The sequence below is a fragment of the Micromonospora sp. AP08 genome (assembly GCF_008085935.1).
Classification (GTDB): Bacteria; Actinomycetota; Actinomycetes; order Mycobacteriales; family Micromonosporaceae; genus Micromonospora; species Micromonospora chersina.
This window is the reverse complement of sequence record NZ_VSEZ01000022.1, coordinates 1-55,847: the sequence shown is the minus strand read 5'-3', so window position 1 is coordinate 55,847 and position 55,847 is coordinate 1. Positions and strand designations below refer to the sequence as shown.

General features: G+C 73.9%; 53 protein-coding genes (1 of these 53 running past the window's edge). 26 read left to right on the top strand and 27 right to left on the bottom strand.

The genetic code is table 11. The annotated features are described in order from the left end of the window. A protein-coding gene (locus tag FXF50_RS26645) for an SDR family oxidoreductase (protein WP_148431687.1) crosses the window boundary here: on the bottom strand, positions 1-474 show its 5' portion. 303 nt of this gene lie to the left of the window's left edge; 474 of the gene's 777 nt are visible here — the first part of the coding sequence; the start codon lies at positions 472-474; its stop codon lies off the left edge, out of view. Between the two features lie 151 nt (positions 475-625). Here FXF50_RS26645 and FXF50_RS26640 point away from each other — a divergent pair, with 151 nt between their 5' ends. Together FXF50_RS26640 and FXF50_RS26635 are read left to right on the top strand one after the other, a co-directional pair. Then, positions 626-1,540, top strand: coding sequence for a helix-turn-helix transcriptional regulator (locus FXF50_RS26640; protein WP_148431686.1), 915 nt, complete (start codon positions 626-628; stop codon positions 1,538-1,540). Positions 1,541-1,547: 7 nt separating this feature from the next. Continuing rightward, positions 1,548-2,003: an Rrf2 family transcriptional regulator gene (locus FXF50_RS26635; protein WP_091270016.1), complete on the top strand. Its 456-nt coding sequence runs from the start codon at positions 1,548-1,550 to the stop codon at positions 2,001-2,003. Positions 2,004-2,007: 4 nt separating this feature from the next. On the opposite strand, the gene FXF50_RS26630 is transcribed toward FXF50_RS26635, so the two are convergent. The 7 genes from FXF50_RS26630 to FXF50_RS30320 all read right to left on the bottom strand — a co-directional run bounded on the left by FXF50_RS26630 (position 2,008) and on the right by FXF50_RS30320 (position 7,443). Next, positions 2,008-2,619 carry a malonic semialdehyde reductase gene (locus FXF50_RS26630; protein WP_148431685.1) on the bottom strand — a complete coding sequence of 204 codons (612 nt, stop codon included), beginning with the start codon at positions 2,617-2,619 and terminating at the stop codon, positions 2,008-2,010. After that, positions 2,616-3,179: a flavin reductase family protein gene (locus tag FXF50_RS26625; RefSeq protein WP_148431684.1), complete on the bottom strand. Its 564-nt coding sequence runs from the start codon at positions 3,177-3,179 to the stop codon at positions 2,616-2,618. Before FXF50_RS26625 ends, FXF50_RS26630 begins: the two co-directional genes overlap by 4 nt. Continuing rightward, the gene (locus FXF50_RS26620; RefSeq protein ID WP_148431683.1) at positions 3,176-4,510 is read right to left on the bottom strand and encodes an LLM class flavin-dependent oxidoreductase; all 1,335 of its coding nucleotides are present in this window, start codon (positions 4,508-4,510) and stop codon (positions 3,176-3,178) included. The genes FXF50_RS26625 and FXF50_RS26620 overlap by 4 nt, the downstream gene beginning before the upstream one ends. An 11-nt stretch (positions 4,511-4,521) precedes the next feature. Next, the gene (locus FXF50_RS26615) at positions 4,522-5,385 is read right to left on the bottom strand and encodes an ABC transporter permease (RefSeq protein ID WP_148431682.1); all 864 of its coding nucleotides are present in this window, start codon (positions 5,383-5,385) and stop codon (positions 4,522-4,524) included. After that, positions 5,378-6,196: an ABC transporter ATP-binding protein gene (locus tag FXF50_RS26610; RefSeq protein WP_148431681.1), complete on the bottom strand. Its 819-nt coding sequence runs from the start codon at positions 6,194-6,196 to the stop codon at positions 5,378-5,380. Before FXF50_RS26610 ends, FXF50_RS26615 begins: the two co-directional genes overlap by 8 nt. Continuing rightward, positions 6,193-7,224, bottom strand: a complete 1,032-nt coding sequence (locus tag FXF50_RS26605; RefSeq protein WP_148431680.1) for an ABC transporter substrate-binding protein — start codon at positions 7,222-7,224, stop codon at positions 6,193-6,195. The genes FXF50_RS26610 and FXF50_RS26605 overlap by 4 nt, the downstream gene beginning before the upstream one ends. Before the next feature lie 141 nt (positions 7,225-7,365). After that, positions 7,366-7,443 carry a putative leader peptide gene (locus FXF50_RS30320; RefSeq protein WP_370464162.1) on the bottom strand — a complete coding sequence of 26 codons (78 nt, stop codon included), beginning with the start codon at positions 7,441-7,443 and terminating at the stop codon, positions 7,366-7,368. A gap of 241 nt (positions 7,444-7,684) precedes the next feature. Between FXF50_RS30320 and FXF50_RS26600 the strand changes: the two genes are divergently transcribed. Further along, positions 7,685-7,864, top strand: coding sequence for a DUF4236 domain-containing protein (locus FXF50_RS26600; protein ID WP_148431679.1), 180 nt, complete (start codon positions 7,685-7,687; stop codon positions 7,862-7,864). A gap of 109 nt (positions 7,865-7,973) precedes the next feature. Further along, on the top strand, positions 7,974-8,498 hold the full coding sequence (locus tag FXF50_RS26595; protein ID WP_148431678.1) for a potassium channel family protein: 525 nt from the start codon (positions 7,974-7,976) through the stop codon (positions 8,496-8,498). On the opposite strand, the gene FXF50_RS26590 is transcribed toward FXF50_RS26595, so the two are convergent. Both FXF50_RS26590 and FXF50_RS26585 read right to left on the bottom strand, forming a co-directional pair. Continuing rightward, entirely contained in the window at positions 8,458-9,366 is a 909-nt protein-coding gene (locus FXF50_RS26590; RefSeq protein ID WP_148431677.1) for a hypothetical protein, read from the bottom strand. The genes FXF50_RS26595 and FXF50_RS26590 overlap by 41 nt on opposite strands. Before the next feature lie 24 nt (positions 9,367-9,390). Further along, a complete protein-coding gene (locus FXF50_RS26585) occupies positions 9,391-9,912 on the bottom strand; it encodes a VOC family protein (protein WP_148431676.1) in 522 nt (173 codons plus the stop codon). A 50-nt stretch (positions 9,913-9,962) separates the two neighbouring features. Between FXF50_RS26585 and FXF50_RS26580 the strand changes: the two genes are divergently transcribed. Beyond that, positions 9,963-10,433: a MarR family winged helix-turn-helix transcriptional regulator gene (locus tag FXF50_RS26580; protein WP_148431675.1), complete on the top strand. Its 471-nt coding sequence runs from the start codon at positions 9,963-9,965 to the stop codon at positions 10,431-10,433. A 48-nt stretch (positions 10,434-10,481) separates the two neighbouring features. After that, a complete protein-coding gene (locus tag FXF50_RS26575) occupies positions 10,482-12,044 on the top strand; it encodes a tetratricopeptide repeat protein (protein ID WP_148431674.1) in 1,563 nt (520 codons plus the stop codon). A gap of 4 nt (positions 12,045-12,048) precedes the next feature. On the opposite strand, the gene FXF50_RS26570 is transcribed toward FXF50_RS26575, so the two are convergent. Continuing rightward, positions 12,049-13,497, bottom strand: a complete 1,449-nt coding sequence (locus FXF50_RS26570) for a HAMP domain-containing sensor histidine kinase (protein ID WP_148431673.1) — start codon at positions 13,495-13,497, stop codon at positions 12,049-12,051. Continuing rightward, positions 13,494-14,150, bottom strand: coding sequence for a response regulator transcription factor (locus tag FXF50_RS26565; protein WP_148431672.1), 657 nt, complete (start codon positions 14,148-14,150; stop codon positions 13,494-13,496). Before FXF50_RS26565 ends, FXF50_RS26570 begins: the two co-directional genes overlap by 4 nt. 96 nt (positions 14,151-14,246) lie before the next feature. Here FXF50_RS26565 and FXF50_RS26560 point away from each other — a divergent pair, with 96 nt between their 5' ends. Continuing rightward, complete coding sequence (locus FXF50_RS26560; protein WP_148431671.1) at positions 14,247-15,359, top strand: sigma-E factor regulatory protein RseB domain-containing protein; 1,113 nt, start codon at positions 14,247-14,249, stop codon at positions 15,357-15,359. Positions 15,360-15,642: 283 nt separating this feature from the next. After that, positions 15,643-17,862, top strand: coding sequence for an AAA family ATPase (locus tag FXF50_RS26555; protein WP_187399835.1), 2,220 nt, complete (start codon positions 15,643-15,645; stop codon positions 17,860-17,862). A 127-nt stretch (positions 17,863-17,989) separates the two neighbouring features. Here the strand turns inward: FXF50_RS26555 and FXF50_RS26550 are convergent, their stop codons facing one another. Next, positions 17,990-18,412 (bottom strand): hypothetical protein, encoded by a 423-nt coding sequence (locus FXF50_RS26550; RefSeq protein WP_148431669.1) that lies wholly within the window; start codon positions 18,410-18,412, stop codon positions 17,990-17,992. Positions 18,413-18,703: 291 nt separating this feature from the next. Here FXF50_RS26550 and FXF50_RS26545 point away from each other — a divergent pair, with 291 nt between their 5' ends. Beyond that, entirely contained in the window at positions 18,704-19,084 is a 381-nt protein-coding gene (locus FXF50_RS26545) for a hypothetical protein (protein ID WP_148431668.1), read from the top strand. 63 nt (positions 19,085-19,147) lie between these two features. Here the strand turns inward: FXF50_RS26545 and FXF50_RS26540 are convergent, their stop codons facing one another. From FXF50_RS26540 to FXF50_RS26530, 3 genes are all read right to left on the bottom strand, one after another. Beyond that, positions 19,148-20,098 carry a sporulation protein gene (locus FXF50_RS26540; protein WP_148431667.1) on the bottom strand — a complete coding sequence of 317 codons (951 nt, stop codon included), beginning with the start codon at positions 20,096-20,098 and terminating at the stop codon, positions 19,148-19,150. A 95-nt stretch (positions 20,099-20,193) separates the two neighbouring features. Continuing rightward, positions 20,194-20,970: a DeoR/GlpR family DNA-binding transcription regulator gene (locus tag FXF50_RS26535; protein WP_148431666.1), complete on the bottom strand. Its 777-nt coding sequence runs from the start codon at positions 20,968-20,970 to the stop codon at positions 20,194-20,196. A gap of 38 nt (positions 20,971-21,008) precedes the next feature. Then, positions 21,009-23,018, bottom strand: a complete 2,010-nt coding sequence (locus FXF50_RS26530; protein ID WP_148431665.1) for a beta-galactosidase — start codon at positions 23,016-23,018, stop codon at positions 21,009-21,011. A 279-nt stretch (positions 23,019-23,297) separates the two neighbouring features. Between FXF50_RS26530 and FXF50_RS26525 the strand changes: the two genes are divergently transcribed. The 6 genes from FXF50_RS26525 (at position 23,298) to FXF50_RS26500 (ending at position 30,609) form a co-directional block, all read left to right on the top strand. Further along, positions 23,298-24,620 (top strand): ABC transporter substrate-binding protein, encoded by a 1,323-nt coding sequence (locus tag FXF50_RS26525; RefSeq protein WP_148431664.1) that lies wholly within the window; start codon positions 23,298-23,300, stop codon positions 24,618-24,620. 21 nt (positions 24,621-24,641) lie between these two features. Then, positions 24,642-25,598, top strand: a complete 957-nt coding sequence (locus FXF50_RS26520) for a carbohydrate ABC transporter permease (RefSeq protein ID WP_148431663.1) — start codon at positions 24,642-24,644, stop codon at positions 25,596-25,598. Continuing rightward, positions 25,595-26,506, top strand: coding sequence for a carbohydrate ABC transporter permease (locus FXF50_RS26515; RefSeq protein WP_148431662.1), 912 nt, complete (start codon positions 25,595-25,597; stop codon positions 26,504-26,506). The genes FXF50_RS26520 and FXF50_RS26515 overlap by 4 nt, the downstream gene beginning before the upstream one ends. After that, the gene (locus tag FXF50_RS26510) at positions 26,503-28,698 is read left to right on the top strand and encodes an alpha-galactosidase (protein WP_148431661.1); all 2,196 of its coding nucleotides are present in this window, start codon (positions 26,503-26,505) and stop codon (positions 28,696-28,698) included. Before FXF50_RS26515 ends, FXF50_RS26510 begins: the two co-directional genes overlap by 4 nt. Positions 28,699-28,863: 165 nt before the next feature. Further along, positions 28,864-29,256, top strand: a complete 393-nt coding sequence (locus FXF50_RS26505) for a YciI family protein (protein WP_255510207.1) — start codon at positions 28,864-28,866, stop codon at positions 29,254-29,256. A gap of 3 nt (positions 29,257-29,259) precedes the next feature. Further along, positions 29,260-30,609: an RNA polymerase sigma factor gene (locus FXF50_RS26500; RefSeq protein WP_148431659.1), complete on the top strand. Its 1,350-nt coding sequence runs from the start codon at positions 29,260-29,262 to the stop codon at positions 30,607-30,609. 31 nt (positions 30,610-30,640) lie between these two features. On the opposite strand, the gene FXF50_RS26495 is transcribed toward FXF50_RS26500, so the two are convergent. Together FXF50_RS26495 and FXF50_RS26490 are read right to left on the bottom strand one after the other, a co-directional pair. After that, positions 30,641-30,940 carry a MerR family transcriptional regulator gene (locus FXF50_RS26495; protein ID WP_148431658.1) on the bottom strand — a complete coding sequence of 100 codons (300 nt, stop codon included), beginning with the start codon at positions 30,938-30,940 and terminating at the stop codon, positions 30,641-30,643. A gap of 614 nt (positions 30,941-31,554) precedes the next feature. Further along, positions 31,555-32,922 (bottom strand): cellulase family glycosylhydrolase, encoded by a 1,368-nt coding sequence (locus FXF50_RS26490; protein WP_148431657.1) that lies wholly within the window; start codon positions 32,920-32,922, stop codon positions 31,555-31,557. A 322-nt stretch (positions 32,923-33,244) separates the two neighbouring features. Between FXF50_RS26490 and FXF50_RS26485 the strand changes: the two genes are divergently transcribed. Next, entirely contained in the window at positions 33,245-34,207 is a 963-nt protein-coding gene (locus FXF50_RS26485; RefSeq protein ID WP_148431656.1) for a TIGR03557 family F420-dependent LLM class oxidoreductase, read from the top strand. A gap of 11 nt (positions 34,208-34,218) precedes the next feature. After that, positions 34,219-35,049 (top strand): alpha/beta fold hydrolase, encoded by an 831-nt coding sequence (locus FXF50_RS26480; RefSeq protein ID WP_148431655.1) that lies wholly within the window; start codon positions 34,219-34,221, stop codon positions 35,047-35,049. A gap of 152 nt (positions 35,050-35,201) precedes the next feature. Here FXF50_RS26480 and FXF50_RS26475 read toward each other — a convergent pair whose 3' ends face one another. The 6 genes from FXF50_RS26475 to FXF50_RS26450 form a co-directional block, all read right to left on the bottom strand. After that, positions 35,202-36,005, bottom strand: a complete 804-nt coding sequence (locus FXF50_RS26475) for an endonuclease/exonuclease/phosphatase family protein (RefSeq protein WP_148431654.1) — start codon at positions 36,003-36,005, stop codon at positions 35,202-35,204. Positions 36,006-36,015: 10 nt separating this feature from the next. Then, positions 36,016-37,506 carry a phosphatase PAP2 family protein gene (locus tag FXF50_RS26470; RefSeq protein ID WP_148431653.1) on the bottom strand — a complete coding sequence of 497 codons (1,491 nt, stop codon included), beginning with the start codon at positions 37,504-37,506 and terminating at the stop codon, positions 36,016-36,018. A gap of 68 nt (positions 37,507-37,574) precedes the next feature. Beyond that, positions 37,575-38,576 carry a YihY/virulence factor BrkB family protein gene (locus FXF50_RS26465; protein WP_148431652.1) on the bottom strand — a complete coding sequence of 334 codons (1,002 nt, stop codon included), beginning with the start codon at positions 38,574-38,576 and terminating at the stop codon, positions 37,575-37,577. After that, positions 38,569-39,576 (bottom strand): diacylglycerol kinase family protein, encoded by a 1,008-nt coding sequence (locus FXF50_RS26460; protein ID WP_148431651.1) that lies wholly within the window; start codon positions 39,574-39,576, stop codon positions 38,569-38,571. Before FXF50_RS26460 ends, FXF50_RS26465 begins: the two co-directional genes overlap by 8 nt. A gap of 114 nt (positions 39,577-39,690) precedes the next feature. Next, positions 39,691-40,266, bottom strand: coding sequence for a Clp protease N-terminal domain-containing protein (locus tag FXF50_RS26455; protein WP_148431650.1), 576 nt, complete (start codon positions 40,264-40,266; stop codon positions 39,691-39,693). Then, positions 40,266-40,502: an HTH domain-containing protein gene (locus tag FXF50_RS26450; protein WP_089010418.1), complete on the bottom strand. Its 237-nt coding sequence runs from the start codon at positions 40,500-40,502 to the stop codon at positions 40,266-40,268. Before FXF50_RS26450 ends, FXF50_RS26455 begins: the two co-directional genes overlap by 1 nt. 106 nt (positions 40,503-40,608) lie before the next feature. On the opposite strand from FXF50_RS26450, the gene FXF50_RS26445 reads away from it, so the two are divergent. From FXF50_RS26445 to FXF50_RS26420, 6 genes are all read left to right on the top strand, one after another. Further along, positions 40,609-41,409, top strand: a complete 801-nt coding sequence (locus FXF50_RS26445) for a PP2C family serine/threonine-protein phosphatase (protein WP_148431649.1) — start codon at positions 40,609-40,611, stop codon at positions 41,407-41,409. An 81-nt stretch (positions 41,410-41,490) separates the two neighbouring features. Then, positions 41,491-42,057 carry a TetR/AcrR family transcriptional regulator gene (locus FXF50_RS26440; protein WP_148431648.1) on the top strand — a complete coding sequence of 189 codons (567 nt, stop codon included), beginning with the start codon at positions 41,491-41,493 and terminating at the stop codon, positions 42,055-42,057. Continuing rightward, positions 42,054-42,878: an oxidoreductase gene (locus tag FXF50_RS26435; protein WP_148431647.1), complete on the top strand. Its 825-nt coding sequence runs from the start codon at positions 42,054-42,056 to the stop codon at positions 42,876-42,878. Before FXF50_RS26440 ends, FXF50_RS26435 begins: the two co-directional genes overlap by 4 nt. Before the next feature lie 67 nt (positions 42,879-42,945). Continuing rightward, positions 42,946-43,779, top strand: a complete 834-nt coding sequence (locus FXF50_RS26430; RefSeq protein WP_148431646.1) for a universal stress protein — start codon at positions 42,946-42,948, stop codon at positions 43,777-43,779. Positions 43,780-43,907: 128 nt separating this feature from the next. Continuing rightward, the gene (locus FXF50_RS26425) at positions 43,908-46,310 is read left to right on the top strand and encodes a phosphoketolase (RefSeq protein WP_148431645.1); all 2,403 of its coding nucleotides are present in this window, start codon (positions 43,908-43,910) and stop codon (positions 46,308-46,310) included. Positions 46,311-46,318: 8 nt separating this feature from the next. Beyond that, complete coding sequence (locus FXF50_RS26420) at positions 46,319-47,185, top strand: universal stress protein (RefSeq protein WP_148431644.1); 867 nt, start codon at positions 46,319-46,321, stop codon at positions 47,183-47,185. Between the two features lie 29 nt (positions 47,186-47,214). Here the strand turns inward: FXF50_RS26420 and FXF50_RS26415 are convergent, their stop codons facing one another. Next, the gene (locus FXF50_RS26415; RefSeq protein ID WP_148431643.1) at positions 47,215-49,560 is read right to left on the bottom strand and encodes a heavy metal translocating P-type ATPase; all 2,346 of its coding nucleotides are present in this window, start codon (positions 49,558-49,560) and stop codon (positions 47,215-47,217) included. A 183-nt stretch (positions 49,561-49,743) separates the two neighbouring features. On the opposite strand from FXF50_RS26415, the gene FXF50_RS26410 reads away from it, so the two are divergent. After that, positions 49,744-50,751 (top strand): nitroreductase family protein, encoded by a 1,008-nt coding sequence (locus FXF50_RS26410; protein WP_148431642.1) that lies wholly within the window; start codon positions 49,744-49,746, stop codon positions 50,749-50,751. 93 nt (positions 50,752-50,844) lie between these two features. After that, complete coding sequence (locus FXF50_RS26405) at positions 50,845-52,515, top strand: GAF domain-containing sensor histidine kinase (RefSeq protein WP_187399834.1); 1,671 nt, start codon at positions 50,845-50,847, stop codon at positions 52,513-52,515. A 21-nt stretch (positions 52,516-52,536) separates the two neighbouring features. Here the strand turns inward: FXF50_RS26405 and FXF50_RS26400 are convergent, their stop codons facing one another. Beyond that, a complete protein-coding gene (locus FXF50_RS26400) occupies positions 52,537-53,175 on the bottom strand; it encodes a response regulator transcription factor (protein WP_091311481.1) in 639 nt (212 codons plus the stop codon). Between the two features lie 189 nt (positions 53,176-53,364). Between FXF50_RS26400 and FXF50_RS26395 the strand changes: the two genes are divergently transcribed. After that, a complete protein-coding gene (locus FXF50_RS26395; protein WP_148431640.1) occupies positions 53,365-54,339 on the top strand; it encodes a nitroreductase in 975 nt (324 codons plus the stop codon). Between the two features lie 81 nt (positions 54,340-54,420). Here FXF50_RS26395 and FXF50_RS26390 read toward each other — a convergent pair whose 3' ends face one another. Further along, complete coding sequence (locus FXF50_RS26390) at positions 54,421-55,422, bottom strand: NAD-dependent epimerase/dehydratase family protein (RefSeq protein WP_148431639.1); 1,002 nt, start codon at positions 55,420-55,422, stop codon at positions 54,421-54,423. Between the last annotated feature and the right edge of the window lie 425 nt (positions 55,423-55,847).

Below are 55,847 nucleotides of genomic sequence, written 5' to 3'. Positions count from 1 at the left end.
CTCCATCCACGGCACCCGGATGCCGTCGATCGAGCCGATGTTGATCACGCGGGCCGGGTCGTCGGGCGTGGCTGCCGCGCGCAGCGCGGGCAGCAGCGCGGTGGTGAGCCGGAAGACAGCCTTGACGTTGACCGCCCAGAGCTTGTCGAACGCGGTCTCCGGGTACGACTCCAGCGGCGCGCCCCAGGTGGCGCCGGCGTTGTTCACGAGGACGTCGAGCCGGTCGGTGCGCTCCCGCACGGCCTGCGCCAGCCCGAGCGCGCCCTCGTCGTGGCCCAGGTCGGCGGGGATCGCCTCGCAGTGCCCGTCGGCGGAGAGTTCCTTGGCCACGGCCTCGCAGACGTCGGCCTTGCGCGAGGAGATGATGACCTTGGCGCCGGCCCGGACGAAGCCCTGGGCGATCATGAGGCCGATCCCCCGTGAGCCGCCGGTGACCAGGACCGTCTTGCCTTCGACCGAGAACAGATCCGTCATGCCCATCCCATCGCCCGTGTGCGGGGCCGCGGGCCGGTCGGCCGACCCGGGCGCTACCGATCGGTAACCTAACCGTCCCTGGTCAGTGCCGACAAGACCGGCCGAAACCGTCGAGATGCAAGGTGGACGGCGGGCGGATACCGTCGGGACGATGGTCACTACCGGTCAGCCCTCCCCGACCACCCGCACCGACCTGTCCGCGCCTGCCGTCGACCCGGACAAGATCGTCACCGGTGCGCTGGCCGACCTGGCGCCGGCGTCCGGCTGGTCGCGGCCGGTCCTGCTCGACGCCGACCTGCTCATCCTGGTCACCCACGGACACGGCAGCGCCGAACTGGACTTCCGGGCGCTGCCCTGCCGGCCGGGCACGCTGCTGCGGGCCCGACCCGGTCAGGTGCTGCGCTGCCTCGGTCCGCAGCTCGACGCGACGGTGGTGCGCTGGGGTCCGGCGACTCTGCGCGGCCTCGACGTCGACCCGGACGCGGTGCCGGCGTACCGGCAGCTCGCCGGGGAGGACGAGGACGCGGTGATCAGCGAGGTGACCCAGCTGGCCGTGGACGCCGACCGGCACGCCGGGATCCCGGCCGCCGCGGCGCTGCTGCGCCACCAGCTCGCCGTGCTGCTGCTGCGGCTGAGCCTGCTCCCCGGCGGCGAGGAGCGAGACACGCCGCGGGCTGAGACGGAGACCTTCCGGCGAATGTGCCGGGAGGTGGAGCGCGGCTACCGGCACACCCGACGGGTGGAGGACTACGCAGCCCAGCTCGGCTGCTCGGTCCGTACCCTGACCCGGGCCTGCCTGGCGGTGACCGGCCGCAGCGCCAAACAGGTGATCGACGAGCGGGTGGCGTTGCAGGCCAGCCGGCTGCTCGCGGCCACCGACGAGCCGATCGCCCGGATCGGCCGGCGGCTCGGCTTCCCCGAGCCGACCAACTTCGGTCGCTTCTTCACCCGCGAGATCGGGGTGAGCCCCGGGGCCTTCCGGGCCGCCCGGGAGCAGCCGCTGCCCGTCCGCATGGTGCGCCCTCGCCCGCCCGCCGACTCCCCCGCGCCCGCCGGCCGGGCATGATGGCACTGTGCAGATCTCCGCGCGCGGCGACTACGCGGTCCGGGCCGCACTGAGCCTGGCCACCGCGTACCCCACCCTGCTGTCCACCCAGGCCATCGCGGCGGAGCAGGACATGCCCCGCAAGTTCCTCGAGGCGGTCCTGGCCGACCTGCGCCGGGCCGGGATCGTCCGGGCCCAGCGCGGCGCCGAGGGCGGCTACACCCTGGCCCGGCCGCCGCGCGACGTCACCATCGGGCAGATCCTGCGCGCCGTCGACGGCCCGCTCGCCGGGGTACGCGGGCTGCGCCCCGAGGAGACCCAGTACGAGGGCGCGGCCGAGAACCTGCCCCGGCTCTGGGTGGCCGTCCGCGCCGCCGTCCGGCAGGTGGTCGACGAGGTGAGCCTGGCCGAGATGGCCAGCGGGAAGCTCCCCGGCCACGTCCGCAAGCTGATCGCCCGCCCCGACGCCTGGGAGCCCCGCTGACCCCTCAGAGGGTGCCGACCACCTCGGCGTAGTCGAGCCGGGGCAGCCGCTCCCGCCAGGCGTCCGGCGCCGGCCGGCCGATGTTCATGAGCAGCAGCACCCGGTGCCGGCCGTCCGGGAAGAACTCGCGCTCCACCCCGGCCGCGTCGAACCCGGCCATGGGGCCGGCGGCCAGCCCGGCGGCGCGTACGCCGATCAGCAGGTAGCCGATCTGGAGCGCCGCGTTGAACCGGGCCTGGGCCTCGCGGCCGGCCGGGTCGCCGGTGAACCAGTCCCGCGCGCCGGGCCGGTGCGGGAACAGCTCGGGCAGCCGGTCGTGCCAGTCCACGTCGGCGGCGAGCACCGCGGTCAGCGGCGCGCTCGCCGTCTTGTCCCGGTTGCCGGAGCTGAGGTACGGCAGCAGCCGGGCCCGGGCCGGCGCCGACCGCAGCAGCAGCACCCGCAGCGGCTGGGCGTTCATCGCGGTCGGGCCGTTGCGGACCAGGTCGTGGATGGCCCGGACCTGCTCCTCGTCGACCGGTTCGTCGGTGAACGCGTTGGCCGTGCGGGCCGCCCGGAACAGCAGGTCCTGGGCGGCCCGGTCGAGCGCGAGCAGTTCGCCGGCGGGTGCGCTCACCACGTCTCCGGCCAGGCGCCGAGCGTGGTGGTGTAGCCGCCGCGGTGGTGCACCAGCGGGTCACCGTCCTCGCCCGCGCCGAGCGCCAGGGGTTCGGCGAGCACGAGGGTGTGGTCGCCGGCCTCGATCCGGCGGACCACCCGGCAGAGCAGCACGGCCAGGGCGTCACCGATCAGCGGCACCCCGAACGGGCCGGCCTCCCAGCCGGGGTGGGCGGCGAACCGGTCGATCCCGCTGGTGGCGAAGATCCGTGCGACCTCCTGCTGGCCGGAGGCGAGCAGGTGCACGGCGACGTGCTCGGCCCGTTCCACGGTCGGCCAGCTCGACGACTCCCGGCCCAGGCAGAACGAGACCAGCGGCGGGTCCAGCGACACCGAGGTGAACGAGGTGGCGGTGAAGCCGGCCGGGGGCAGCGACGGCAGGCGCCGGCCGCCGTGCAGGCCGGGCGTGGTGACCACGGTGACCGTGGCCGCCTGCCGGCGCAGCAGGCCGCGGAACGTGTCGGAGTCGACCGGCCGCAGCTCGACGGTGCCGGCCCCGGGCCGGTCCACGGTGGTCACGCCGTCACCAGCTCTCGGCCGGCGTAGGTGCTCGCCGGGCGGGGCAGCCCGTAGTGCTCGCGGAGGGTGCGGCCGGTGTACTCGTGCCGGAACAGGCCGCGCCGGCGCAGCAGCGGAACGACGTGGTCCACGAAGGCCTCCAGTCCGTGGGGCAGCAGGGGTGGCATGACGTTGAAGCCGTCGGCGGCGCCCTGGGTGAACCAGAGCTCGATCTGGTCGGCGATCTGCTCGGGGGTGCCGGCGACGACCCGGTGCCCGCGGCCGCCGCCGAGCCGGCCGATGAGCTGCCGGATGGTGAGCTTCTCCCGCCGGGCCAGGTCGACGACGAGCTGGTAGCGGCTCTGGTGCGACTGCACGGCGCTGACGTCGGGCAGGTCGGGCAGCGGCCCGTCCAGCGGCAGCCCGGTGAGATCGAGACCGGTCATGCCGGAGAGCTGGGCGAGGGCGTGCTCGGGCACGATGAGCGCCTCCAGTTCGTCGGCGAGGGCACGGGCCTCGGACTCCGTACCCCCGATGACCGGCGCGATGCCGGGCAGCACCTTGACCCCGTCGGGGTCCCGCCCGGCGGCGGCGGTCGCGCGCCGCAGCTCGGCGTAGAACGCCTGGCCGTCGGCGAGGGTCTGCTGGGCGGTGAAGACGGCCTCGGCGTAGCGGGCGGCGAACGCGATGCCGTCGGCGGAGGAGCCGGCCTGCACGAGCAGCGGCCGACCCTGCGGTGGGCGCGGGGTGTTCAGCGGCCCGTGCACCCGGAACCGCTCGCCCTGGTGTGCGATCTCGTGCACCCGGTCGGTGTCGGCGAAGACGCCGGCCGCGGTGTCGAGGACCAGCGCGTCGTCCTCCCAGCTGTCCCAGAGCTTGATCGCCACGTCGACGAACTCGGCGGCCCGCCGGTACCGCTCGGCGTGCTCCGGGTGGTCGTCGAGGTTGAAGTTGCGGGCCTCCCGGGCCTGCGCGGAGGTGACGATGTTCCAGCCGGCCCGGCCGCCGCTCAGGTGGTCCAGCGAGGCGAACTTGCGGGCCAGGTTGAACGGCTCGTTGTAGGTGGTGGAGGCGGTCGCGATGAGGCCGATGTGCTCGGTGGCCGTGGCCAGCGCGGCGAGCAGGGTGAGCGGCTCGAAGACCGCCTGGATGTTGTGCCGGACGGCCGGGCCGACGGCGAGCCCGTCGGCCAGGAACACCGAGTCGAGCGTGCCCCGCTCGGCGATCCGGGCCAGCTCCTGGAAGTGCGTCACGTCGGCGACCCGGCGCGGGTCGGTACGCGGGTGCCGCCAGGCCGCCTCATGGTGGCCGACACCCATCAGGAACGCGTTGAGGTGCAGGGTTCGGGACATGGGGTTTCCTCTCAGGCGGTGACGTCGACGCGCCAGGTGGAGAAGCGGCGTTCCCCGGCGACGAGGAGCTGGTTGACGACCAGGCCGATGGCGGAGATCGTGATGATGCCGGCGTACATGTCGGGGATCGCGAAGTTGTACTGGGCGTAGTTGATGAGGTAGCCGAGCCCCGCCTTGGCGCCCACCATCTCGGCGGCGACCAGCACGAGGATCGAGTACGCCCCGGCGAGCCGGACGCCGGTGAAGATGGTCGGCACGGCCGCCGGCAGGATCACCTTCTGGAACAGCCGCAGGTGGTTGAGTCCCATCGAGCGGGCCGAGCGGACCAGCAGCGGGTCCACCCCCTTCACCCCGGCGATGGTGTTCAGCAGGATCGGCCAGGAGCAGGCGTAGACCACCAGGGCGATCTTGGAGGTCTCGCCCAGGCCGAGGATGAGCACGAAGACCGGCAGCAGCGCCAGCGCGGCGGTGTTGCGGAACACCTCCAGCAGCGGGCTGAGCAGGTCGGCGAGGGGCCGGTACCAGCCGATCAGCAGGCCGAGCGGGATGGCGGCGGCCACGGCCAGGGCCAGTCCGGTGAGCGAGCGGGTCAGGCTCGCGCCGAGGTGGTCGGCGAGCTGCCCGTTGCGCAGCAGCGTCCACCAGGCGGTGAGCACCTCGGACAGCGGCGGCAGGAAGACCCGGTCGACCAGACCGGCGCGGGGTGCGGTCTCCCAGATCGCGGCCAGGGCCAGCAGGGCGACGCTGCGGTGCAGGGCCCGGCCGCCGAGCCCGAGCAGCCGTCCCGGCAGGGCGGGCGCGGCGGCGGGAGCCGCCGACGGTGGCACGGCGGGCCGGGCCGCCGGGCGGGCGGGGCGTTCGGCGATGTCAACCAACGCGGGCCTCCTCTCGTACGGCGGACTGGGCGGCCCGCACCTCGTCGCGCAGCAGCGTCCAGATCTGGTGCCGGTGGTGCCGGAAGGCGTCGGAGGACCGGACGTCCTCCTCGGCCTCCCGGTCGCCCAGCTCGATCTCGATGACCTCCTTGATCCGCCCCGGGCGGGAGGTCATCACGGCGACCCGCTGGCCCAGGTGGACGGCCTCGTCGATGCCGTGGGTGATGAACACGATGGTCTTGCCGGTGGCCTGCCAGATCCGGACCAGCTCGTCCTGGAGGGAGTCGCGGGTCTGCGCGTCGAGCGCCGCGAACGGCTCGTCCATGAGCAGCACGTCGGGGTCGTACGCGAGGCTGCGGGCGATGGCCACCCGCTGCTTCATGCCGCCGGACAGCTCGTGCGGGTAGCGGTCGGCGAACCCGGCGAGCCCGACCAGGTCGAGGTGGTGGGCGATGAGTTCGGCGCGCTCCGCGCGCGGCACGCCCTTGGCCTCCAGTCCGAACGCGACGTTGCCGGCGGCGGTGCGCCAGGGCAGCAGCGCGTACTGCTGGAAGACGATGCCCCGGTCGAGGCCGGGCCCGGTGACCGGGCGGCCGTCCACCAGCACCTGCCCGCCGGTCGGGGTGGAGAGCCCGCCGAGCAGGTCGAGCAGGGTGGACTTGCCGCAGCCGCTGGGGCCGACGACGACCAGGAACTCGCCGGGGCGTACCCCGAGGGTCAGCTCGTCGAGCGCGGTGACCGCGCCGCCGCTGCCCCGCCGGCCCGGGAAGACCTTCGTCACCCGGTCAAAGAGGATCTTGTCGGTGCTCACGCGCCACCGCCGGTGGCGACCTCGTTGAACCTGTTGGTGTAGAGGTCGGCGGGCTTCGGCCGCTCGCCCTTGAGCTCGCCGGAGCCGGCCAGCCAGTCGATCCAGGTGGTGAACTCCCGGTCGCTGATGAGACCGCCCTTGCCGGCCACCCCGCTGGACTTCCAGTACCTCACGAGCGACGGGTCCTCGTTGCGGCCGCGCTTGGCGATGATGGACTCCAGCCGGGCCACGACGGTCTCCCGGGGCTGGGTTCGCGCCCACTCGATGGCCCGGCCCACCCCGGTGACGAACGCCCGGACGGTCTCCGGGTTGCGCTTGATGAAGTCGTCCCGGAAGACGTAGCTGCCCCCGCTGAACGCGCCGAGCAGCTCGTAGTCGGTGAAGACGGTGCGGACGCCGCCGGCGGCGACGGCCTTGTCCCGGATCACGCCGCCGAGCACCGCGACGTCGATCTGCCGCTGCCGCAGCGACTGTTCGAGGTTGACCGGGGGCAGCGCGACCAGCTCGACCTTGGCGATCTCGGCCGGGGTGAGGCCGCCCTTGACCAGCCACGTCTTGAGCACCGCCTCGGCGTGCGCGCCGAGGGTGTTCATGCCGACCTTCTTCCCGATGAGGTCGCGGGGTCCGCGGATCGGGCTGTCCTCGAGGACGTAGTAGCCCTGGAAGGTCTGCGCGTCGGAGCCGTAGTAGGCGACCACGGCGGTGATCGGGGCGTTCGCGGCCCGGAGCTTGACGATGGCGCCGTTGAAGGCGCCGCCGAAGTCGGTCTGGCCGGTGGCGGTGGCCTGGAGGTCGGCGGGGCCGCCGGTGACGTTGCCGATCCAGTTGAGCTTCACGTCGCCGAGGTAGCCGAGGTCGGCGGCGAGTTCGGGGAGGGTCACCTGGCCGACCGAGCCCTGGTAGCGCAGTTCCTTGGTCTGCCGGCCGCCGGCGGCGGCGTCGGTGCCGCAGCCCGTGGCGGCGGTGAGGGCGAGCAGGGTGATAGCGGCGGCGAGGGTACGCCGCAGCGACTGACGGGTCGAGGGCATGGAGAGGTCTCCTGATCTGTCCACGATGCGGTGGCGAGGGCCCGCGAGGGGCGCGTGAGCACGCCGCTGCCGGCCGGGCCACGATGCGCCGGCGACGGGAGCGGACGAGCGGAGGAGATGCGACGACCGAGAGCGGTCAGCTCAACAGAGCGCGCTCGCGTGCCGGACCAGGTCGACGTGCACGCGAGCGGTGAGGAGAAGGTCGTCCCGCTGCGACATGACCTCATGCTGCCGACCGATCTCCGCGCCGGTCAATGCCCTTCCATAGAGTGAGACTTGCATCGCTGGCTTTGTTACGACCCGTCACCACCAGGATTTACCGCCCCTTAACACCTACCCGTTGGATAGAGATTGTGACGGGCGGGACGGGCACCGTCCAGACCGGATCCGACCGGGTTTCGTGAACCGTCGTTTCGGGCATGTTCGATCCCGCAGACGCAGGGAGACGAAGGAGGACCCCATGGGCATCCAGTTCCGCAAGCGCCAGAAGTACGGTCCGGTGATCCTCCACTTCACCGAGAACGGCTTCTCGTCCTGGAGCATCAAGATCGGTCGGTGGTCGTGGAACTCCAACACCCGCGCCCACCGCGTGGACCTGCCGGGGCCGCTCTCCTGGAAGCAGGACAAGTCCCGGGCGTGACGTCCCGACGTCGAGCGGGGTGCCGGTGGTTCACCGGCACCCCGCTCGGCGTCCGGGCCGGCTTCGCCGTTCCGCCGACGGGAGCCCCGTCCGGACGGAGAATCGCGGAGTGGCGGACCAGTCCTTCCGGCGGCAGCGGCGGCGGGCCGCGGCGGCCGTCGCGCTGCTGCTGCTCGCCTACTTCGTCGTCCCCGTCGAGCCCGACCCGAACGGCCTGCGGCTGGCCCTGCGCTCCGCCGGCACCCTGGTCCTGGTGATTGTGGTCGCCTTCCTGGTCACCGGCCAGGTACGCCGCCAGCTCGCCGCCACCCAGCCCACCGGGGACGCGGAGACCCGGGCGCTGATCCGGCTCGCCGTCGCGCTCATCGCCGGGCTGCTGGTCTTCGCCCTCGCCGACCACGTGGTGGCGAACACCCGCCCCGGCGAGTTCGTCGGCCTGCGGACCCGGATCGACGCGCTCTACTTCGCGTTGGCCACGCTCACCACCGTCGGCTACGGCGACGTCACCGCCGAGGGGCAGATCGCCCGGCTGGTGGTCAGCGCGCAGATGGTCTTCAGCATCGGGGTGATCGCCACCGGGGCGTCCATCGTGGTCAAGCAGATGACCCAGCGGCCCCGCCCGGACCGGCGCTGATCACCACGTCGCCGCCGAGGCGGCCGTGCCCCGGGTCGCGGGTCACCGCGCCGGCGGCGAGCAGCGAGGTGAGCGCCCGGTTCGCGTCCGCGGCCCGGTAGACGGTCGACGTGGCGGCGAAGCGGCGCAGCTCGGTCACCGTACGCGGGCCGGAGCGGGCGAGCTCGGCCAGCAGTTCGCGGCGCAGCGGGCCGGGTTCGGGATCGAGGCTGATGTCGAGCAGCCGCCCCGCCGGGTCGGCCGGGTCCCGGTAGCGCACCCCGGCGTACTCGTCGACCGCCCAGAGGGCGTCCTTGACCGTCTCCAGGCCCCGGTCGGAGCCGGTGGCGTAGCCGAGCAGCCGGGCCGGCCCGCCGTCGGCCGGCACCAGCTCGACCTCGGTGACCAGCGGGAAGCCGGCCGCGGTCAGCGCCGGGCGCAGCGACCGGCCGGGCGCGGTGACCAGCAGCACCTCGGCCGGACGGCCGGACGCGGCGGCGGCCAGCAGGACGGGGTCGGGTTCCCCGCCGTCGACCATGGTGAACAGCGGCGCGCCCGCCGCGCCGGCCGCCTTGAGCGCCACCGGCAGCCGGTCCGGCCGGCCCGGCACCACGTGCACGGCGACGTCCGCCGGCAGGGCGGCCTCCGCCGCGCCCAACCGGGCCGGCAGCTCCGCGCCGCCGTCGGCGAGCACCAGCACGGTCAGCCGCCGGCCGCGCAGCCGGTCGGCGAACTCGGCCACCACCCGCAGCGCCGCCTCGGCGCCGGCGACGTCGCTCCCGGCGTACGCGAGGGCCAGCGTGGCCCGCCGCGAGCGGTGCAGCGCGGCGGGCAGCCAGTGGTCGAGCTGGCGGACGAGCAGCTCGCGCAGGACGGCGTCGGTCGACATCCTGCCGTTCTACCCCATCCCCCGTCAGGCGGGAACGGAGATGCCCACGCCGCCGCGGGTCTGGCCGCCGTAGCGCTGCCGCTCACGGTCGAGGTCGAGCCGGCCGATCCGCTTGCGCGCGGCGAGGGCCCCCTCGTCGAGGAGGTCGGCGGGGATGATCCAGACGATCTCGAACTCCAGCCCGTCGGGGTCGCGGCCGTAGAGGCTCTTGGTGGTCCCGTGGTCCGAGGCGCCCACCAGGGCGTCGGCGGCGGCCAGCCGCTCGGCGGTGGCGGCCAGCTCGTCCAGGGTGTCCAGCTCCCAGGCGAGGTGGTAGAGGCCGACGGTGGACCGCCCGGCCGGGGAGGCCCCGGCGGCCGCGCCGATCTCGAACAGCCCGAGGTCGTGGTCGTTGGTGGAGTCGGGCGCCTGGAGGAAGGCGGCACCGCGGAAGCCGTCCGGCGTCATCGGCACCGGGCGGAAGCCGAGCACGTCGCGGTAGAAGGCGACGCTGCGGTCGAGGTCACGGACGTAGAGGACGGCGTGGTTGAGCCGGTGGATTCCCATGCCACCGACGGTAGCGCGTTTTGGTTGAGCGTTCAACAACAGGCGCTATGATGGCCGTCATGACCCGGTGGCTGGACCCTGACGAGCAGCGGACCTGGCGGGCGTTCCTCACCGCCTCCCGGGCCCTGATGGACACCCTCGACCGCGAGCTGCAACGCGACGCCGGGATGCCGCACGCGTACTACGAGATCCTGGTCCGGCTCTCCGAGGCCCCAGACCGGCGGCTGCGGATGAGCGACCTGGCCGACGCCACCGGTTCCTCCCGCAGCCGGCTCTCGCACGCCGCCGCCCGGCTGGAGGCAGCCGGCTGGATCCGCCGGGAGGACTGCCCCACCGACCGCCGCGGCCAGCTCGCCGTCCTCACCGACGCCGGCTTCGCCACCCTGGCCGCCGCCGCGCCCGGCCACGTCGACGGGGTACGCCGGCACCTGTTCGACGCGCTCAGCCCGGCCCAGGTCGACCAGCTGCGGCGGATCAGCGAGACACTCGCCGAGCACCTGACCGGATCGCGACCAAACTGATCCACAGCGGGGCTTGTACTTACCGTCGCCGGATGAGCACGATGGGGCGTGTCCTCCGGCTTCGCTGACCTGACTGTCCAGGCGCACCACCTGGTGTCCGAAGGCGACCTCGCCGGCGCCCAGCGACTGCTCGCCGACGCGCTGAGCGACGCCGACCCCCGTCCCGCCAACGCCTCCGCCGAGCTGGCCGAGGCCGCGGGTCTCCAGGCCCGCGTGCTCGTCGCGCTCGGCGAACCGCACTCCGCCCGCGGCTGGGCCGCGTTCGCGTACGCGGCGACCTCCCGGCTGTTCGGGCGCTCCGACGAGCGGACCGTCACCGCCGCCGCCACCCTGGCCGCCGTGCTGCACCGGGTCGGCAGCGACGCCCGCGCCGCCCGGCTCTACTCCGACGTCATCATCGAACTGACCGCCCGGGACGGGCCGGAGTCCCAGCGGGTGCTGGCCGCGCACGCCGACCTGGCCACCGTGGAATACGCCCGCGGCCAGTGCGACGTGGCCCGCGACCGGTTGCAGGACGCCTGGGAGCTGCACCGCGAGGTCTACGGCGACGGCCACCCCAGTGGCATCAAGATGCTGGCCAAGCTCGGCGCCATGGAACGCGACTGCGGCCGCTACGCCGAGTCCCACGAGCACCTGGCCCTCGCCGAAGAGCTGTGCCGGCAGCACCTGGCCGCCGACGACCCGCTCGCCACCCAGATCGCCGGGCTGGCCCGCGCCGCCGCCGACCCGGACCACGTCTGCGACACGCCGGAACCGCCCGCCCGGGAGACCCCGGTGGTTCCCGCCGCCCGCGTCCCCCCGCCCGCCGAGGGCCCGCCCGACCTGCCGCCCTACCAGCCACCGACGCTCGACGACCCGGTCGAGACGCCGCTCTACCGCCCGCCGGACCGGGCCGAGGCCGCGCACGTGCCGACGCCCCGCACCCCGCCCGAGGCCGACGACGAGGCGTTCGCGGACTACCCGTGGCCGCCGGAGGAGCCGGCCGAGGAGCCCTGGCGGCCCGGCGAGAGCGCCCTCCCGCCGACCGTGGTCGGCCTGACCGAGGCCGAGCCCGACGGCGTACACCGGGTGCCCCCGGCCACCGAACCCGGGGCGCCGTCGCCGTACCTGCCCGTGCACGTGCCCCGGCCGCCCGCCGCCGAGGGCCGGACCACGCCCTGGCTGCCGCTCGTGGTGGCCGGGGTGGTGGTGGCGCTGCTGCTCGGCACCATCGCGGTGATCGCCGGCGTGTCCCGGGTGGACGACCGGCGGGACGCCCCCGCGCCCGCGCCCACCGGCCGCGCCTCCTCGGCCGGCCCCACCACGGGCACACCGAGCGCCGCCCCGGCCGCCTCCCCCGGCACCCCGCCCGGTCGGCTCACCCTGACCGACCGGCGGGACAGCATCGTGCTGAGCTGGACGTACCCGGCCGGCGCGGAGGGCCCCGTGGTGGTCGCCGGGGGCCGCTCCGGGCAGCCGCAGCGCACCTTCCTGACCCTGCCCGCCGGTTCGGTCGACTACATCGCCTACGGCCTCGACCGCACCACCGACTACTGCTTCACGGTCGCGGTCGTCTGGTCCACCGACACGGTCGCCCGGACCACCCCGGTCTGCACGAAGCGGCGCCGCTGACCGGTCACTCCGGGTCGGGGTCGGCCAGCGCGGGCAGCCGTACCGTCACCCGCAACCCCGGCGCGGCCGCCTCCGGCGCCGCGTCGGCCAACTCGACGGCGCCACCGGCCCGGCGGACCAGCTCGCGCACGATGGCCAGGCCCAGGCCCGCGCCGCCCGCGTCGCGCCCCCGCGCGTCGTCCAGCCGGGTGAAGCGGGCGAAGACGCGCTCCCGGTCCGCCGCCGGGATGCCCGGTCCGTCGTCGGTCACCGTGACCAGGTGGTACGCGGACCCGCCGCGCTGCCGCGGCACGGGCGGCCCGGGGTGCGGGCCGGTGACCGCGAGCCGCACCTCGGCGTGCGCGTGCCGCAGCGCGTTCTCCACGAGGTTGACCAGCACCCGGCGCAGCTCCCCCGGGTCCCCCTCGGTCCAGAGCGGGCCGGGTGGCGGCGCCAGGCGCAGCGGCGGGGACGGGTAGCGCCCGGCCACCCCGCGCAGCAGCTCACCCAGCTCCACCGGGCCGACGGCGTGCGGCGCGGGACGCTCCGGCCGGGCCGCCTGCTCGTCGAGGCGGGCCAGCAGCAGCAGGTCGTCGACCAGCCGGCTGAGCCGCTCGGTGTCGGCGAGCAGGTTCTCCGCCACCGCCGGCCAGTCCGGGTCGCCCAGCCGCCGGGCCACCTCCAGCTCGGTGCGCATGTTGGTGACGGGGCTGCGCAGCTCGTGCGCGGCGTCGGCGACGAACGCCCGCTGCCGGTCCCGGGACGCGGCCAGCCGGTCCAGCATGTCGTTGAGGGTGACCGCCAGCCGGTGGATCTCGTCCCGCCCGGCCGGCACGGGCAGCCGCTCCGCACCGGCCCGGCCGGTGATCTCGGCGGCTCCGCTGCGCAGCGCCTCCACCGGGCGCAGGGTCGCCCCCACCGCCCGCCAGGCCACCACGGCCAGCCCGGCCACCAGGAGTGGGAAGCCGACCAGCAGCAGGTTCCGGACCACGTGCAGGCTGTGCCGGACGTCGGTCATCGACTTGGCCACGAGCACGGTGCGCGGCTCGTCGGCCGTGCCCGCCGGCACGGTCACCACCCGGACCGGCCCGGTGAGGCCGACCCGCCGCCCGTCCACCACCAGCCGCTGGCGCTCCCCCGCGCGCAGCTGGTCCCGACCGAGCATCGGCACCAGCCGGTCGGCGTCGATGGAGGCGGCCCGGATCCGGCCCTCGCCGTCGACGACCTGGACGCGGAGCTGCCCGCCGGCCACGGGCAGCGGATCGGGCAGGGCGTCCTCCGCGGCGAGCAGCGCGACGGCGTCCGCCGTCCGGAGCGCCTCGGCGTCGACCGAGCGCTGCAACGTCCAGCCGAGCGCGCCGAGCAGCAGCGCCCCGCCGAGCGCGAACCCGACGACCAGGCCGGCCACCCCGAGCACGAGCAGCCGGGACCGCAGCCCGAGGTCCGGCAGGAGCGCTCTGATCCGGCGCCTCATGTGGTCAGCCGGTAGCCGGCGCCGCGGACCGTCTCCAGCCGGTCCCGGCCGATCTTGCGGCGCAGGTAGCCGACGTAGACCTCGACCGCGTTCGGGGCGGTCTCCACCGACGCGTCCCAGACGTGGTCCAGCAGCTCGGTCTTGGAGACCACCTCGCCGGGACGGCGCATCAGGTAGTCGAGCAGGGCGTACTCGCGGGTCGTCAGGGCCACCTCGGCGTCGGCCCGGGTCACCCGCCGCCGGGCCGGATCCAGGCGCAGGTCGCCGACCGCGAGCACGGCCGGACGCTCCGGCGCGCCCCGGCGCAGCAGCGCCCGCAGCCGGGCCAGCAGCACCACGTACGAGAAGGGCTTGGTGAGGTAGTCGTCGGCGCCGCAGTCCAGCCCGTCGGCCTGGTCGTACTCGCCGTCCTTCGCCGAGAGCATGAGCACCGGCAGCCAGCGCTCCTCGGCGCGCAGCCGGCGGACCACCTCGTAGCCGGAGAGGCCGGGCAGCATCACGTCGAGGATCATGGCGTCGTAGTCGCCGTGCCGGGCGGCCTCCAGCCCACCCGGACCGGTGGACTCGACGTCCACCACGAAGCCCTCCGCCGACAGGCCCCGCCGCAGCGACGCGGCCAGCCGCGTCTCGTCCTCCACCACCAGCAACCGCACAGGTCAAGGGTGCCATCCGGTGACACCCCCTAGGGATTCTCCTCAGCGCTCTCACAGCGTCCCCCGTGCACCATCTACCGTCAGGAGGTGCACACCATGTCCGTACTGAAGAACCGCGCCGTGCTGCGCTGGCTGGTCCCGGTGACCGCGGGGGTCGCCGTGATCGGGGGCGGCGCCGCCGTCGGCACGTTCGCCGCCGGGGCCGACCCGGCGCTGCCGCCGCGTACCGCCGCCCAGCTCCTGGAGGATCTGCGCACGTCCCGCCTCGACGGGCTCTCCGGCACCCTGGTGCAGCGGGCCGACCTCGGGCTGCCGCCGATCGCCGAGCTGGCCGGGAAGGCCGGCGGGAACGAGCTGGCCAGCCTGGTCAGCGGCACACACACCATCCGGGTCTGGTACGCCGGCCCCGACCGCCAGCGGCTCGCCCTGGTCGACACGCTCGGCGAGCGGGACGTGCTGCGCAACGGGCGCGACGTCTGGACCTGGAGCAGCCGGGACAACGCCGCGTCGCACCGGACGCTGCCGGCGGAGGGGAAGGACCTCGACACCGCGCCGGCCACCCCGGCCGACGCCGCCGACCGGGCGCTGGCCGCCATCGACCCGAGCACGGCGGTCACCGTCGGGCGCTCCGCCACCGTCGCGGGCCGCAGCGTCTACGAGCTGGTGCTGACGCCGCGCGACCGGGACTCGCTGGTGCACCAGGTGCGGATCGCGCTGGACGCGAAGGAGCACGTGCCGCTGCGCTTCGAGGTGCTGGCCGACGGGTCGGACGAGCCGGCGTTCGAGGTGGCGTTCACCCAGGTGGACTTCCGCACCCCGGACGCCGACCAGTTCCGGTTCAACCCGCCGCCGGGTGTGAAGGTCACCGAGGAGTCGGCGGGCGACGGGCACGGGCCGGCCGGGAAGCGCCCCGCGGGGCGGAGCGAGGACCGGCCGGACGTGCGTACCGTCGGGACCGGCTGGACCACGGTGCTGGTCGCGAGGATCGACGCGGCCGGCGGCGCGACGGGCGCGAAGCCGGGCGAGGCGGCCGGGCCGGACGCGGAGGCGCTGTCGAAGGTGCTCGGCGGGCTCCAGCGGGTGAGCGGTGACTGGGGCAGCGGCCGGCTGCTCAGCGGCAAGCTGTTCAGCGTGCTGCTCACCGACGACGGCCGGGTGCTGGCCGGGCTGGTCACCCCGGAGCGGCTGTACCAGGCGGCGAAGGGCTGAGATCCGCGAAACAGACCCGTGGGGTCCGGTCGGTGTGACGCCGACCGGGCCCCGCTGTCGTGTGCGAGCCTGCGGTGTGACGTCGTCGCGGGCGGCCGGCGAGGCTTGGTCCGGCGGGCGGCCACGCGGTATCTTTCTCAGTTCAAACACAAAAAGGAATGGCCCCGAAAGCCATTCCTTGCGCAATTCTAAGCGATGAGGAGCCGGCTTGTCAACGCACTCCGACGTGTCGGGTGAGCTGCACCAGGACGACGAGATCGGTCACGAGCAGAAGTACGTCTCGATGCTCTACGACCGGCTGGACGGCATGCGGGACCAGGCGGCCCGGCGGCTCACCGAGGAGCTGCGCACCACCGGCGGCACGCAGCAGGCCCGGTCGCAACGCGACTCCGCCGTGCAGATGTACGCCGACCAGGTCGAGCAGTACTCCGCCGTGGAGACCGGCCTCTGCTTCGGCCGCCTCGACGGCGACGACGACTCGTGCCGCTACGTCGGCCGGATCGGCATCTTCGACACCTCCGGCGACTACGACCCGCTGCTGATCGACTGGCGTGCCCCGGCCGCCCGCGCCTTCTACCTGGCCACCGCCGCCAACCCGCAGGGCGTACGCCGGCGCCGGCACCTGCGTACCCGGGAGCGGAAGGTCACCGGGCTCAACGACGAGGTGCTGGACATCGCCGCCGCCTCCCCCACCGCCCACGAGGAGGTGACCGGCGAGGCGTCGCTGCTCGCCGCGCTGAACGCCGGGCGTACCGGGCGGATGCGCGACATCGTCGAGACCATCCAGGCCGAGCAGGACCGGATCATCCGGGCCGACCTGCCGGGCGTCATGGTGGTGCAGGGCGGGCCCGGCACCGGCAAGACCGCCGTGGCGCTGCACCGCGCCGCGTACCTGCTCTACACGCACCGGCAGCAGCTCTCCACCCGGGGCGTGCTGCTGGTCGGCCCGAACGCCACCTTCCTGCGCTACATCTCCCAGGTGCTGCCGGCGCTGGCCGAGACCGGCGTGCTGCTGCGTACCCAGGCCGACCTCTTCCCCGGCGTGCACGCCGCACGCACCGAGCCGGCGGCGACCGCGGCGCTGAAGGGGCGCGTGGTGCTGGCCGAGGTGCTGGCGAACGCCGTCCGGGACCGGCAGTGGGTGCCGGAGGAGCCGCTGGAGATCGAACTGCCGCAGCGGGAGATCCTCACGCTCGACCCGGAGACCGTGCGCCAGGCGCGGGATCGGGTCCGGCGCACCGAGCGTCCGCACAACCTGGCCCGGGCGCTGTTCGACATCGAGATCGTGCACGCGCTCGCCGAGCAGGTGGCCGAGCGGATCGGCGCCGACCCGCTCGGCGGGGAGAACCTCCTCTCCGAGGCCGACCGGGCCGAGATCCGCCGGGAGCTGCGCGACGAGCCGGAGATCCGGTCCGCGCTGGACGAGCTGTGGCCGGTGCTCACCCCGCAGCGGCTGCTCGCCGACCTGTACGCCTCACCGGAGCGGATCGCCGCCGCCGCGCCGATGCTCACCGACGGCGAGCGGGCCGCGCTGCACCGGGAGCCGGGCGGCTGGACGCCGGCCGACGTGCCGCTGCTCGACGAGGCGGCCGAGCTGCTCGGCGAGGACGAGCGCGCCGCCGCGGCCCGCCGCGAGCGGATCCGGGCGCTGGAACGGGAGTACGCCGAGGGCGTGCTGGAGATCTGGCGCGGTTCCCGCTCGATCGACGTGGAGGACGAGGCGGACGGCGGCGAGATCCTCGGCGTCACCGACCTCATCGACGCCGACCGGCTCTCCGAGCGGCAGGAGGAGGCCGACCGGCTCACCACGGCGCAGCGTGCCGCCGCCGACCGCACCTGGGCCTTCGGGCACGTGATCGTCGACGAGGCGCAGGAGCTGTCGCCGATGGCCTGGCGCCTGCTGATGCGCCGCTGCCCGAGCCGCTCGATGACCATCGTGGGGGACGTGGCGCAGACCGGGGCGCTCGCCGGCACACCGTCCTGGCAGGAGGCCCTGGCGCCGTACGTGGCGGACCGGTGGCGGCTGGAGGAGTTGACGGTCAGCTACCGCACCCCGGCCGAGATCATGGCGGTCGCCGCCGAGGTGCTCGCCGAGATCGACCCGGCGCTGCGCCCACCCCGCTCCGTACGCGCCAGCGGCGTGCCGCCGTGGGACCGGTCCGTCGCGGCGGACCGGCTCGCCGCCGAACTGGTCGAGGCGACCGCCCGGGAGGCGGCCGGGCTGGCCGACGGCCGGCTCGGGGTGATCGTGCCGGCGGGCCGGGTGGCCGAGTTGGGCGCGGCGGTCGTCGCCGCGCTGCCCGAGGCGACCGTCGGCGAGCAGCCGGAGCTGGCGAACCGGGTGGTGGTGCTCACCACCGAGCAGGCCAAGGGCCTGGAGTTCGACTCGGTGCTGGTGGTGGACCCGGACCGGATCGTCGCCGAGTCCCCGCGCGGTCACAGCGACCTCTACGTGGCCCTCACCCGCGCCACCCAGCGCCTGGGCATCCTCCGCACCCCCTGACCCACCCCCGACCCACTCGGGTGATCATGAAGTTGGCGGCGTTGTGGATCTCTGTTCCCGCCGCCAACTTCATGATCGACGCACCAAGGAGGGGGCGGCCGTGGCCGCCCCCTCTGGTGGGTCCGGGTCAGCCCGGGTTGGCCTTGTCGTTGGTGAAGTTGCCGACCTGGCTGCCGCTCGACGAGGCGTCGCTGGTCGGGCCGCCGGCCGGGGTGCTCAGGCCGCCGGTGGTGGCGTCGCCCGTGGTGGTCGGGGCCACCTTGCCCGGGTGCCGCTCCGGCTGGCGGGCCAGGCGGCGGGCGCTCGCCGGGCCGGCGGTGCCGCCGGTCGTGGTCACCGCGCCCTGACCCCGGGTGGGCCCGCCGTCGCGCAACACGTTCGGGTCGACCGGGGCGTGCGCCGGATCGTCCGGATCCTCCTCCTGGATCACCCGCAGCACGTCGGTCTGCGGCACGGTGACCTCGTCGAGCGCGCCCTCGCCGTAGACACCGCCGGCGACCCGCTCCTCGGCCCGCCGGGCGGCGTCCTGCCGCATGTCGTCCTCACGCACGTCAACCACCTCGCAGATCTCTCGGGATCCTCGTTGCGTGCCCGGCCACCGCCGGCTGAAACCGGCCGGCGCCCGTTCCGTGCCCAGATGTCAGGTTCGGTGACCGGTTGCCGCAGGCCGGTCGGCGACCGCGCGCGTGCTCCTATTCGGCCGGGGACCGGTGTTACCTCGCGGGGGCCCCGGGTAGACGGAGGGTGCCCCCGCCACAGAGCGCGAACCGCGCCGTGGCCGACCTGCGGCAGCGGGGCGGGAGGTGTGCAGAGAACGACTCATCAATCCTGAGGAGGACAGATGAGCACGCAGGCTGCATCCACCAGGCCGATGAACCGGCCGGCGCAGGACATGTCCAACCGGGCCGCGATGCAGGAGACGCCGACCCGCCCGATGCCGATGATGCACGACGGGCACCGGGAGCAGGCCATCCCCGCGCCCGGCACCGAGACCAAGCCGTCGCTCCGGACGACCGAGTTCTGGGTGTACGTCGCGTCCGTCGCGGCCGTGCTGGTGGCGTCCTTCCTGGTCGGGAAGAACTCGGTCGGGGTGGACATCTTCCGCGCCCCGCAGGCCTGGTTCTTCATCACGCTGCTGACCATCGGTTACCTGGGTAGCCGCGGTCTGGCCAAGGCCGGAAGCAACTTCCGCAGCGGTGAGGAGCGCAAGGCCCGACACTGACCGGAGCCACACCTGAGACGACGATGCCCCCGGGGATCACCCCGGGGGCATCGTCGTGTGCCGTCACTCCCCGCCGAAGTCGCCGCCGAAGTCGCCCTCGAAGGCGTCCTCGATGAGCTCACCGGCGACCAGGCCGCCCGCCACGCCGAGCGCGGCGCCCGCCACCATGCCGCCCATGCCGGAGCCCCGGTGGCCGTGGTGCCCGTGCGGGGCGCCGAAGCCGTGCGCGCGGAGGTTGCCGTACCGCGAGGTGGTCTCCCGCAGCCAGCCGTCGACCACCTGGACCCAGTCGGTCCGGCCGGCGTCGCTGTGCGGGACGGCGTACCGGCCGAAGGCGTCGTGCCCGGCGCTGAGGAAGCCGCCGCGCTTGTCGCACTCGAGGATCACCTCGACGCCCTGCTGGCTGGTGACGAAGGTCAGCTCGACCTCGTTGATGGTCCCGGCGTACTGGGGCGCCGCGAAGAACTCGATCTCCTGGTAGAAGGGCAGCGTCTGCTGCACGCCCCGGATGTGACCGCGCTCGAGGTCGGCGTGCTTGAAGCGGAAGCCGAGCGCCTGGAACGCGTCGAGGATCCGCTCGTGGATCGGCAGCGGGTGCACGGCGACCTGGTCCAGGTCGGACTTGTCCACGGCCCGGGCCACCGCCAGCTCGGTCCGCAGGCCCATGGTCATGCCGTGCAGGCGCTGGCCGTAGACGTCGGTGACCGGGGTCTCCCACGGGACGGGGAGCTGGAACGGGATGGACAGCTGCTGCTTCGGGGCGAGCTGGAGCGGGCCGCTCACGGTCATCCGGTGGAACTCCATGACACCGGCGTACTCGGTGTCGCCGCCCTCGATCTCGACCCGGGTGACCAGGCCGACGGTGATCTGCTCGATGCTCGCCGGGGCGTCGCCGCCGACCAGGTTGACGTGCCCGTCCAGGGTCAGGCCCGGCCGGGTGTTCGGGTTGGTCAGCACCGTGTCGACGCTCGGGCCGCCCACGCCGAACGCGCTCAGCATCTTCTTGAAGACCATCGCCACTCCGCTCCCACCGTCGGCGCGCTCCACCGTGGAGCGGGCCAAAGGCACCCTAACCTGGGCGGCTGTGAAGTGGCTGAAAGCGGCGGTGGTCAGTCGACGTCGACCACGATCAGCTCGCCCACCTGCTCGCCGATCTGCCGGCGCCCGTCCGGCGGCAGCCCGGCGTCGGTGATGAGCAGGTCGGCCTCCTCCAGCGGGGCGATGGTGGCGATGCCGATGGTCTCCCACTTGGTGTGGTCGGCGAGCACGACGAGTCGCCGGGCCGCGCCGATGAGCCGCCGGTTGACCGCCGCCTCCAGCAGGTTCGGGGTGGTGAACCCGGTGCGCGGGCTCATCCCGTGCACGCCCAGGAAGAGCAGGTCGACGTTGAGCGCGGCGATGGCCGCCTCGGCCACCGGCCCGGTCAGCGCGTCCGAGGGCGTACGGATGCCGCCGGTCAGCACGACCGTCTGGTCGGCGCGCGGGTTCTGGTAGAGGGCGTCGGCGACCGGGATCGAGTTGGTGACCACGGTCAGCCCCCGGACGTCGGCCAGCCGGGCGGCCAGCGCGGCGGTGGTGGTGCCGGCGGAGAGCGCGATGGCCATGCCCGGCTCGACCAGGCCGGCGGCCCGCTCGACGATGGCCCGCTTCTCGGCCTGCTGCCGGATCGACTTGGCCGCGAAGCCCGGCTCCTCGGCCGAGCCGGGACCGGCCAGCGTCGCTCCCCCGTGGACCTTGTCGACCAGGCCCCGCTCGGCGAGCACCTCCAGATCCCGCCGGATCGTCATGTCCGACACCCCGAAGCGGCTGACCAGGTGGCTGACCCGGACGCCGCCGCGCTGGCGGATCAGCTCCAGGATGGCGCTCTGCCGTTGCTGAGCGAGCATGAGTCCTCCTTCGCGCGCAAGCGGCACGGTACGTGTGGTCAGGCGGCCTCGGGACGGCCCGGGGGTTCCTCGCGGACCACCGCCACCTCCCCCGCGCCGACCACCAGCTCGCCGTCGCACCGGCCGCCGCCGAGCAGTTCGGCGCCGGTGACCGCCAGCCGGGCCTCGGCGTCGGTGTGGTTGATGACGAACAGCCAGCTGCGGTCGGCGGACCGGCGGCGGACCACCTCCACCCCCTCCGGCGCGGTCACGGCCGGCCGGACGCCGGCCTCGGCGAGCAGCCGGGCGACCAGCCCGTCGGTGGCCGGCTGGTCGAGCCGGGTGCCGAGGTACCAGGCCGCGCCCGCGCCGACCGCGTGCCGGGTCAGCGCGGGCACACCGGGCAGCGGCCCGTCGGCGTACGACGCGAGGACCTCGGCGCCCTCGGCGTGCAGCCACTCGGTCCACACGTCGGCGGTCGTACCGTCGTCGAGGCGGACCGACTCGCCGGCCCGGAGCGGGAAGAACTCCTCGGTGCGTACGCCCAGCAGGTCGCGGAACGCGCCCGGGTAGCCGCCGAGCCGGATGTGGTCGTGCTCGTCGACGATGCCGCTGAAGTACGTGACCAGCGCCGTCCCGCCCGCCTCGACGTACCGGCGCAGCGCGTCGGCGTCGGCGTCGCGGACCAGGTAGAGGGTGGGCGCCAGGACCAGCCGGTAGCGGGACAGCTCGGCCGACGGGTGCACCACGTCGGCCGTGACCCCGGCCCGCCAGAGCGCGCCGTGCAGCGCGGCGAGCCGGTCGGTGTAGGTGACGTCGACGCTGGGGTGCGAGTCGAGTTCGGCGCCCCACCACGCCTCGTAGTCGAAGAGGATCGCCACGTCGGCGTCGACCCGGCTGCCGCGGACCTCGGCCAGGGCCTCCAGGTCGGCGCCGAGCCGGCAGACCTCACGGAACACCTTGGTCTCCGGGCCGGCGTGCGGCACCAGCGCGGAGTGGAACTTCTCCGCGCCGGCTCGGGAGGCCCGCCACTGGAAGAACAGCACCCCGTCGGCGCCGCGCGCCACGTGCGCCAGGCTGTTGCGGCGCAGCTGCCCGGGGGTCTTGGCGACGTTGCGCGGCTGCCAGTTCACGGCGCTGGTGGAGTGCTCCATGAGCAGCCAGGGCTCGCCGCCGGCGACGCCCCGGGTGTGGTCGGCGGCGAGCGCCAGGTTGACCTGCGGCTGCGGGTCGGCGGCCGTCAGGTAGTGGTCGTTGGCGACCACGTCCACGTCGGCGGCCCACGAGTGGTAGTCGAGGTACTTGATGCCGGTGCCGATCATGAAGTTCGTGGTGACCGGCTGGGCGGTGAGCCGGGTCAGCAGCTCCCGTTCGGCGCGCAGCTGGGCGCGCTGCTCGTCCGAGGAGAAGCGCAGGAAATCCAGCTGCTGGGTGGGGTTGGCGAAGGTCGGCGCGGTCCGCGGCGGGTTGACCTCGGCCCAGTCGTGGTAGCGCTGGCTCCAGAACGCGGTGCCCCAGGCGGCGTTGAGCACGTCCAGGTCGCCGTAGCGCTCGCGCAGCCAGCGCCGGAACGCGTCGGCGCTGACGTCGCAGTAGCAGTGGACATTGTGGCAGCCCAGCTCGTTGGAGACGTGCCACATGACGACGGCCGGGTGATCGGCGTACCGGCCGGCGACGGCCTCGACCAGGGCGCGCGAGCGCTCGCGGAAGACCGGTGAGCTGGGGCAGTACGCCTGCCGCCCGCCGGGCCAGAGGATCGTGCCGTCGGCGCGGCGCGGCAGCGTCTCCGGGTGCCGATGGGCCAGCCAGGGCGGCGGGCTGGCGGTGGCGGTCGCCAGGTCGACGCTGATCCCGCCGTTGTGCAGCAGGTCGAGCGACCGGTCCAGCCAGCCGAACTCGAAGCGGCCGGGAGCGGGTTCCAGCAGGGCCCAGGAGAAGATCCCGACCGACACCAGGTTGACCCCGGCGCGGCGCATCAGCTCGACGTCCTCGGCCCAGGTCTCCTCGGGCCACTGCTCCGGGTTGTAGTCCGCGCCGTACCAGATCCGCTCGCCGTGCCAGTTCCGCATGAGAGCAGAGGGTGCCCCCGAACGACACCCAAGTCAACACTTTCCAACATCGACAGAAATTCCAACGTTTACCGTCTCTTCCCCGTGTCACAACTGGGTTATCGCTGTCCTTCCGCCCTCTTGACAGCACCGAACCAAGGGGTAGCTTCAACCGCCACCGGCTGTTTGTGTTCGGAGTTGTGGATTCACGGTGGATCTACGCCGGCCGGCACGAACACCTATCCCCGCCACTCATCACGGCCCTTGGGCGCAGCGCACCTCTTCCACGCAGGAGGCACAATGTCCCGTCCCCGCTCGCAAGCCGAGTACCTCGCCCGACTCGTACCCCCGTCCGTCGCCGGCCTGAACCGCCGCTCGCTGCTGGCCGGCGCGGGCGCGCTGCTCGGCACGGGACTGCTCGCCGGCTGCGGATCCGACTCCGACTCCGGCGGCGCGGACGCCAAGACCGTGTCGCTCGGGTCGAACCAGTCGGACCCGAAGCCGAAGGACGTCATCGCCAAGGTGATGGACGGCTACAAGACGTCGTCCGGGGTCACCGTCAACATCAACACGGTCGACCACAACACGTTCCAGGAGAACATCAACAACTACCTGCAGGGCAAGCCGGACGACGTGTTCATGTGGTTCGCCGGCTACCGGATGCGGTTCTTCGCCGCCAAGGGCCTGGCCGGCGACGTCAGCGACGTCTGGGGCAAGCTCTCCGGCTACTCCGACGCGTTCAAGAAGGCGTCCACCGGCGACGACGGCAAGCAGTACTTCGTGCCGTCGTCGTACTACCCGTGGGCCGTCTTCTACCGCAAGTCGGTGTGGCAGCAGCGCGGCTACCAGGTGCCCAAGACCCTGGACGACCTGAACACCCTCGGCGCGCAGATGAAGAAGGACGGCCTGAACCCGATCGCCTTCGGCGACAAGGACGGCTGGCCGGCGATGGGCACCTTCGACATCCTCAACCTGCGGATCAACGGCTACCAGTTCCACGTCGACCTCATGGCCGGCAAGGAGGCCTGGACCTCCGACAAGGTCAAGAAGGTCTTCGACACCTGGGCCGGGCTGCTGCCGCTGCACCAGCCGGACTCGCTGGGCCGCACCTGGCAGGAGGCCGCGCAGTCGCTGCAGCAGAAGAAGAGCGGCATGTACCTGCTCGGCCTGTTCGTCGCCCAGCAGTTCAACAACGACGAGCAGGACGACCTCGACTTCTTCACCTTCCCCGAGGTCGACTCGACCATCGGCGCGAAGGCCCTGGACGCGCCGATCGACGGCTACATGATGGCGCGCAAGCCGAAGTCCGAGGGCGCCGCCAAGAAGCTGCTCGAGTACGTGGGCTCCAAGGACGCCGCCAACATCACCGTCAAGAACGACCCGAGCACCCTGGTCGCCAACACCGGCGCCGACACCAGCGGTTACACCGCGCTCCAGAAGAAGGCCGCCGAACTGGTCGGCTCGGCCACCGAGATCGCCCAGTTCCTCGACCGGGACACCCGCCCGGACTTCGCCTCGACGGTGATGATCCCGGCGATCCAGCAGTTCATCAAGAACCCGAAGGACATCAGCGGGCTGCTCACGAGCATCGAGAACCAGAAGAAGTCGATCTTCACCAGCTGACGGCGGAAGGGGGAGGACACCATGTCCGACCTGCCCCTGATCCAAGCGGATCGCGCCGTGCCGCCGCCGGCCGCGACCACCACCAAGCGTGGTCGCGGCCGCCGGCTACGGCTCCTGTCCCGCACCGACCGCGTGGTGATCACGCTGATGGTGCTGGTACCCCTGCTGCTCGTCGTCGGCCTGGTCTGGCTGCCGGCGGCGGCGACCGTGCTGCTCTCCGGCACCAACTGGGACGGCATCGGCCCCCTGGGCGAGATCGACTGGGTCGGTCTGAAGAACTACGACGACGTGGTGAACATCTACCCGCCGTTCGTGCCGGCGGTGCAGAACAACCTGCTCTGGCTGGCCGCCCTCTTCGTGGTGGCCACCCCGTTCGGGATGTTCCTCGCCGTGCTGCTCGACAAGGAGCTGCGCGGCAGCCGGTTCTACCAGACCGCGCTCTACCTGCCCGTCGTGCTCTCGCTCGCGCTGATCGGCTTCGTCTGGCAGCTCATCTACAGCCGCGACCAGGGCCTGCTCAACGCCCTGCTCGGCACCCAGACCGACTGGTACGGCGACCCGAACGTGAACATCTGGGCGGTGCTCTTCGCCGCCGGCTGGCGGCACGTCGGCTACATCATGCTGCTCTACCTGGCCGGCCTGAAGGGCGTCGACCCGTCGCTGCGCGAGGCCGCCGCCGTGGACGGCTCCTCGGAGACCAGCACCTTCTTCCGGGTGGTCTTCCCGGTGATGCGACCCATCAACATCATCGTGCTGGTGGTGACGGTGATCGAGTCGCTGCGCGCGTTCGACCTGGTCTGGGTCATCAACAAGGGCCGCAACGGCCTGGAGCTGCTCTCCGCGCTGGTGACCCAGAACGTGGTGGGCGAGGCGAGCCGGATCGGCTTCGGCTCGGCGCTGGCGACCATCATGCTGGTCGTCTCCCTGGTCTTCATCACCCTCTACCTGTTCACCGTGATGCGGGAGGACCGGCGATGAGCAGCGCGACCCTGACCCGTACGCCGGACACCGCGGCGCCGTCCACCCGCCGCCGGCCGCTGCGGCCGGCCCGGGTGGTCCTGCACGTCTTCCTGGCCGCCGTGGCGGTCGGGTGGCTCTTCCCGATCCTCTGGGCGGTGCTCACCTCACTGCGCTCGTACGAGTACACGGCCACCCACGGCTACGTCTCGTTCGGCGGCTGGACGCTCGACAACTACGTGACCGCGTGGCGGACCGCCGAGTTCGGCAAGCACTTCCTCAACTCGGTGTACATCACCGTGCCGGCGGTGCTGCTGACCCTCTTCCTCGCCTCCTGCGTGGCGTTCGTGATCGCCCGGTTCAGCTGGAAGCTCAACATCGCGCTGCTCGGCCTCTTCACCGCGGCGAACCTGCTGCCGCAGCAGGCCCTGCTCATCCCGCTGTTCCGGATGTTCACCGAGGTCCCGCTGCCGGCGTGGATGAGCGACTCGGAGCTGCTCTACGACAGCTACTGGGGCCTGATCCTGGTCAACGTGGCCTTCCAGTCCGGCTTCTGCGTCTTCGTGCTGAGCAACTACATGAAGGCCCTGCCGCACGAGCTGTACGAGGCGGCGATGGTCGACGGGGCGAGCGTCTGGCGGCAGTACTGGCAGGTCACCATGCCGCTGTGCCGGCCGGCCCTGGCCGCGCTGGCGACGCTGGAGGTGACCTGGATCTACAACGAGTTCTTCTGGGCCACCGTGCTCATGCGCACCGGCGACAAGTTCCCGGTGACCAGCTCGCTGAACAACCTGCGCGGCGAGTTCTTCACCGACAACAACCTCGTCTCGGCCGGCTCGGTGCTGGTCGCCATCCCCACCCTGGTCATCTTCTTCCTGTTGCAGAAGCAGTTCGTCCGGGGCCTCACCCTGGGAGCCAGCAAGGGATGACCATCGTCCACCTGCGCCGCGCGCGGACCAGCCTGGTGCTCGACGCGCGCGGCCCCGGCCTGCCCCGGGTCGTGCACTGGGGCGCCGACCTCGGCCCGCTGCCCGCCGGCGACCTGCCCGCGCTCGTCGACGCCACCGTCCCGCCCGTGGTGCCGAGCAGCTTCGACGCGCCGACCGTGCTGTCGCTGCTGCCCGAGACGAGCGCCGGCTGGAGCGGCCGGCCCGGCCTGGCCGGGCACCGGGACGGCCGGGACTGGTCGACCGCCTTCCGCCTCGACACGATCGACGTGGACGACCCGCGTGGCGGCCGCGGGGAGGCTGTCCGCGTATCCGAGGAGGAGCGGGACCACGGCGGGGCCGGGGCCGCGCGGGTGACCGTGCGGGCCGCGGACCCGGGTGCCGGGCTGTCCCTGACCGTCGAGATCACCCTGAGCGCCGCGGGGCTGCTGACCGTGCGGCACCGGCTGCGCAACGACGGCGACCGGCCCTACGAGGTACGCGAGCTGACGCCGGTGCTGCCGGTGCCGGGGGTCGCCACCGAACTGCTCGACCTGACCGGACGCTGGTGCCGGGAGCGCGCGCCGCAGCGGCACCCGTGGCCGATGGGCGCCTGGGTCCGCGAGGGGCGGCACGGCCGGACCGGGCACGACGCCACCCTGCTGCTGGTCGCCGGCACCCCCGGATTCGGCTTCGGACACGGCGAGACGTGGGCTGTGCACACGGCGTGGAGCGGCGACCACGTCACGGTGGCCGAGCGCCGGCCGACCGGCGAGGCCACCCTCGGCGGCGGTGAGCTGCTCGCCCCCGGCGAGATGATGCTGGGACCGGGCGAGGAGTACGCCACTCCCCTGCTCCACGCGGTGCACTCCGCCGACGGGCTGGACGGGCTCAGCGACGTGCTGCACACCCACCTGCGGGCCCGCCCCGAGCACCCGCGCGGCCCGCGCCCGGTGACGCTGAACGTCTGGGAGGCGGTCTACTTCGACCACGACCTGGACCGGCTCAAGGGTCTCGCCGACCGGGCCGCCGAGGTGGGCGTGGAACGCTTCGTGCTGGACGACGGCTGGTTCCGCGGCCGGCGGCACGACCGGGCCGGGCTCGGCGACTGGTGGGTGGACGACGACGTGTGGCCGGACGGGCTGCAACCGCTCATCGACCACGTCCGCAAGCACGGCATGCAGTTCGGCCTGTGGGTCGAGCCGGAGATGGTCAACCCGGACTCGGACCTGTTCCGGGCCCACCCGGACTGGGTGCTCCAGGCGCCCGGCCGGCTGCCGCCCGAGTGGCGGCACCAGCAGGTGCTCGACCTGGCCCACCCCGACGCGTACGCCCACCTGCTCGACCGGCTCGACGCGGTGCTGCGCGAGCACGACGGGATCGCGTACCTCAAGTGGGACCACAACCGGGACCTCACCGAGGCGGGGCACGCCGGGCGGCCGGGGGTGCACGCGCAGACCGTGGCGGTCTACCGGCTCCTCGACGAGCTGCGCGCCCGGCATCCCGGCCTGGAGATCGAGAGCTGCTCGTCCGGCGGGGCCCGGGTCGACCTGGAGATCCTGCGGCGGACCGACCGGGTCTGGGCCAGCGACTGCAACGACGCCCTGGAACGGCTCTCCATCCAACGCTGGACCGGCCTGCTGCTCCCGCCGGAGCTGATCGGCACCCACATCGGACCGGAGCGCTCGCACACCACCCACCGGGTGCACGACCTCGGCTTCCGGGCGGTCACCGCGCTCTTCGGCCACCACGGCATCGAGTGGGACATCAGCGGGATCAGCGCGACCGAGCGGATCGAACTCGCCGCGTGGGTGGCGCTGCACAAGCGGCTCCGGCCGCTGCTGCACGGCGGGCGGGTGGTCCGGGTCGACCACCCGGACCCGGCCGTGCAGGCCCACGGCGTGGTCGCCCACGACCGCTCCCACGCGGTGTACGCGGTCTCCCGGCTGGCCACCTCGGCGGCGCAGGTGCCGGGCGCGGTCCGGCTGCCGGGGCTGGACCCGTCCCGGCGGTACCTGGTCCGCCCGCCCGCCGGGGTGCCCGAGCCGGCGCTGCTGGAACTCGCCCCGCCGGCGTGGCTGGCCGCGGACGGCGGGGTGACCCTGAGCGGGTCGGTGCTCGGCGTCATCGGGGTGCAGGTGCCCGCGCTGCACCCCGAGCAGGCGCTGCTGCTGGAGGTCACCGCGGTCGACTGAGCGTGCTTCGGGTGCGTCTGTGGTCGCTGGAGCGACAACAGACGCACCCGGAACCCGGAAGAATTTCTTCCCGGCGGATGTCGAGAAGCGGGGTGGCAGCTCCTACCGGAGGGTGGAAGCACCGACAATCGGTGCTCGGGCGTGAAGGAGCCAACCGTGAAGTACATGCTGCTGATGCAGTTCAGCGCCGCCGGGACCGACTTCCCCTCGATCGACACCTGGACGCCGGAGGAGATCCGAGCCCACATCGGCTTCATGCGGGAGGTCAACGAGAAGCTGGCCGCGGACGGCGAGTTCGTGCAGGGCGAGGGCCTGGGCGGGCCGCAGCAGGCGCGGATCGTCCGGGCCGGCGAGAACGGCGCGCCGGTGGTCACCGAGGGGCCGTTCGCGGAGACCAAGGAGTTCCTGGCCGGCTGGTGGATCGTCGACTGCGAGACGCCGCAGCGAGCCGTGGAGATCGCCGCGCACATCTCCACCGCGCCCGGACCGGGCGGACGACCGCTGAACATGCCCATCGAGGTGCACCCCGTCATGTCGGCGCCGCCGCAGGAGCTGTGACCCCTGGGCGTACCGGACCACACCGTCGAGGACCTGCTGCGCGAGCTGGCGCCGCAGGTCCTCGGCGTGCTCGCCCGCCGGTTCGGCGACTTCGCCACCGCCGAGGACGCCGTGCAGGAGGCGCTGCTCGCGGCGGCCACGCAGTGGCCCGTCGAGGGGCTGCCGGAGCATCCGCGCGGCTGGCTCGTGCAGGTCGCGTACCGCCGGATGATCGAGCTGGTCCGGGCCGAGGCGGCCCGCCGGAACCGGGAGGACCGGGCCGCCCGGCGCGGCGGCGACGACCGGCGGACCGCGCCGGCCGCCGACGAGCCGCTGACCGCCGAGCGGGACGACACCCTGGTGCTGCTGTTCCTCTGCTGCCACCCCACGCTCTCGACGGCGTCGGCCATCGCGCTGACCCTGCGCGCGGTCGGCGGGCTCAGCACCGCTGAGATCGCCCGCGCCTTCCTGGTCCCCGAGGCCACTATGGCGCAGCGGATCAGCCGGGCCAAGCAGCGCATCAAATCCTCCGGCCTGCCGTTCCGGATGCCGGCGGAGGAGGACCGGCAGGCCCGGCTGGCCGCCGTGCTGCACGTGCTCTACCTGATCTTCACGGAGGGGCACACCGCGAGCCTCGGCGACGACCTGCGCCGGGTCGACCTCTCCGAGGAGGCGATCCGGCTGACCCGGGCCATGCACGCGCTGCTGCCCGGCGACAGCGAGGTGGCCGGGCTGCTCGCCCTGATGCTGCTCACCGAGGCGCGGGCCGCCGCCCGCACCGGCCCGTCCGGCGAGCTGATCTCCCTGGCCGAGCAGGACCGCTCCCGGTGGGACGCCGCCGCTATCGCCGAGGGGACGGCGCTGGTCACCCGGGCCATGGCTCGGGGGCCGGTCGGGCCCTACCAGGTCCAGGCCGCCATCGCCGCCCTGCACGACGAGGCGCCGGCCGCCGAGCGGACCGACTGGGCGCAGATCCTCGCCCTCTACGAGGTGCTGGAGCGGCTGGCGGAGAGCCCGGTGGTCTCGCTCAACCGGGCGGTGGCAACCGCCATGGTGCACGGCCCGGCCGCCGGACTGGACGCCCTCGCCGCGCTGTCCGCCGACTCCCGGCTCACCGACCACCACCGCCTCGACGCGGCCCGGGCCCACCTGCACGAGATGGCCGGCGACCGGGACGCCGCGGTGGCGCACTACCGGGCCGCCGCCGCCAGGACCGCCAGCCGCCCCGAGCACGAGTATCTGCTGATGCGTGCGGCCCGCCTGGCCACCAGCCATCCATCCGACGGCGAGCAGTCAGGCCCACTCCCGGACTCAACGTCACACCGGCGGGAACCGGGTACGACAAACGGTCCCTCTGCTGGAGAAGGACCGTGAGGCGATGAGATCAGGCAGCGTCCGCTTGCTGTCAGCGCTGGTTGTCCTGGTTGTGCCGAAGGGCTTCTTCGAGCTGGTCTTCGAGAATGATGATCCGGCAGGCGGCTTCGAGGGCGGTGCCCTGGTCGACCATCTCCCGGGCCCGCGCGGCGAGGCGGAGTTGGTAACGGGAGTATCGGCGATGGCCGCCGGCTGACCGGGACGGGGTGATCAACTTCGCTTCGTCGAGGCGCCGCAGAAAGTCCGGCGAGGCACCGGTGATCTCCGCGGCGCGGCCCATCGTGTAGGCGGGGTAGTCGTCGTCACCGAACATGTCATCGGGTTGGGCCATACACGTACCTCTCCATGACGAGGGCCCCGGCGCCTTTCAGCGCCGGGGCCCGGGGTTACGGGTCAAAACACCATCTACCGGCAAATTCGTCGGGTTGTCGTATCCGCACCTGCCGCCGTCGGCGGCCTGGGGTGCGAGGATCGCATAAGCGTGACCGGAGACCACCTCTCATTCGATGGAAACTGCGGTGTCCGGCTCCAGAGTTGAACTGCGTCCTGGAGACGGGCGATCCAACGGTGTTCGGGCCCTCCCTTTCCTCTGCTTCCAATTTCTGTGGTGCCTGTCGTGCTGCCCGCCGGCGCTGGAGCCCCACGCGACTTCATGGCCCCATCCACGTGCGGCGGACTGTCCTGCCAGGCGAGCCCTGAACGTGCATCAGCCCACCTGCCTGCCCTGGGCCGGAATTACGCCAGGGTCTTGACTGCTTCGTCTGCGTCTTTGCTGATCTCTCCTGTCAACGACAGGAACATTAGCCAGGCGCGACGAGAATGTCTAGCGGTTCGGACCTAGATTTTCTGGATGCACGCCCCCCGCTTCAACGATCGCCCCGGGGCGTACCCGGGAAGGGTGGTGGCCGGGTCCGCGCGGACCCGCCACCGGTGGTGCGTCGGCGGTCAGCTCGCGGTGCAGGTCACCGCGGGGACCGCGTTGCTGCCGTTCCAGCTGCCGAGGAAGCCGAACGAGGTGCTGGCCCCGGCGCCGAGCCGGCCGTTGTGGTCGACGTTGCGGGCGGTGTACGCCGAGCCGCTGTTGCTGACCGTGGCGTTCCACGACTGGCTGACGGTCTGGCCGTTGGCGAACGTCCACTTCGTCGTCCAGCCGGTGATCGCGGCGGCGCCCGCGGTCACCTTGACCTCACCCTGGAAGCCGCCCTGCCAGGAGTTGACGATCGTGTAGCTGGCGGTGCAGCCGGCCGGCGGCGGGGTGGGTCCGCCGGTCGGGCTGGTGGTCGGGCTCGGGCTGGTGGTGGGGCTCGTGGTCGGGCTCGGCGAGGTGCCGGCGAAGACCGAGGCCTCCCGGGCGGTGGCCCTGATGCCGTTGGCCCCGTTGAAGATGCGCTGGCCCCAGCTGGTGAGCTGGTTCGGGTCGAAGTTGGTGGCCATGTCGAGGTATTCGACGCCGCCGCCGTTGCCGCTCCACGACCAGCCGAGGTAGCCGATCCGGTTGGCCTGGCTGTAGGCCAGGATGGTGTCCTCGTCGGGGTTGCCGTCGGAGTGGTTGAAGCCGAACTCGCCGACCACGATGGGCAGTCCGGCGGTGCGGAACCGGCCCAGGTAGTCGGTGATCTCGGCGGCGGTGTCGAAGACGCCGTACATGTGGATCGAGAACACGGTGTTCTTCTGCGGGTCCGCGGCGAAGACCGAGCCGGCGTTGTCGCGCATGGTGAAGGACCAGTCCTGGCCCCAGTTGGGGGCGTCCACCATGATCGTGTGGGTGAGGCCGCCGGCGCGCAGTCGCTTGATCGCGTTGGCGGTGTCGGTGGCCCAGGTGCCGTAGCCCTGGTTGCCGTACGGCTCGTTGCCGATGTTGACGATGACGTACTTCTCCTGGCCCTGGAGGGCGCTGGCGATGCTGAGCCAGTAGTCGACCGCCCGGTCCAGGGTGATGGCGCCGCTCTGCTCGCCGTACCCGGTGGTGTCGTGCACCTCGAGGACGCAGATGAGCCGGTTGGCCTTGCAGAGCGAGATGACGTTGGCGACGTCGGCGGCGCTGTTCTTCGTCCAGCGGTCGCCGCTGGCCAGCACCACCCGGACGGTGTTCGCGCCGAGCGCCTTGATGTTGGCGAACGAGGAGGTCTGCTGCGGGTACCAGGTGTGCGGGTGGTTGACCCCGCGCATGACGAACTCGGTGCCGTTGGCGTCGTAGAGCTTGCCGCCCGCGACCGAGAAGCCGGCGGCGGCGTGCGCCGGCTGCCCGAAGGCGAAGACGGCGGCGAGGACCGTCAGCAGGGCGGCGCCCGCGACGGAGAGCAACTTCTTCATGGCTGTCCTCAGGGAGGTCTCCCCCGTGCCCAGGTGGGGGCGCTGGTGATGGTGACGACGGCGCGTGGCGGCTGAGCCCGACAGCCGCCGCCCGACTCCCGGCGGACGCAGGCATCAGCGTAGGGCGATGGAATGCGGAAGGCAACCGGTTAAGTTGATCGGGACCACAGGATGGTGCGCCACCGGGCCTGAACCGGTTAAGCCGGACTGTCGGCAGCATCCCCACCGGCGTCAAGCCGCCCGGGCCTTTCGAAGCGGACACCAGGGTTGACCGCCGCTGCGCGGGGTATCCGGTGACGATCCGCCCGGAAGGAGATGCGCCATGGTCAACGTCGGCTACACCCTCATGTGCGAACAGGCCGGCCCCAAGCAGCTCGTCGACCACGCCGTCCGCGCCGAGGCCGCCGGCTTCGACCACCTGGTCATGTCCGACCACTACTACCCGTGGCTCGACTCGCAGGGCCACTCCCCGTACGCCTGGTCGGTGCTGGGCGCCGTCGCCCACGCCACCAGCCGGGCCGAGCTGCTCTCCTTCGTGACCTGCCCGATCCGGCGCTACCACCCGGCCGTGGTGGCGCAGAAGGCCAGCACGGTCGGGGTGCTCTCGGACGGGCGGTTCACCCTCGGCCTCGGCGCCGGGGAGAACCTCAACGAGCACGTGGTGGGCGGGTGGCCGCACGTGCAGCAGCGGCACGAGATGTTCGAGGAGGCGCTCCAGATCATCCGGCCGCTGCTCAACGGCGAGACGCTGACCTTCTCCGGCAACCACTTCGACGTGCCCGACGCCTACGTGTGGGACCGCCCGGAGCGGCCCGTGCCGATGGCCGTGGCCGCCTCGGGCCGGCAGTCCGCCACCCTCGCCGCCGAGTACGCCGACGCCATGATCGCCACCGACCCGCTGCCGCACCTGGTCGAGATGTACGAGGACGCCGGCGGCGCGGGCCGCCCCCGCTACGGGCAGGTGGCCATCTGCTACGGCCCGGACGAGGCCGAGTGCCGCAAGATCGTGCACGACCAGTTCCGCTGGTTCGGCCTGGGCTGGAAGGTCAACGCGGACCTGCCCGGCCCGGACGCCTTCGCGGCGGCCACCCAGTTCGTCCGCGAGGAGGACGTGGCCGAGGGCATCCCCTGCGGGCCGGACACCGAGCGGCACGTCGAGGCGTTCAAGAAGTTCGTCGACGCGGGGTTCACCCACGTGGCGCTGGTCCAGGTCGGCGGGGACAGCCAGCCGATGTTCCTGGACTGGGCCCAGGAGGAACTGCTGCCCCGGCTGCGCGAGCTGTGACGCCTCCCGCCGTGCGGCCGTCGCCACCGGGGCGCTTCGGGCCGACGGAACTCCGGCTGGCCCTCGCGGCGCCCCGGCCGGCCGCCGGCCTGACCAGCGAGTTCCGGCTGGTCGGCGGGCTGCGGACGCACACCCGCCGGTCGGCCGACCCGGGCGGCGACGGCTCCCCGGTCGTGCTGGTGCACGGCCTCGCCGTGTCGCACCGCTACCTCACCCCGCTCGCGCTGGCCCTGTCGGCCACCCACCCGGTGTACGTGCCGGACCTGCCGGGCTTCGGGCTGACCGAGCGCCCCGGCCGGGCGTACGACGTGCCCCGGCACGCCGCGTTCCTCGCGGAGTGGCTGGCCGCGTACCGGCTGGGGCCGGTCTGCCTGCTCGGCCACTCGTTCGGCGCCGAGGTGGCGGCGGCGCTCGCCGCCCGCCGGCCCGACCTGGTCCGCGCGCTGGTGCTGGCCGGCCCGACCAGCGACCCGGCCGCCCGGTCCCGGCGCGCCCAGATCGGGCGGTGGCTGGTGGACACCCTGCGGGAGGCGAAGTGGCAGGCGCCCATCCTGCTCCGCGACGTCGTCGACGCGCGCCCCTGGCGGGTGTTCGCCACCCTGTCCCACTCGGTGCGCAACAGCATCGAGGCGGACCTCGTCCGGGTCACCGTGCCGACGCTGGTGCTGACCGGCGCCCGGGACCCGGTCGTGCCGGCCGGCTGGCGGGCGGAGGCGGCCCGCCTGGTCCCGGACGCCCGGACGGCCGCCGTGCCGGGGGCCGCGCACAACGTCGCCACCACCGCGCCGGGCCCGGTCGCCGACGCGATCCGCGGCCTGCTGGCGCCCGTCCTGCGAAGGTGAGTCCATGCGCATCGGAAACACCGAGATCCGGCCCGCCGGTGGCGGCCTCGGCTGCCTGCTGATGATCCTCTTCTCGATCCTCGCCTCGGTCGTGCTGACCGTGCTGCTGAACCTGCTCGTCTGAGGCTCTGCGGCCGCAGGCCCGGGAGGGCTCAGCCGGGGGTCAGCGCCAGGTCGGCGACGACCGGGTAGTGGTCGGAGGCGCTGTCCGCCTCGCCGCCGCGGACCACCCGCACGGCGCGGGCCGTCGCGGCCAGCGCCGGGGTGGCGAGCAGGTAGTCCAGCCGCATCCCGGCGAACTCGGCCCCGCCGTGCCGGGTGGGCACGGTCAGCCCGTCCGGCTCGCCGCCGCCGGTGTGCGGCCAGAGGTCCACCAGGCCGGCATCGCGCAGCCGGGCCACCGCGCGGGTGTCGACGGTACGCCCGTCGCGGCGCAGGTGACGCCGCCGGTAGAGGGCCCCGAGGCCGGCCAGCCGGGCGGTGTGGTCGACGGCCGGCTCCAGCGTGTTCAGGTCCCCGGCGAGCAGCGCCAGCTCTCCCCCGGTCCGCCGCACCGCCACCGCCAGCCAGTCGGCCTCCATCCGCCGCCGCCCGCCCGAGTACGGGTTCAGGTGGGTGCTGAACACGGTCAGCGGGCCGGCCCCGGTGGCCACCTGGACCCGGGCCGTGGCGTGGTGGAACGGGCGGCGTACCCGGCCGGAGCGGAGCACCCGCAGCGGCGGGCGGACCAGCACGGCCACCGGCTGCCCGAAGCAGGACCGGGCCAGGTGCGGCACCATCCCCGTCCGTTCCGCCAGGTCGGCCAGCCCGCCGCCCCGGTCCAGCCCGCGCAGCTCCTGGAGGGCCAGCAGGTCGGGGCGCTGCGCGGCGACCACGGCGACGATCCGGTCCCGGCGGTCGGTGCCGTCACGGTCCCGCCCGCCGGTCCGGATGTTCCAGGTCATCACCCGCAGCATCGGCGCCCGGTCAGTCCTCCCGGCCGGCCTTCGCCAGCTCGTCGTCCAGCTCGTGCACCTGTTCCGACCGGATGGCCGGCCGGTTGCCCTGGGCCACGTCCGCGTTGGGGCGGACCACCCACCAGAGCAGCGGGAGCCAGAGCGCGCCGAGCAGGATCGCGCCCATGAAGTCGGTGGGGTGGTGCATGCCCCGGTACATCCGGGAGGTGGCCACCCCGACCGGCATGATCACGGCCATCGCCACGAAGAGCCAGCGCCACCAGCGGTCGGTGCGCGGCAGCACGATGATCGCCATGGCGGTCCACAGGCAGATGGTCGCCGCGATGTGCCCGGACGGGAAGGACGAGGTGGGCATCTGCCCGTCCAGGTTCTCCACCGGCGGGCGGGGCCGCTCCACCACCCGGGCGCTGGCCAGGAAGAGGCTCAGCTCGCCGAACATGGCCAGGACCACGAAGAGCACCGGCCGCCAGCGCTTCCAGACCGCCAGCACGATCGGGCAGAACACCAGCGACACCAGCAGGATGGCGTGGGTGTCGCCGAACTTGCTCCACCACCAGCTCAGCTCGGTGAGCCCGTCCGTGCGGCGGTCGGCGAACCAGCGCGGAACCTCGGTGTCGAGGGTGTCGAAGAACGTGCCCTTGGCGTGGTAGCTCACGTACATGCCGAAGGCGTAGAGCGCCCCGAAGACGAGCACCCAGCCGACCAGCAGCTCGGCCACCGACGAGCGGGGGTGCTCCAGCACGTGCTCCTCGGCCGGCGCCGGCTTGATCTCCTGCCCCGCCTCGGGCTCCAGGCCCTCGGTGATCGGGGGCACCGGCCGGCCGCGCTCGCGCCGCCACAGCCGGAAGGCGTACGCGGTGACACCCAGCCAGGCCGCGCCGAGCAGCCAGCCACCGAGCACGTCCGAGACGAAGTGCACGCCCAGCGCGATCCGGGTCAGCCCGACCAGGAAGACCAGCACGGCGGCGACCGCGATCGCCGGCTTGCGCCAGCGCGGGGCCATGGCCGGCAGGAACACCAGCAGCAGCGCCCCGTACGCGACGAACGAGCCGAGCGCGTGGCCGCTGGGGAAGCTGTTGCCGGGTGCGCTGGCCACCGGCACGTCCACGACCGGGCGCAGCCGCCCGACCAGCGCCTTGAGCGACGGGTCGAGGATCAGCCCGCCCACGCCCGTGATGATCAGGTAGACCGCGAGGCGGGACTGGCGGCGGATCAGCAGGCCGACCACCGCGATGGTGATCAGCCAGATGAGCACCGGCCGGCCGCCCAGGTCGGTGACCGCCTGGAGCACGGTGACCAGCGGGTGGTGCGGCGCCACGAGGCCGTTGAACCACTCCGCCGCCTCGTGGTCGGCGTGGTAGAGCGGCCCCCAGTGGAACCGGACGAGCATGAGCAGCACGCCGAATCCGACGCCCGCGCCGGCCACGACGAGCAGCCCTGCCAGGCTCCGCTCGGCGAAGTGGCCGAGCGGACGGCGCGTCGCCTCCTTGACCGCGGTCACCCCGCACCTCCCTTGTCCTCTGCGAGGCGCGCTGTACCCGATTCCCGCTCCGCGTACACGCCGGGCCGTCAGAGGGCCGTCATGTCGCCGGTGTCGAGCAGCTCCTCGCGCTCGGCCTCCGGCTCCCACAGGTCGGGCTGGGCGGGCTCCTCCACGCCGATCCGCATGGCCTCCAGCTGGGCGGCGAAGGCCAGCCCGCCGAAGAGCGCCATCCCGGTCAGGTTGGCCCAGAGCAGCAGGGCCATCATCCCGGTCAGCGCGCCGTACGTCTGGCCGAATCCGCCGCTGTTCTTCACGTAGGCGGCGAGCAGCAGGCTGGCCAGCCACCAGAGCGCGGTGGCGATGCCGGCGCCGAAGAAGAGCCAGGACAGCCCGGGCTGCTTGCGCCGGGGCGCGTGCCGGAACAGCACCGCCACGGCGAGCACGGTCAGGCCGAGGCTGAGCGGCCAGCGGATCACGTCCCAGGCGGCGTGGGCGACGTCGCCCCACTCGTAGTGCCGCCGCACCGAGTCGCCCATGGCCCGGCCGCCGACCAGGATGAGGAACCCGGTCAGCGCGGGCACGCCGGCGAGGAGCGCCAGGACCGCGGCGCGCAGGTACTTGGCCAGCGCCGGCCGGTCCCGCTCGACGCCGTAGATCCGGTTCGCGCCCCGCTCGATCTGCGCCATCGTGGTGGTGAGCGCGATCAGGCCGGTCAGCAGACCGAGGGTCAACGCCAGCTCGCCGGCCCGCTCGGTGCGCTCGGTGTCGGCCAGCAGCTCCTGCACCACCGACTCGCTCTGGCCGGGCGTGATCGCGAGCACCGTGTCGGCGACCACCTTGCCGCCCTCGTCGGCGCCGAGGTCGGTGATGAGGCCGGTGAGCGCGATGAGGAACGGCACCACGGCCAGGCAGAGCTGCAACGCGAAGGCGCGGGAGTGGCTGAAGCCGTCGCCGTAGCGGAACCGGATGAAGGCGTCCCGGAGCAGGTGCCAGCCGCCGTGCCGGCGCAGGGTGCGCCAGGCGTCGTCGGCGGAGAGTTCGGTCTCCGCCATGAGCCGGGTCTCGGGGACGAGCTTCGTGCTACTCACGGCGGCCCTCCTCGACGAGTTGCTCACCGCGCTCGGCGGCGGCGCCGGCGTCCACCGACAGGTCGGGGTGGCGTTCCGGCCGCGGCACGCAGAGCCAGAGCGACTCGGGCCGGATCTCGGCCTTCAGCGACCGGCCCGGCTCGATGAGGTCACCGTCGAGCTGCCGGGGCTGGGCCCGGTTGCTGGTGATCTCGACCTTGCGGCCCCGGAACACCTCCATCCGGGGCACGCTGCCGCGGCGCCGCAGCACCGCCCAGCCCATGGCCAGCCAGTGGCCGAGCGTCCGCGGGGTCAGCACCGCCACGTCGAGCCAGCCGTCGTCCGGCTCGGCGTCGGTGAGCAGGCGTACCCCGCCCTGGAGCCGGCCGACGTTGGCGACCAGCACCGAGCGGGCCCGCCGGCGCAGCGGCGGCCCGCCGTCGATCCGGATGGAGACCCGCATGGGCCGGTCCCGCAGGTGCTTGGCCGCGCCCACCAGGTAGGCCGGCCAACCGATCCGCTTCTTGGTCGTCTCGGAGGTGGAGTCGAGCATCTGCGCGTCGAAGCCCATCCCGGCCATCACGGCGAAGCACTGGTCGCCGACGACGCCCACGTCGAGGCGGCGCATGCCCCGCTCGACGGCGACCTCCAGCCCGGCGGCCAGGTCGTTGGAGAGGCCGAGGTTGGCGGCGAGCAGGTTGCCGGTGCCCTGGGGCAGCACGGCGAGCGCCACGTCGGTGCCGGCCAGCGCGGTGACACAGGCCATCACGGTGCCGTCCCCGCCGCAGGCGAAGACGACCTCGGCGCCGGCCTCGACGGCCGCGGCGGCCTGGCCGCGGCCGGGGTCCTCGACCGTGGTCTCGTACCAGGTCGGCTCGGGCCAGCCGGCGGCGGCGAGAGCGCCGTCCACCGTCCGGCGGAAATCGTCGAGATCGGTCACCTTGACCGGGTTGACCACCACGGCCGAGCGCGGGGTGTGGTTGTCCGCGGTCACCGGGCGCTTGTCGTCTCCACCGTCCACGGCGCCAGTGTGCAGCACGCGGGGCGGGTCAGCGACCCGGCGGGCGCGGAGGTTGCGAGAACCGCAATCAGGTTTGAACCCGGCCGGCCCCGTGACGGCGGCCGGCCGGATCGGTCAGGCCGCCGTGCGCAGCGCCGCCTCGACCCGGCGGCGCAGGTCGTCGAGGTCGGCGCCGGCCTCGGTGAGCACCAGCGCGGCCAGCCCGTTGCCCTCCCGCAGCAGGCCGAGCAGGATGTGCTCGGTGCCGATGTGGTGGTGGCGCAGCCGCAGCGCCTCCCGCAGGGACAGCTCCAGCACCTTCTTGGCCCGTGGCGAGAACCGGCCGTTGTCGGGGCGGCGACCCCACCACCGGCGCGGGGCGGGGGCCGCCTCGCGTAGCGCGTCCGGGCCGAAGGACTCCTCGATCCGGGCGACGATCGCGGCGAGGTCGATGCCGATCTCGCGCAGCGCCGCCGCGTCCGCCGCGCCGAGGCCGTCGACCCCGTGCGCGGTGTGCCGGGCCACCGCCGCGCGCAGGTCGTCGGCCCGGATGCCGCCGGCCGACAGCACCCGCACGGCCAGGTTGTCGCCGTCGGCGAGCACGCCGAGCAGCAGGTGCTCGGTGCCGACCGGGCGCCGGCCCTCGGTGCGCGCCTCGTCGACCGCGTGCCGCACGACCGCGCGGGCCCGGTCGGTGAACCGTTCGAACATCACGCCTCCCAGCTTCCGCGGACCGCCGGTCGCCCGGCGTGCTTCTTGTGGACCGCCTGCCGGCTGACCTCGAGGGCGTCGGCGATCTCCTGCCAGGACCAGCCCTGCCGTCGGGCGTTGTCCACCTGGACCACCTCCAGCCGTTCGAGCAGCCGGCGCAGGGCGAGCACCGCCCGCAGGCCGACCTTCGGGTCGGTGCTGCCGGCCGCCGCCGCGAGTTCCGTCGCCTGACTCATGCTGTCAACGTAGGTTGACGCGGCCGATGTGTCAACCCTGGTTGACAGGCCGACACGTGCCCGCGACCTGCCGATCCGTGGCCGGGACCGGTGTTACGGTCCGCAGGTGTTCCGCCGCCGCCCGCTGGACCAGCCGGTCCAGGCCCCCCGCCGGCTGGCCGTCGGCCGGCTCACCCTGGAGATCGCCGGGGGCAGCGTGGTCGGGCACCGCTACCCGGAGAACTTCGACGTGCTGCACGTCGACCCGGAGCTGCCGCTGGTCGCGGTCGCCGACGGCATGGGCGACGGCGAGGGCAGCCGGGTCGCCGGCGCCACCGCCATGAGCACGTTCGTGGCGCAGGTCCGCGCCGGCTGGCCGGCGGTCGACGCCGCCGGGCTGCGCGCCGCCACGGCCGAGACCCAGCTCCGGGTGCGCCGGGCCGGGGCGGGACTGGCCGGGCTGACCGGGTGCACGCTCACCGCCCTGGTCGCCGAGCCGGACGGCGGGCAGGGCTGGCTCGTCCAGCTCGGCGACTCGCGGGCGTACCGGCTGCGCGACGGGCTGCTGGAGCTGGTGACCGTCGACCACACCATGGCCTGGCTCGGCCTGCTGCACGGCTGGTGGCCGCCCGACTCGCCGGAGGCGGCGCGGGCCCGCTACCAGCTGCTGCGCTACGTCGGACACCCCGACAAGCCCGAGCCGGACCTGCTCGCCGTGCCGCTGCGCAGCGGGGACACCTGGCTGCTCTGCACCGACGGGGTGAGCGACCAGATCGGCTACCACCGGCTGCGGGACCTGCTGACCGCGCGGCGCGACCCGGCCGCGACGGCTCGGGCGGTGCTCGCCGCCAGCCTGGCCGAGGGCGGCGACGACAACGCGACCGCCGTGGTCGTCCGCGTCCACCCCACCCTGCCCAGCCCTCGCTGACCCCTCTCCCGCGAGCCCCCGAACCGTGGGGTGACGGGGACCACGCGTGACGGCCTGACATTCTGTGCAAGAGTCGTCAGCATGTCGAACGACCGGCTGGAGACGATCCTGACCGCCGCGTACGAGTGCTTCACCCGGCACGGGATGCGGCGCACGACGATGGACGACATCGCGGCCGCCGCCGGCATGTCCCGCCCCGCCGTCTACCAGTACGTCCGCAACAAGGACGACGCCTACCGCCGGCTCGCCGAGCGGCTCTTCGACGGCTCGCTCGCCCAGGCCCGCCAGGCCGTCGCCACGCCCGGCGCCGACCTGGCGCGGCGGCTGCACGACGTGCTCGCCGCCAAACTGGAACTCACCCTGCGGCTGCACCGGGAGAGCCGGCACGCCACCGAACTGCTCGACACCAGCACCAAGCTCACCGGCGACCTCGTCGAGGCGTACACCCGGGAGCTGACCGACGTGGTGGCCGGCGCGCTGGCCGACGCCGCCGGGCCGCGCGCCCGTGCGGTGGCCGACGTGCTGGTCGCGCTCACCCGCGGCCTGGAGGCCGACCTCACCGACCCCGACCTGCCCCGGCGACGGCTGCGCGACGGCGTCGCGCTCGTCGTCGCGGGCCTGCCCACCCACCCGGGAGACCCCGCATGACCACCGTCCTCGTCACCGGCACCTCCTCCGGCATCGGCCGGGCCACCGTCCGCCGGCTCGTCCGCCGCCCCGACCTCACCGTGCACGCGACCGCGCGCAACCTCGACGCCATCGCCGACCTCGCCGACTCCGGCGCCCGCCTGCTCGCCCTCGACGTGACCGACGAGGAATCGATGCGCGCCGCGGTGGCCGCGGTCGAGGCCGCGCACGGCCACGTCGACGTGCTGGTCAACAACGCCGGCTACGGCGAGTACGGCCCCATCGAGGAGACCCCGCTCGACCGGGTGCGCGCGCAGTTCGAGACCAACGTCTTCGGGCTCCCCCGGCTCACCCAGCTCGTGCTGCCCGGCATGCGCCGGGCAGGCCGGGGCCGGATCGTCAACGTCAGCTCGATGGGCGGGCGGCTGGTCTTCCCCGGCGGCGGCTACTACCACGCCAGCAAGTACGCCGTGGAGGCGATCTCCGACGCCCTGCGCCAGGAGGTGCGCCCGTTCGGCGTCGACGTGGCCGTCGTCGAGCCGGGCCTGATCCGCACCGGCTTCGGCGCGGTGGCCTCCTCCTCCCTGGGCGCCGGGACCGACCCGACCGGGCCGTACCGGAGGATGGTCGAGACCGTGGACACGGTGATGGCGCGGTCGTACCGGAACCGGCTGCTCTCCGCCACGCCGGACACCGTGGCCCGGGTCATCGAACGCGCGGTGACCGGCCGCCGGCCGCGCACCCGCTACCTCGTCACCGCCGCCGCCTGGGCCATGGTGCACACCCGCCGGCTGCTCGGCGCCCGGGTCTTCGACACGGTGAACCGGCTCCAGTTCCGCTGACCCGGTCCGGGCGCGCAAGCACCCGACTACGGTGGGTGAGGAGAGCGCGGTCGGGAGGTGAGCCGGGATGCCCGCACCCACCCACGGCGCGGTGGTGGTCGGCGTGGGCAGCTCGGCCGAGGACCTCCAGGTGGTCCGCACGGCCGCCGCGGAGGCCGCCGTGCACGACCGGCCCCTGCACCTGCTGCACGCCTTCAACTGGGCGGCGGCCCTGGAGTCGTTCTCGGTGAGCGGCCCGCGCGCCGCCGCCGAGGAACTACTGGAACACGCCGGCCGGGCGGCCGCCGAGGCCGCGCCCACCGTGCCGGTGACCGACGAGATCGTCGAGGGCTCCCCGGTCGAGGCGCTGATCCGGGCCTCCGACTCGGCGTTCCTGCTGGCCATCGGCGACGGCGGCATGGCCGGCTGCGCGGCCTGCGTACCGGCCGACGCGCCCGCCGTGCAGCTCGCCGCCCGGGCCGGCTGCCCGGTGCTGGTCGGCCGGCTCGAACCGCCCCCGCCGGGCCCGGTGCTGGTCGGCTTCGACGCGTCGGACAGCTCCCGCGCCACCCTCGGCTACGCCTTCGACTGCGCCGAACGCCGGGGCGCCCGACTGCTCGCCATCCACGTGGTGGAGCCCAACCAGCACCCCGAGGGCGCTGACGGCCTGCTCGACCAGGCCGTCGCGCGGCACGCGGCCCGGCATCCCCGGGTGGCCGCCGAGTGCCACACCATCCGCGGCGACCCCGGCGCCGTCCTCGTGGAACAGTCGCGCTCGGCGCAGGTGGCCATGGTCGGGGCGCGCGGCGACGACCCGTTGCGAAGCATGCTGGGCGCGGTCAGCCAGACGCTGCTCTACCACTCGCCGGCCCCGGTGATCGTCGTTCGTGGACTCGACCCCGACGACGGGGAGGGGTCGTGACGCCGGCCCGGCCCGGGACCTACGACCCTGACGCGTCCGCCGGCCGGAGGGCGAGGCTGGACGGGCCGGGGGCGGCGGATCCGCTCCCGGGTGGCACAAGACCCCGAGCCGCGAGAGGCTAACGCAGCATGGACACCGCTCTGGACCTGCACAGCCCACTGACCGAAGACGAGCTGCGTCGGCTCGACGCCTACTGGCGTGCGGCGAACTACCTGACCGTCGGGCAGATCTACCTGCTCGACAATCCGCTGCTCCGCGAGCCGCTCAAGCCCGAGCACATCAAGCCGCGGCTGCTGGGGCACTGGGGCACCAGCCCCGGCCTCAACCTCCTCTACGCCCACCTCAACCGGGTCATCGTGGCCCGCGACCTGTCCGCCATCTTCGTCACCGGCCCCGGCCACGGCGGTCCCGCCCTGGTGGCCAACACCTGGCTGGAGGGCACGTACAGCGACCTCTACCACCACATCCCCCGCGACGAGACCGGCATGCAGCGGCTGTTCCGCCAGTTCTCCTTCCCCGGCGGCATCCCCAGCCACGTGGCGCCGGAGGTGCCGGGTTCGATCCACGAGGGCGGCGAGCTGGGGTACGCGCTGAGCCACGCGTACGGGGCCGCGTTCGACAACCCGGACCTGCTGGTGGCCTGCGTGGTCGGCGACGGCGAGGCGGAGACCGGCCCGCTGGCCGGAAGCTGGCTGTCCAACGTCTTCCTCAACCCGGCCCGGGACGGGGCGGTGCTGCCGATCCTGCACCTCAACGGCTACAAGATCGCCAACCCGACGGTGTTCGACCGGATCCCCTCGGAGGACCTGCTCGACCTGATGCGCGGCTACGGCTACCAGCCCTATGTCGTGGCCGGTGACGACCCGGCCCGGGTGCACCAGGCCCTCGCCGCGACGCTGGACCGGGCGGTCGACGAGATCGCCGCGATCCAGCGCCGGGCACGCTCCGGCGGCGAGGTCGAGCGCCCCCGCTGGCCGATGATCGTCCTCCGGACGCCGAAGGGCTGGAGCGGGCCGAAGGACGTCGACGGCAAGCAGGTCGAGGGCACCTTCCGCGCCCACCAGGTGCCGATCGACGCGGTCCGGAAAAACCCGGCGCACCTGGCCGAGCTGGAGCAGTGGCTGCGCAGCTACCGGCCGGAGGAGCTGTTCGACGCCACCGGCAGGCCGGTCGCCGAGCTGGCCGACCTGCCGCCGACCGGGGACCGGCGGATGAGCGCCAATCCGGTGGCCAACGGCGGCCGGCTGCTGCGCGAGCTGGAGCTGCCCGACTTCCGCGACTACGCGGTCGACGTCAAGGAGCCGGGCACGCCGATGGCCGGCGCCGCCGGTGCGCTGGGCCCCTGGGTCCGGGACGTCATCACCCGCAACCCGGAGACGTTCCGCCTGTTCGGCCCGGACGAGGTCGCCTCGAACCGGCTCAGCGCCGTCTTCGAGGTCACCGACCGGGCGTTCGTCGGCAGCCGGCTGCCGGGCGACGACCACCTCTCCCCCGACGGCCGGGTGATGGAGGTGCTGTCCGAGCACCTGTGCCAGGGCTGGCTGGAGGGCTACCTGCTGACCGGCCGGCACGGCATCTTCACCAGCTACGAGGCGTTCATCCACATCGTCGACTCGATGGTCAACCAGCACGCCAAGTGGCTCAAGGTGACCCGGCAGATCCCGTGGCGGGAGCCGGTGGCGTCGCTGAACTACCTGCTCTCCAGCCACGTCTGGCGGCAGGACCACAACGGCTTCTCGCACCAGGATCCGGGCTTCATCGACCACGTGGTCAACAAGAAGGCCGAGGTGGTCCGGGTCTACCTGCCACCGGACGGCAACACGCTGCTCTCCACCATGGACCACTGCCTGCGCAGCCGGCACTACATCAACGTGGTGGTGGCCGGGAAGCAGCCGGCGCCCAACTGGCTGACCATGGACGAGGCGGTCCAGCACACCCGCCGCGGCCTGGGCATCTGGGACTGGGCCAGCACCGACGACGGCAGCGAGCCGGACGTGGTGCTCGCCTGCGCCGGCGACGTGCCCACCCTGGAGACCCTGGCCGCGGCCGACCTGCTCCGCCAGCACCTGCCCGACCTGAAGGTCCGGCTGGTCAACGTGGTCGACCTGATGCGCCTCCAGCCGCCCTCGGAGCACCCGCACGGCCTGCCGGACAGCGAGTTCGACACCATCTTCACCCGCGACAAGCCGGTCATCTTCGCGTACCACGGCTACCCGTGGTTGATCCACCGGCTCACCTACCGGCGGACCAACCACGACAACCTGCACGTCCGTGGCTACAAGGAGGAGGGCACCACCACCACGCCGTTCGACATGGTGATGCTCAACGACCTGGACCGCTTCCACCTGGTCATCGACGTCATCGACCGGCTGCCCGGGCTGCGCTCGCGCGCCGCCCACCTGCGCCAGGAGATGGTCGACGCCCGGCAGGCCTGCCGCGACTACACCCGCCGGTACGGCGAGGACGACCCCCGGGTCGCCGAGTGGCGCTGGATCCGGGAGACCGACCCGGGCGTGCGTAGCGGACAGTGAACGCGAGCATGGACAGCGAGGAGATCCTGGTCGGCTACGACGGCTCCACCGACGCGTCGGTGGCCCTCGACTGGGCGCTGGACGAGGCCGGCCGCTCGGGCCGGCCGGTCCGGCTGGCGTACGTCTTCGAATGGTTGACCGTGGCCGGCTGGATCGGTCCCGGGGTGGCCCCCGGCGTCTGGCCCGACGAGACGGCCCGGCGACAGGTCGAGGACCTGGTCCGCAAGGCGGCGGCGGACGCGGCCGCCGAACGGCCCGGGCTCACCGTGCGGGGCGAGGTCTTCGACGGGCCGCCCGCGCTGGTCCTGCAGGAACGCTCCGCCGACGCGCAGATGCTGGTGCTGGGCAGCCGGGGCCACGGCGGCTTCGCCGGCCTGCTCGCCGGCTCCACGGCCGTCTCCGTCGCCGCCCACGCGCACTGCCCCGTCATCGTGGTCCGGGACGGCCGGTCGGCCACCTCCGGGCCGGTGGTGGTCGGCGTGGACGGCTCCCCGTCCTCCGTGCAGGCGCTCGGCTTCGCCTTCGAGCGGGCCGCGCAGCGGGACGTGCCGCTGCGTGCGCTGCGGGTGTGGGAGCCGCCCGGGGAGCGGTGGGTGCCGCCGGGCTTCGACCCGGAGGAGGCCAGCGCCACCGAGCGCGCCGCCGCCGAGGCGGACCTCGCCCCCTGGCGGAAGTCCTTCCCGGACGTGCCGGTCGAGGTGGTGGCGAACCCGGGCAACCCGGCCGCGCTGCTGGTCGACGAGAGCCGCGCGGCGCAGCTCGTGGTGGTGGGTTCCCGGGGGCGGGGCGGGCTGCGGGGAATGCTGCTCGGCTCGGTGAGCCAGCAGCTCATCCACCACTCACAGTGCCCGGTCGCGGTGGTCCGCGAACGCTGACCCCGGCGGCGCACGGGGGTGCCGGTGGGTCAGCGGGTGTCGGGGCGGTCCTCGGCCGGGCTGAGCGAGAAGTAGTCCTCCTCCTCCTGCGCCAGGTGCAGGCGGAGCACGGCGTCGAGGCCGTAGAGCGCGGCGAGCAGGTCGGGCACCTCGTCGGGGCGCAGCCGGCCGTCCGGGTGGGCCGCCAGGTGACCGCCGATCCGATCCACCAGCCGGCTGATCTCCACGTGGGCCCGGCTCATCGTGGAGGTGGCCTCCTCGCTGCCGAGCGGGCCGGCCAGGGCCGGGTAGAGCTGCCGTTCCTCGGCCGCCTCGTGCGGCAGCACCTCCTCGACCAGCCGGCGGTGCACCTCCCGCAGCGCCGGCACACACTCGGGCGCGGTCGGCTGGGTGGCCACCAGGTCGGCGGTGTCCCGGAGCCGGGCCAGCACGTCGCGGACGCCGCCGTGCTGGCCGGCGTACCGGTCGAGGAGTTCGCGGGTGTGCGGGGGCACGTCCCGGCGGCGCAGGCCGCCACCGAGGGCGCGCAGCGCGTTGAGGATCACCAGCACGTCGATGCCCTCCTGGAGGAACGCCCCGGCGACCGGGGGCAGCCCGCCGGCGGCCGCCACCACCATGGCCACCACGGCCAGGGCCATCCCCACGGTGGCGCTCTGCACCGCGATGCGGCGGGCGTACCGGGCGATCTCGACGGCGTCGGCGAGCCGGTCCAGCCGGTCCACGGTGAGGACGGCGTCCGCCACGTCGGCGGAGGCGGTCGCCCCGGTGGCGCCCATGGCCACCCCGACGTGCGCCTCGGCCAGCGCCGGGGCGTCGTTCACCCCGTCGCCGACCATGACGGTCACCGCCCGGCCGGACTCGGCCTTCACCCGGGCGACCTTCTCCCCCGGCGAGCACTGCGCGATCACGTCGTCCACGCCGACGGTCTGCGCGACCTGATGCGCGGTACGCGGCCGGTCGCCGGTCACCATGACGAGCCGGTCCAGCCCGGCCTCGCGCAACCGCCGGACGGTACGCCGGGCGTCCGGCCGCACCGGGTCCTCCAGCAGGATCGCGCCGAGCGGGCCGTGCTCGTCGCTGACCCAGACCGTGGAGCGCCCGGCCAGTTCGGCCCGCTCGCGGATCCGGTGCGCCCACGCGGGCGGCTCGCCGGCGAGCTGGCCGACCCGGACCAGCCGGCCGTCGACCCGGCCGGTCACCCCGCGGCCCGGCTCCTCGGTGACCCCGGTCGGCTCGGCCAGCGGCAGCCCCTGGTCGCGGGCCTGCCGGACCAGGGCGGCGGCCAGCACGTGCGGGGAGAGCTGCTCGACGGAGGCGGCCAGCCGCAGCAGCTCGTCCCGGTCGCCGCCGGGGGCGACCACCGTCTCGGCGGCGCGCGGGCGGCCCGCGGTGAGCGTGCCGGTCTTGTCCAGCAGCAGGGTACGCGCGCGGCCGAGCAGCTCCAGCGACCCGCCGTCGCGGACCAGCACGCCCCGGCGGGCCACCCGGGACAGCCCGGACACGATGGCGATCGGGGTGGCCAGCAGCAGCGGGCACGGGGTGGCCACCACGAGCACCGCCACCGCCCGCAGGAACTCGCCGGAGAGCAGCCAGGCCAGCCCGGCCAGCACCAGGGTGAACGGCACGAACGCGGCCGCGTACCGGTCGGCGAGCCGGACCATCGGGGCCTTGCGCGCGGTGGCCTCCTCGGCCAGCCGGACGATCCCCGCGTACGTGCTCTCCGCCGCGCTCTTCCCGGCCCGCAGCCCGAAGCCGGCGCCGGCGTTGACCACGCCGCTGGCGACCTGCTCGCCGGCGGCGCGGATGACCAGCTGCGACTCGCCGGTCACCACCGACTCGTCCAGCGTGGCGGGCTCCTCGACGGTCCCGTCCACCGGCACCACGTCGCCGGGGCCGACCACCAGCCGGTCACCCACGGCGACCCGGTCCAGCGGCACCACCTCGATCCGGCCGTCCGGGGTGCGCCGCCGGGCCTGCCGGGGCGCCCGTTCCAGCAGCGCCCGCAGGTCGCGGGTGGCCCGGCGCTGGGCGTACTCCTCCAGGGCCCGGCCGGTGGCGACCATGACGGCGATCACCGCGCCGGCCAGGTACTCGCCGACCAGCAGCGCGCCGGCCAGGGCCAGCACCGCGATGACGTCCACCCCGAACTGCCGCCGCCAGACCTGGCGCAGCGTGGTCCAGACGGCCGGCACCAGCGCCACGAGGGTCACCGCCGCCCAGACCAGGTCGGCCGCGCCGCGCCGCCCGGCGAACCACAGCCCGGCGCCGGCCAGCACGGCCAGGGTGAGCAGGATCAGCGGGCCCCACTCCCGCACGTCGACCCGGCGGCGCCGCACCGGTTGCTCCGGTACGCACTCGCGCGGTTCGGCCCCCACCTGTGGATCGTCGCAGCGGCCTCGGGGCCCGGGTAGGGCAAACCTGGGTAATGCGGCGGGTCGAAGGGCCCGTACGGGCGACGCGTGCGGCCGGCCCGGACATGACCGAGGATGGAGCGGCATCCCCACCCGGGCGACCCGGGGTGTGGGGCACGATGGGGAGAAACAGGAAAGGTCGTGACGATGAGCCACGAGACGCCGGCTACCGATCGCCCGCTGACCACCGCGCTCGCGGAGGCCGCCGGAATGGCCGGCCACGCCCCTTCGGTGCACAACACCCAGCCGTGGCACTGGACCGTCCTCCCCGACTCGCTGGAGTTGCGGGTGGTCCGGGAGCGGCACCTCAGCGCCCTGGACCCGGAGGGCCGGCTGCTGGTGGTGAGCTGCGGCGCCGCGCTGCAGCACGCCCGGGTGGCACTGGCCGCCGAGGGGTGGACGCCGGTGGTCGAGCGGATGCCGGATCCCGGCCAGCCCGACCTGGTAGCCCGGCTCACCGGGTTCAAGCCCACCGGCGCCGACCCGGACGCCATGCGCACGGTCCAGTGCATGCAGGTCCGCCACACCGACCGCCGGCCGGTCAGCGACGAGCCGATCCCGACCGCCGTGCTGGGCGAGATCGACCGGGCGGCCACCCGGGAGGGTGTCAACCTCCAGGTGCTGGACGACGACCAGAAGATCGAGCTGGCCGCCGCCGCTCAGCAGGCCGCCGCGGTCGAGAAGGACAGCCCGGAGCTGCAGGAGGAGCTGGCGTACTGGACCAGCCGGGCCCGCAGCGGCACCGGGCTCCCGCCGGAGGTGCTGCCGGAGCAGGCGCCCAAGACCACCGTCCCGGCCCGCGACTTCGGCCCGGGCACCCTGCCCGTCGGTGAGGGGCACGACCGGGCGGCCGTCTACGGGATCCTGTGGGGCACCGAGGACGAGCCGGACAGCTGGCTGCGCGCCGGCGAGGCGCTCTCCGCCGCCTGGCTCACCGCCACCCGGCACGGCGTGTCCCTGGTGCCGCTCTCCGGTGTGGTGGAGGTCGAGAGCACCCGCCAGACGCTCCGGCAGATGCTTTCCGGCCTGGGCTTCCCGTACATCTCGATGCGCCTCGGCCTGGCCGACCCGACGCACGCCGGCCCCCCGCACACCCCGCGGCTGGAGACCGCCCAGACCGTCGACACCTCGGCGGTACGCGGCCAGCTCCCCTGACCGGATCTCGTTCCGCCGGCCACCGGGCGATAGCATCGTCGGGTGGCCAGCGCAGCGAACCCCCGCAACGAGCACGCCACCCCGTCGCTGGGCCTGACCCCGCTGTCCCGGGTGCGCCTCGACGAGCTGCTCCAGGAGATGCTGGACCGGGTCGGCGAGGTGGTCACCAACCGGGAGCGGCTGCGCGCCCTGCTCGACGCGGTCGTCGGCATCGGCACCGACCTCGACCTGCGCAGCACCCTCCAGCGGATCGTGGAGTCGGCCTGCGAGCTGGTCGGCGCCCGCTACGGCGCGCTCGGCGTGATCGGCCCCGACCGGCTGCTGCACGACTTCATCGTCCACGGCATCAGCGACGAGCTGCACGCGAAGATCGGTGACCTGCCGCACGGGCGGGGTGTGCTCGGCCTGCTCATCGACGACCCGCGGCCGGTGCGGATGCCGGACATCACCCAGCATGCCCTGTCCTACGGCTTCCCGCCGAACCACCCGCCGATGCACAGCTTCCTCGGCGTCCCGGTGCGGATCCGCGACCACGTCTTCGGCAACCTCTACCTCGCCGAGAAGCAGGGCGGCGCCGAGTTCACCGAGGACGACGAGGAGATCGTGGTCGCGCTCGCCGCGGCGGCCGGCGTGGCGATCGAGAACGCCCGCCTCTACGCCCTGGCGCACCGGCGGGAACGCTGGCTGGCCGCGACCGCCGAGATCACCTCGGTGCTGCTCGGCGAGGTACGCCGCACCGACGCGCTGACCCTGGTGGCCCGGCGGGCCCGGGAGGTGGCCGAGGCGGAACTGGCCCTCGTGCTGCTCTACGACGAGGACGAGCGCCAGTTCACCGTCGAGGTGGTCGACGACGCCGACGGCGGCGCGCGGAAGCTGGTCGGCGAGGTGCTGCCGGCCGACGAGACCACCTTCGTGGGCTCGGTCACCGAGCGCCGCCACGAGCTGCTGGAGAACCTCGCCGAGGCGGCCCCGTGGTCACACCCCGTGGTCGCCGGGCCGGCCGTGGTCTCCCCCCTCGCCGCGGCCGACACCCTGCACGGTGTGCTGGTCATCGCGCACCTGCCCGACCGCGGTCCCGCCGCCGAGGACGACGTGGCCCTGCTGGGCAGCTTCGCCGGCCAGGCCGCGCTGGCCATGGAACGGGCCCGGGGCCAGGAGGAGCGGGAGCTGCTGGTGGTCCTGGAGGACCGCGAGCGGATCGCCCGCGACCTCCACGACGTGGTCATCCAGCGGCTCTTCGCCACCGGCCTGCAACTGCAGAGCGGGGCGATGAACGCGCGCCCCGACGTGGCCAAGCGGATCAACCAGGCGGTCGACGACCTGGACGCCACCATCCGCGACATCCGCCGCACCATCTTCGAGCTGCGCACCCCGATGAGCGCCGCGCTGCGCACCGAGATCCGCGAGGCCATCGAGGTGGCCGCCGAGTCGCTGGGCTACCGGCCCGACCTGGACCTCGTCGGCCCCATCGACAGCGCCGTCCCGGACCAACTGCGCCCCGAGCTCACGGCCGTGCTCCGGGAGGCGCTCTCCAACGCGGTACGCCACGCGCACGCCGACCGGGTGTCGGTGCGCGTGCAGGTCGACGCCGGGTGGGTGACCATCACGGTCACCGACGACGGCGTGGGCTGCGACCCGGAGGCGGCCCGCAGCGGCCTCGTGAACCTGCGCGAGCGGGCCGAGCGGCTGGGCGGCGAGTTCCAGCTCAGCCGGGTCGCCCCGCACGGCACCGAGCTGCGCTGGAGCGTCCCGCTGCGGGACTGACCGGGCGGGGGCGCCCGCGCCTCAGTTCGTCTTGCCGAGCAGCCGGGTGGCCAGCACCGCCGCCTGCGTACGCCGCTCCAGGCCGAGCTTGGCCAGCACGCTGGAGACGTAGTTCTTCACGGTCTTCTCGGCGAGGAACATCTTGCCGGCGATCTCCCGGTTGGTGAGCCCCTCGGCCACGTACTCCAGGATCCGCCGCTCCTGCTCGGTGAGGGACTTCAGCTCGCGCGGCTGCTCGACGCCGCTGCGGATCCGCTCCAGCACCCGGGTGGTGATCGCCGGGTCGAGCAGCGACTGGCCGGCCGCCACCCGCCGGACCGCGTCCACCAGGTCGGTGCCCCGGATCTGCTTGAGCACGTAGCCGGCGGCGCCGGCCATGATCGCCGCGAAGAGCGCCTCGTCGTCCTCGTACGAGGTCAGGATCAGCCCCTTGATCGACGAGTCGACGGCGCGGATGTCCCGGCAGACGTCGATGCCGTTGCCGTCGGGCAGCCGGGCGTCGAGGATCGCCACGTCCGGGCGCAGCGCCGGGATGCGGCGGGCCGCCTCCTGGGCGGAGCCGGACTCGCCGACCACCTCGATGTCGCCGCTGCTCTGCAGCAGGTCGGCAAGGCCACGACGGACGACCTCGTGGTCGTCGAGCAGGAACACCCGGATCATCCGTCCTTTCTACCCGCCGCCCCGGCGTTGCGCACGGGCCGAAGGTCCCTACCGTCGCGCGCCGCGGCCGGGGCAGACGGACCCGCCGAGGTGGGGACCTCCGGCCCTGCTCACGCACCCGCCCGGTGACGCACCGTGGGGATGGACCGACCGGCAGGGCGGCACCGCCCGCACGGAGGGAGCAACACCATGACCACGGGCTACACCGTCGAACAGCTGCGGGCCGCGGCCGCGGACGCGGTGCGCGCGCCGTCGCTGCACAACACCCAGCCCTGGCGGTTCCGGCTGCGCGACGGCGGGATCGAACTCGCCGTCGACCCGCTGCGCCGGCTGCCCGCCACCGACCCGAGCGGCTGGGGCGCGCGGATCGCCTGCGGGGCCGCCCTGTTCAACCTGCGGCTGTCGCTCGCCGTGGCGGGCACCCCGGCCACGGTCCGGCTCCGCCCGTACCCCGGCGAACCGGACGTGGTGGCCCGGCTCGTCCCCGACGTGCCGCGCCGCCCCAGCCCGGCCGAACAGAGCCTGCACGGGGCGATCGCCCGCCGGTTCAGCAACCGGGCGCCGTTCTGGCCCGACCCGGTCCCCGCCGACGCGCGCTGGCGTCTCGGCGAGGCCGCCCGGGCCGAGCAGTGCTGGCTGGAACTGGTCATCGGCACCAGCGCCGTCAACGCCTTCGCCGAGATCGCCCGCAGCGCCCACCGGGTGCTGGAGCGCGACCCCGCGTACGTCACCGAGCGGACCGAGTGGATCCGCTCCGAGCCGTCCCCCGACGGGGTGCCGACCGCCGCGGGCGGGCCGCAGAGCGAACCGCAGGACCTGCTGCCGCAGCGCGGCTTCGGCGGCCGCAACCGCGCGCCCGGCCGGGACTTCGAACCGGAGCCGCTGGTCGCCGTGCTCGGCTCGGCCGGGAACACCGCCACCGACCAGATCGTCGCCGGGCAGGCCCTGCAACGGGTGCTGCTCACCGCCACCGACGCCGGGCTGGGCGTGTCGATGCTCTCCCAGCCGATCGAGGTGCCCGGAGCGCGGGAGGCGCTGCGGCTGTCCCTGGGCCGGTTCGGCACCCCGCAGATGGTGATGCGGATCGGGTTCGGCCAGCCCGGCCGCGCCACCCCGCGCCGCCCGGTCGACGAGGTGCTCGACCTGCCGGTGGTGCGGGCCTGACCCTCACCTCGCCGCAACCGTCCCACGTCGTCGTGCGCGCCGAGCGGGTCGCCGGGCAGTGCGGGGCGGCGGGGCCGAGGGTCAGGCCGGCAGGGCGGCCAGGAGAGCGGCCTCGCGTTCCGGGGCCAGGCCGACCGGTGCCCGCGCCGGGCGTCCCGCGCGGGCCGGCACCCGCTCGACCTCGCGCAGCCAGCGCCAGGTGTCCGCGACCGTCTCGGCCACCGGTCGGCAGGTGAGGCCCGCCGCGTGGGCGCGCTCGACGTCCCGCTCCTGCAACCAGCGGTACTCGTGCCCGCGCGGGATCCAGACCGGCAGGTCGTTCCACGGCTCGACGCCGGCCGCCAGGAGCGCGCCCGGGTCCGTCCACCGCAGCGTCGCCGTCGCGCCGGTCGCCGCCACGGCCGCGTCGAGCAGCTCACCCATCGTCGTGTGCCCGGTCCGGCTGACCACGTTGTACGCCCCGCCGACGCCCTCGATCCCCCGGTCGAGCAGCCAGATCGCCAGGTCCCGCGCGTCGACGTACTGCACCGGAAGGTCGCGCGGGCCGGGGGCCAGGACCTCCCCGCCCCGGGCGATCCGGTGCAGCCACCAGGGCAGCCGGCCGATGTCCTCGCCCGGCCCGAGGATCAGCCCGGCCCGCACCAGCAGCGCCCGGTCGCCGAACACCTCCACGGCGGCCCGCTCCCCGCCCGCCTTGTTGTGCGGGTAGTCCCCGTCGCCCGCGTCGGCCTCGGCCGGGAAGACCGGCGCGTCCTCGTCCGTGCCGAGGCCGACCGGGGGGGCGTAGACCGAGCCGCTGGACACGTAGACGTAGTGCGGCGCCGCCCCGGCCAGGGCACGCGCCGCGTCCCGGACCGCCCGGGGCGCACCGTCCCAGGTGTCGACCACGAGGTCCCACTCGCCGCCGGCCAGCGCCGCCAACCCGTCCGGCGCGGTCCGGTCACCCCGCAACCGGTGTACGCCCCCGGGCGTCGTGCCGTGCAGCCCCCGGTTGAACACCGTCACGGACCAGCCCCGCCGGACCGCCTCGTTCAGGACGGCCCCACCGACGAAGCCCGTACCACCCAGCATCAGCAGTCTCATACGTCCCACCCTGCCGCTCGGCACCCGCCTCGGTGAGTGATGTTCACGGTGAGCGGATCTGCCCAGGGCAGAAGCCATTCGCCGGCGCACCCTGTCCCGCGCCCGCTGAGTGGAACGCCATGGTTGTCTCCGGCGCCCGGATACACCCATGGCGTTCCACCGACAGGTGCCGGCTGGGCGGGATGTCCGGTTCGTGCGGGTGACCGGCGGCACCCCGGCGGCGGAATGGCCGACGGGTGGGCGTCGTTGTATCCCCGTGAACGACCGAGGAGGACGCCCCGCGAGGCGGGGTGGTCGGGCCCGGAATGATGGTGGGCCGGCGGTCGTTGTACATGGTCCCGGCGCGACGAAGAGGCCCCGCCCCGCACGCCGGATGATCCCCCAAGACTTTCTTTGAGCGCCTGACGGTGCTCGCGCACACCCGA

What these genes read in the sequence shown, in the direction of transcription:
- FXF50_RS26505 (WP_255510207.1), top strand. Translation starts at nt 28,864, where the DNA reads ATGCTGCTGATGCAGTTCAGCGCCGCCGGGACCGACTTCCCCTCGATC.
- FXF50_RS26515 (WP_148431662.1), top strand. Translation starts at nt 25,595, where the DNA reads ATGAGCAGCGCGACCCTGACCCGTACGCCGGACACCGCGGCGCCGTCC.
- FXF50_RS26540 (WP_148431667.1), bottom strand. Translation starts at nt 20,098, where the DNA reads ATGGTCTTCAAGAAGATGCTGAGCGCGTTCGGCGTGGGCGGCCCGAGC.
- FXF50_RS30320 (WP_370464162.1), bottom strand. Translation starts at nt 7,443, where the DNA reads ATGTCGCAGCGGGACGACCTTCTCCTCACCGCTCGCGTGCACGTCGAC.
- FXF50_RS26495 (WP_148431658.1), bottom strand. Translation starts at nt 30,940, where the DNA reads ATGGCCCAACCCGATGACATGTTCGGTGACGACGACTACCCCGCCTAC.
- FXF50_RS26485 (WP_148431656.1), top strand. Translation starts at nt 33,245, where the DNA reads ATGGTCAACGTCGGCTACACCCTCATGTGCGAACAGGCCGGCCCCAAG.
- FXF50_RS26640 (WP_148431686.1), top strand. Translation starts at nt 626, where the DNA reads ATGGTCACTACCGGTCAGCCCTCCCCGACCACCCGCACCGACCTGTCC.
- FXF50_RS26425 (WP_148431645.1), top strand. Translation starts at nt 43,908, where the DNA reads ATGGACACCGCTCTGGACCTGCACAGCCCACTGACCGAAGACGAGCTG.
- FXF50_RS26440 (WP_148431648.1), top strand. Translation starts at nt 41,491, where the DNA reads ATGTCGAACGACCGGCTGGAGACGATCCTGACCGCCGCGTACGAGTGC.
- FXF50_RS26570 (WP_148431673.1), bottom strand. Translation starts at nt 13,497, where the DNA reads ATGAGGCGCCGGATCAGAGCGCTCCTGCCGGACCTCGGGCTGCGGTCC.
- FXF50_RS26585 (WP_148431676.1), bottom strand. Translation starts at nt 9,912, where the DNA reads ATGGGAATCCACCGGCTCAACCACGCCGTCCTCTACGTCCGTGACCTC.
- FXF50_RS26430 (WP_148431646.1), top strand. Translation starts at nt 42,946, where the DNA reads ATGCCCGCACCCACCCACGGCGCGGTGGTGGTCGGCGTGGGCAGCTCG.
- FXF50_RS26510 (WP_148431661.1), top strand. Translation starts at nt 26,503, where the DNA reads ATGACCATCGTCCACCTGCGCCGCGCGCGGACCAGCCTGGTGCTCGAC.
- FXF50_RS26580 (WP_148431675.1), top strand. Translation starts at nt 9,963, where the DNA reads ATGGCCGTCATGACCCGGTGGCTGGACCCTGACGAGCAGCGGACCTGG.
- FXF50_RS26400 (WP_091311481.1), bottom strand. Translation starts at nt 53,175, where the DNA reads ATGATCCGGGTGTTCCTGCTCGACGACCACGAGGTCGTCCGTCGTGGC.
- FXF50_RS26435 (WP_148431647.1), top strand. Translation starts at nt 42,054, where the DNA reads ATGACCACCGTCCTCGTCACCGGCACCTCCTCCGGCATCGGCCGGGCC.
- FXF50_RS26555 (WP_187399835.1), top strand. Translation starts at nt 15,643, where the DNA reads ATGCTCTACGACCGGCTGGACGGCATGCGGGACCAGGCGGCCCGGCGG.
- FXF50_RS26420 (WP_148431644.1), top strand. Translation starts at nt 46,319, where the DNA reads ATGGACAGCGAGGAGATCCTGGTCGGCTACGACGGCTCCACCGACGCG.
- FXF50_RS26535 (WP_148431666.1), bottom strand. Translation starts at nt 20,970, where the DNA reads ATGCTCGCTCAGCAACGGCAGAGCGCCATCCTGGAGCTGATCCGCCAG.
- FXF50_RS26455 (WP_148431650.1), bottom strand. Translation starts at nt 40,266, where the DNA reads ATGTTCGAACGGTTCACCGACCGGGCCCGCGCGGTCGTGCGGCACGCG.
- FXF50_RS26605 (WP_148431680.1), bottom strand. Translation starts at nt 7,224, where the DNA reads ATGCCCTCGACCCGTCAGTCGCTGCGGCGTACCCTCGCCGCCGCTATC.
- FXF50_RS26520 (WP_148431663.1), top strand. Translation starts at nt 24,642, where the DNA reads ATGTCCGACCTGCCCCTGATCCAAGCGGATCGCGCCGTGCCGCCGCCG.
- FXF50_RS26620 (WP_148431683.1), bottom strand. Translation starts at nt 4,510, where the DNA reads ATGTCCCGAACCCTGCACCTCAACGCGTTCCTGATGGGTGTCGGCCAC.
- FXF50_RS26490 (WP_148431657.1), bottom strand. Translation starts at nt 32,922, where the DNA reads ATGAAGAAGTTGCTCTCCGTCGCGGGCGCCGCCCTGCTGACGGTCCTC.
- FXF50_RS26530 (WP_148431665.1), bottom strand. Translation starts at nt 23,018, where the DNA reads ATGCGGAACTGGCACGGCGAGCGGATCTGGTACGGCGCGGACTACAAC.
- FXF50_RS26395 (WP_148431640.1), top strand. Translation starts at nt 53,365, where the DNA reads ATGACCACGGGCTACACCGTCGAACAGCTGCGGGCCGCGGCCGCGGAC.
- FXF50_RS26525 (WP_148431664.1), top strand. Translation starts at nt 23,298, where the DNA reads ATGTCCCGTCCCCGCTCGCAAGCCGAGTACCTCGCCCGACTCGTACCC.
- FXF50_RS26450 (WP_089010418.1), bottom strand. Translation starts at nt 40,502, where the DNA reads ATGAGTCAGGCGACGGAACTCGCGGCGGCGGCCGGCAGCACCGACCCG.
- FXF50_RS26390 (WP_148431639.1), bottom strand. Translation starts at nt 55,422, where the DNA reads ATGAGACTGCTGATGCTGGGTGGTACGGGCTTCGTCGGTGGGGCCGTC.
- FXF50_RS26600 (WP_148431679.1), top strand. Translation starts at nt 7,685, where the DNA reads ATGGGCATCCAGTTCCGCAAGCGCCAGAAGTACGGTCCGGTGATCCTC.
- FXF50_RS26545 (WP_148431668.1), top strand. Translation starts at nt 18,704, where the DNA reads ATGAGCACGCAGGCTGCATCCACCAGGCCGATGAACCGGCCGGCGCAG.
- FXF50_RS26475 (WP_148431654.1), bottom strand. Translation starts at nt 36,005, where the DNA reads ATGCTGCGGGTGATGACCTGGAACATCCGGACCGGCGGGCGGGACCGT.
- FXF50_RS26410 (WP_148431642.1), top strand. Translation starts at nt 49,744, where the DNA reads ATGAGCCACGAGACGCCGGCTACCGATCGCCCGCTGACCACCGCGCTC.
- FXF50_RS26590 (WP_148431677.1), bottom strand. Translation starts at nt 9,366, where the DNA reads ATGTCGACCGACGCCGTCCTGCGCGAGCTGCTCGTCCGCCAGCTCGAC.
- FXF50_RS26560 (WP_148431671.1), top strand. Translation starts at nt 14,247, where the DNA reads ATGTCCGTACTGAAGAACCGCGCCGTGCTGCGCTGGCTGGTCCCGGTG.